The organism is Pseudomonas flavescens, assembly GCF_013408425.1.
GTDB lineage: Bacteria > Pseudomonadota > Gammaproteobacteria > Pseudomonadales > Pseudomonadaceae > Aquipseudomonas > Aquipseudomonas fulva_A.
The window spans coordinates 1,208,446-1,266,116 of record NZ_JACBYV010000001.1 but is presented as its reverse complement, the minus strand read 5'-3'; the positions used below and the strand labels follow the sequence as shown (position 1 = coordinate 1,266,116).

The 57,671-nt window shown below is 61.8% G+C and carries 45 protein-coding genes, 2 tRNA genes, 3 rRNA genes and 1 other RNA gene (2 of these 51 only partly in view); 24 read left to right on the top strand and 27 right to left on the bottom strand.

What is annotated here, in order from left to right; translation table 11 throughout:
• The 3 genes in view from FHR27_RS05505 to FHR27_RS05495 are tightly spaced (at most 25 nt apart) and all read left to right on the top strand, a layout consistent with a single transcriptional unit that may run on beyond the window.
• A protein-coding gene (locus tag FHR27_RS05505; protein ID WP_042553814.1) for a LysR substrate-binding domain-containing protein crosses the window boundary here: on the top strand, nt 1–657 show its 3' portion. It extends 297 nt beyond the left edge of the window; 657 of the gene's 954 nt are visible here — the last part of the coding sequence; its start codon lies off the left edge, out of view; it ends in the stop codon at nt 655–657.
• 25 nt (nt 658–682) lie between these two features.
• Entirely contained in the window at nt 683–1,882 is a 1,200-nt protein-coding gene (locus FHR27_RS05500) for an MFS transporter (protein ID WP_179538021.1), read from the top strand.
• Complete coding sequence (locus tag FHR27_RS05495; protein WP_042553816.1) at nt 1,879–2,232, top strand: MmcQ/YjbR family DNA-binding protein; 354 nt, start codon at nt 1,879–1,881, stop codon at nt 2,230–2,232. The genes FHR27_RS05500 and FHR27_RS05495 overlap by 4 nt, the downstream gene beginning before the upstream one ends.
• On the opposite strand, the gene FHR27_RS05490 is transcribed toward FHR27_RS05495, so the two are convergent.
• Nucleotides 2,227–2,961: a DUF1294 domain-containing protein gene (locus FHR27_RS05490; RefSeq protein ID WP_179538020.1), complete on the bottom strand. Its 735-nt coding sequence runs from the start codon at nt 2,959–2,961 to the stop codon at nt 2,227–2,229. The two genes, FHR27_RS05495 and FHR27_RS05490, sit on opposite strands and share 6 nt — an antisense overlap.
• Before the next feature lie 25 nt (nt 2,962–2,986).
• Complete coding sequence (locus FHR27_RS05485) at nt 2,987–3,817, bottom strand: undecaprenyl-diphosphate phosphatase (protein WP_179538019.1); 831 nt, start codon at nt 3,815–3,817, stop codon at nt 2,987–2,989.
• 244 nt (nt 3,818–4,061) lie between these two features.
• Between FHR27_RS05485 and pnuC the strand changes: the two genes are divergently transcribed.
• The 5 genes from pnuC to queD all read left to right on the top strand — a co-directional run bounded on the left by pnuC (nt 4,062) and on the right by queD (nt 8,801).
• A complete protein-coding gene (pnuC, locus tag FHR27_RS05480) occupies nt 4,062–4,628 on the top strand; it encodes a nicotinamide riboside transporter PnuC (protein ID WP_042553819.1) in 567 nt (188 codons plus the stop codon).
• Nucleotides 4,625–5,155: an AAA family ATPase gene (locus tag FHR27_RS05475; protein WP_179538018.1), complete on the top strand. Its 531-nt coding sequence runs from the start codon at nt 4,625–4,627 to the stop codon at nt 5,153–5,155. Before pnuC ends, FHR27_RS05475 begins: the two co-directional genes overlap by 4 nt.
• 175 nt (nt 5,156–5,330) lie before the next feature.
• On the top strand, nt 5,331–7,241 hold the full coding sequence (locus FHR27_RS05470) for a c-type cytochrome (RefSeq protein WP_042553821.1): 1,911 nt from the start codon (nt 5,331–5,333) through the stop codon (nt 7,239–7,241).
• Entirely contained in the window at nt 7,234–8,376 is a 1,143-nt protein-coding gene (locus FHR27_RS05465; RefSeq protein WP_042553822.1) for a catalase family protein, read from the top strand. The genes FHR27_RS05470 and FHR27_RS05465 overlap by 8 nt, the downstream gene beginning before the upstream one ends.
• Nucleotides 8,377–8,444: 68 nt before the next feature.
• Nucleotides 8,445–8,801, top strand: coding sequence for a 6-carboxytetrahydropterin synthase QueD (gene queD, locus FHR27_RS05460; protein WP_082045780.1), 357 nt, complete (start codon nt 8,445–8,447; stop codon nt 8,799–8,801).
• A gap of 641 nt (nt 8,802–9,442) precedes the next feature.
• Here the strand turns inward: queD and rrf are convergent.
• The 5 genes from rrf to FHR27_RS05435 all read right to left on the bottom strand — a co-directional run bounded on the left by rrf (nt 9,443) and on the right by FHR27_RS05435 (nt 14,629).
• A 5S ribosomal RNA gene (rrf, locus tag FHR27_RS05455) occupies nt 9,443–9,558 on the bottom strand.
• Nucleotides 9,559–9,696: 138 nt separating this feature from the next.
• Nucleotides 9,697–12,587 (bottom strand): 23S ribosomal RNA (locus tag FHR27_RS05450).
• Nucleotides 12,588–12,844: 257 nt separating this feature from the next.
• Nucleotides 12,845–12,920 (bottom strand) — tRNA-Ala (locus FHR27_RS05445).
• Nucleotides 12,921–12,951: 31 nt separating this feature from the next.
• Nucleotides 12,952–13,028: transfer RNA gene (locus FHR27_RS05440), tRNA-Ile, on the bottom strand.
• Between the two features lie 64 nt (nt 13,029–13,092).
• Nucleotides 13,093–14,629 (bottom strand): 16S ribosomal RNA (locus FHR27_RS05435).
• Together the 16S, 23S and 5S rRNA genes with 2 tRNA genes alongside form the textbook arrangement of a ribosomal RNA operon.
• Nucleotides 14,630–15,337: 708 nt before the next feature.
• Here FHR27_RS05435 and aroQ point away from each other — a divergent pair.
• Together aroQ and FHR27_RS05425 are read left to right on the top strand one after the other, a co-directional pair.
• Nucleotides 15,338–15,778 (top strand): type II 3-dehydroquinate dehydratase, encoded by a 441-nt coding sequence (aroQ, locus tag FHR27_RS05430; RefSeq protein WP_179538017.1) that lies wholly within the window; start codon nt 15,338–15,340, stop codon nt 15,776–15,778.
• A 7-nt stretch (nt 15,779–15,785) separates the two neighbouring features.
• Complete coding sequence (locus FHR27_RS05425; protein ID WP_042553231.1) at nt 15,786–16,643, top strand: shikimate dehydrogenase; 858 nt, start codon at nt 15,786–15,788, stop codon at nt 16,641–16,643.
• A 38-nt stretch (nt 16,644–16,681) separates the two neighbouring features.
• Here FHR27_RS05425 and FHR27_RS05420 read toward each other — a convergent pair whose 3' ends face one another.
• Nucleotides 16,682–17,353: a TetR/AcrR family transcriptional regulator gene (locus tag FHR27_RS05420; protein ID WP_042553230.1), complete on the bottom strand. Its 672-nt coding sequence runs from the start codon at nt 17,351–17,353 to the stop codon at nt 16,682–16,684.
• 88 nt (nt 17,354–17,441) lie between these two features.
• A complete protein-coding gene (gene quiC / locus FHR27_RS05415) occupies nt 17,442–19,349 on the bottom strand; it encodes a 3-dehydroshikimate dehydratase QuiC (RefSeq protein WP_042553229.1) in 1,908 nt (635 codons plus the stop codon).
• Nucleotides 19,350–19,935: 586 nt separating this feature from the next.
• Here quiC and FHR27_RS05410 point away from each other — a divergent pair.
• Entirely contained in the window at nt 19,936–21,312 is a 1,377-nt protein-coding gene (locus FHR27_RS05410) for an MFS transporter (protein WP_179538016.1), read from the top strand.
• Between the two features lie 84 nt (nt 21,313–21,396).
• On the opposite strand, the gene FHR27_RS05405 is transcribed toward FHR27_RS05410, so the two are convergent.
• From FHR27_RS05405 to FHR27_RS05390, 4 genes are all read right to left on the bottom strand, one after another.
• Nucleotides 21,397–22,278, bottom strand: coding sequence for a DMT family transporter (locus FHR27_RS05405; RefSeq protein WP_042553227.1), 882 nt, complete (start codon nt 22,276–22,278; stop codon nt 21,397–21,399).
• A 106-nt stretch (nt 22,279–22,384) separates the two neighbouring features.
• Complete coding sequence (locus FHR27_RS05400; protein ID WP_042553226.1) at nt 22,385–23,218, bottom strand: sugar phosphate isomerase/epimerase family protein; 834 nt, start codon at nt 23,216–23,218, stop codon at nt 22,385–22,387.
• 41 nt (nt 23,219–23,259) lie between these two features.
• On the bottom strand, nt 23,260–24,309 hold the full coding sequence (locus tag FHR27_RS05395; RefSeq protein WP_179538015.1) for a Gfo/Idh/MocA family protein: 1,050 nt from the start codon (nt 24,307–24,309) through the stop codon (nt 23,260–23,262).
• A gap of 128 nt (nt 24,310–24,437) precedes the next feature.
• Nucleotides 24,438–25,211, bottom strand: a complete 774-nt coding sequence (locus FHR27_RS05390) for an IclR family transcriptional regulator (RefSeq protein ID WP_179538014.1) — start codon at nt 25,209–25,211, stop codon at nt 24,438–24,440.
• A gap of 331 nt (nt 25,212–25,542) precedes the next feature.
• Here FHR27_RS05390 and FHR27_RS05385 point away from each other — a divergent pair, with 331 nt between their 5' ends.
• The 5 genes from FHR27_RS05385 to FHR27_RS05365 all read left to right on the top strand — a co-directional run bounded on the left by FHR27_RS05385 (nt 25,543) and on the right by FHR27_RS05365 (nt 30,256).
• Entirely contained in the window at nt 25,543–25,728 is a 186-nt protein-coding gene (locus tag FHR27_RS05385; protein ID WP_156152682.1) for a hypothetical protein, read from the top strand.
• A gap of 50 nt (nt 25,729–25,778) precedes the next feature.
• Nucleotides 25,779–26,246: a tripartite tricarboxylate transporter TctB family protein gene (locus FHR27_RS05380; RefSeq protein WP_042553223.1), complete on the top strand. Its 468-nt coding sequence runs from the start codon at nt 25,779–25,781 to the stop codon at nt 26,244–26,246.
• A gap of 12 nt (nt 26,247–26,258) precedes the next feature.
• A complete protein-coding gene (locus tag FHR27_RS05375) occupies nt 26,259–27,773 on the top strand; it encodes a tripartite tricarboxylate transporter permease (protein WP_042553222.1) in 1,515 nt (504 codons plus the stop codon).
• Nucleotides 27,774–27,835: 62 nt separating this feature from the next.
• Nucleotides 27,836–28,837, top strand: a complete 1,002-nt coding sequence (locus FHR27_RS05370; protein ID WP_042553221.1) for a tripartite tricarboxylate transporter substrate binding protein — start codon at nt 27,836–27,838, stop codon at nt 28,835–28,837.
• Nucleotides 28,838–28,975: 138 nt separating this feature from the next.
• A complete protein-coding gene (locus FHR27_RS05365; protein ID WP_042553220.1) occupies nt 28,976–30,256 on the top strand; it encodes an OprD family porin in 1,281 nt (426 codons plus the stop codon).
• A gap of 186 nt (nt 30,257–30,442) precedes the next feature.
• Here the strand turns inward: FHR27_RS05365 and ffs are convergent.
• Both ffs and FHR27_RS05355 read right to left on the bottom strand, forming a co-directional pair.
• An RNA gene (ffs, locus tag FHR27_RS05360) (signal recognition particle sRNA small type) lies at nt 30,443–30,539 on the bottom strand.
• A 101-nt stretch (nt 30,540–30,640) separates the two neighbouring features.
• Entirely contained in the window at nt 30,641–32,275 is a 1,635-nt protein-coding gene (locus FHR27_RS05355) for a methyl-accepting chemotaxis protein (RefSeq protein ID WP_179538013.1), read from the bottom strand.
• Nucleotides 32,276–32,565: 290 nt separating this feature from the next.
• On the opposite strand from FHR27_RS05355, the gene FHR27_RS05350 reads away from it, so the two are divergent.
• Both FHR27_RS05350 and FHR27_RS05345 read left to right on the top strand, forming a co-directional pair.
• Nucleotides 32,566–32,844, top strand: a complete 279-nt coding sequence (locus tag FHR27_RS05350) for an HU family DNA-binding protein (RefSeq protein WP_013791713.1) — start codon at nt 32,566–32,568, stop codon at nt 32,842–32,844.
• Nucleotides 32,845–32,965: 121 nt separating this feature from the next.
• Complete coding sequence (locus tag FHR27_RS05345; protein WP_179538012.1) at nt 32,966–34,675, top strand: OPT family oligopeptide transporter; 1,710 nt, start codon at nt 32,966–32,968, stop codon at nt 34,673–34,675.
• A gap of 247 nt (nt 34,676–34,922) precedes the next feature.
• Here FHR27_RS05345 and ligA read toward each other — a convergent pair whose 3' ends face one another.
• From ligA to smc, 3 genes are all read right to left on the bottom strand, one after another.
• A complete protein-coding gene (gene ligA / locus FHR27_RS05340) occupies nt 34,923–37,289 on the bottom strand; it encodes an NAD-dependent DNA ligase LigA (protein WP_042553217.1) in 2,367 nt (788 codons plus the stop codon).
• 99 nt (nt 37,290–37,388) lie between these two features.
• A complete protein-coding gene (gene zipA / locus FHR27_RS05335; RefSeq protein ID WP_042553216.1) occupies nt 37,389–38,216 on the bottom strand; it encodes a cell division protein ZipA in 828 nt (275 codons plus the stop codon).
• Between the two features lie 225 nt (nt 38,217–38,441).
• Nucleotides 38,442–41,930, bottom strand: coding sequence for a chromosome segregation protein SMC (smc, locus tag FHR27_RS05330; RefSeq protein ID WP_179538011.1), 3,489 nt, complete (start codon nt 41,928–41,930; stop codon nt 38,442–38,444).
• 283 nt (nt 41,931–42,213) lie between these two features.
• On the opposite strand from smc, the gene FHR27_RS05325 reads away from it, so the two are divergent.
• Both FHR27_RS05325 and guaD read left to right on the top strand, forming a co-directional pair.
• Complete coding sequence (locus FHR27_RS05325) at nt 42,214–43,443, top strand: MFS transporter (protein WP_042553213.1); 1,230 nt, start codon at nt 42,214–42,216, stop codon at nt 43,441–43,443.
• 159 nt (nt 43,444–43,602) lie between these two features.
• Nucleotides 43,603–44,910, top strand: a complete 1,308-nt coding sequence (gene guaD / locus FHR27_RS05320; RefSeq protein WP_179538010.1) for a guanine deaminase — start codon at nt 43,603–43,605, stop codon at nt 44,908–44,910.
• 282 nt (nt 44,911–45,192) lie between these two features.
• Here the strand turns inward: guaD and FHR27_RS05315 are convergent, their stop codons facing one another.
• From FHR27_RS05315 to moaA, 5 genes are all read right to left on the bottom strand, one after another.
• Nucleotides 45,193–45,975 carry an ABC transporter ATP-binding protein gene (locus FHR27_RS05315; RefSeq protein ID WP_179538009.1) on the bottom strand — a complete coding sequence of 261 codons (783 nt, stop codon included), beginning with the start codon at nt 45,973–45,975 and terminating at the stop codon, nt 45,193–45,195.
• The gene (locus FHR27_RS05310) at nt 45,972–47,054 is read right to left on the bottom strand and encodes a FecCD family ABC transporter permease (RefSeq protein ID WP_218878452.1); all 1,083 of its coding nucleotides are present in this window, start codon (nt 47,052–47,054) and stop codon (nt 45,972–45,974) included. The genes FHR27_RS05315 and FHR27_RS05310 overlap by 4 nt, the downstream gene beginning before the upstream one ends.
• Entirely contained in the window at nt 47,047–48,192 is a 1,146-nt protein-coding gene (locus FHR27_RS05305) for an ABC transporter substrate-binding protein (RefSeq protein WP_179538008.1), read from the bottom strand. The genes FHR27_RS05310 and FHR27_RS05305 overlap by 8 nt, the downstream gene beginning before the upstream one ends.
• 204 nt (nt 48,193–48,396) lie before the next feature.
• A complete protein-coding gene (locus FHR27_RS05300) occupies nt 48,397–48,846 on the bottom strand; it encodes a PA2169 family four-helix-bundle protein (RefSeq protein ID WP_042553209.1) in 450 nt (149 codons plus the stop codon).
• Between the two features lie 278 nt (nt 48,847–49,124).
• Entirely contained in the window at nt 49,125–50,120 is a 996-nt protein-coding gene (moaA, locus tag FHR27_RS05295) for a GTP 3',8-cyclase MoaA (RefSeq protein WP_042553208.1), read from the bottom strand.
• Between the two features lie 373 nt (nt 50,121–50,493).
• Between moaA and FHR27_RS05290 the strand changes: the two genes are divergently transcribed.
• Nucleotides 50,494–50,907, top strand: coding sequence for a CopD family protein (locus tag FHR27_RS05290; RefSeq protein WP_179538007.1), 414 nt, complete (start codon nt 50,494–50,496; stop codon nt 50,905–50,907).
• A gap of 45 nt (nt 50,908–50,952) precedes the next feature.
• On the opposite strand, the gene FHR27_RS05285 is transcribed toward FHR27_RS05290, so the two are convergent.
• On the bottom strand, nt 50,953–51,411 hold the full coding sequence (locus FHR27_RS05285) for a DUF2231 domain-containing protein (RefSeq protein WP_042553206.1): 459 nt from the start codon (nt 51,409–51,411) through the stop codon (nt 50,953–50,955).
• Between the two features lie 132 nt (nt 51,412–51,543).
• Between FHR27_RS05285 and coxB the strand changes: the two genes are divergently transcribed.
• From coxB to FHR27_RS05270, 3 genes are read left to right on the top strand one after another with little or no spacing between them, the layout of a single operon-like run.
• A complete protein-coding gene (gene coxB, locus FHR27_RS05280; RefSeq protein WP_179538006.1) occupies nt 51,544–52,434 on the top strand; it encodes a cytochrome c oxidase subunit II in 891 nt (296 codons plus the stop codon).
• Nucleotides 52,431–54,959 carry a cytochrome c oxidase subunit I gene (ctaD, locus tag FHR27_RS05275; protein ID WP_179538005.1) on the top strand — a complete coding sequence of 843 codons (2,529 nt, stop codon included), beginning with the start codon at nt 52,431–52,433 and terminating at the stop codon, nt 54,957–54,959. Before coxB ends, ctaD begins: the two co-directional genes overlap by 4 nt.
• A complete protein-coding gene (locus FHR27_RS05270) occupies nt 54,959–55,312 on the top strand; it encodes a hypothetical protein (protein WP_179538004.1) in 354 nt (117 codons plus the stop codon). Before ctaD ends, FHR27_RS05270 begins: the two co-directional genes overlap by 1 nt.
• A 143-nt stretch (nt 55,313–55,455) precedes the next feature.
• On the opposite strand, the gene argR is transcribed toward FHR27_RS05270, so the two are convergent.
• The 3 genes in view from argR to FHR27_RS05255 are tightly spaced (at most 59 nt apart) and all read right to left on the bottom strand, a layout consistent with a single transcriptional unit that may run on beyond the window.
• Entirely contained in the window at nt 55,456–56,436 is a 981-nt protein-coding gene (argR, locus tag FHR27_RS05265; protein WP_042553203.1) for a transcriptional regulator ArgR, read from the bottom strand.
• Between the two features lie 59 nt (nt 56,437–56,495).
• Nucleotides 56,496–57,260: an ABC transporter ATP-binding protein gene (locus FHR27_RS05260; protein ID WP_042553202.1), complete on the bottom strand. Its 765-nt coding sequence runs from the start codon at nt 57,258–57,260 to the stop codon at nt 56,496–56,498.
• A 54-nt stretch (nt 57,261–57,314) separates the two neighbouring features.
• Nucleotides 57,315–57,671: the 3' portion of an ABC transporter permease gene (locus FHR27_RS05255; protein WP_042553201.1), read on the bottom strand. 342 nt of this gene lie beyond the right edge of the window; 357 of the gene's 699 nt are visible here — the last part of the coding sequence; its start codon lies beyond the right edge, outside the window — the gene reads right to left on this strand; it ends in the stop codon at nt 57,315–57,317.

Genomic DNA, 57,671 nt, shown 5'->3' with positions numbered 1-57,671 from the left:
AGTGAACTGGCCCGCGCCGGGCTGCATCAGGTGATCAGCAGCTTCCTGCTGAAGTACCCGCTGGTTCAGCTCGACGTGGTACTCACCAATCGCCGGGTTGATCTGCTCCAGGAGGGTGTCGACGTCGCTCTGCGGGTACGCGATCAAGGTGATGAGGATCCCTCGCTGATCGCCCGCCAGCTGGCGCCTGCATCGGCCTTTCTGGTGGCCTCCCCGCCCCTGCTACAAGGGCTGAGCATTCAGACCCCGGACGATCTGCAGCAGCTTCCCGCACTCGGCGCGGTGGGAAGTGACCGGCGCATTCACCATGTTTTCAAAAGTCAGTCGGGAATGCGCCGTGAGGTGACTTTCGAGGCACGTCTGAGCATCGAAGACTTCGATATACGTCGGGAAGCGGCACTTCAGGGTCTGGGCTTCACCATGCTGCCGCATACCAAGTGCCTGGCCGATATCGAGGCTGGCCGCCTGATTCGTCTGCTGCCGGACTGGGAACTGCCCGGCGGCCATCTGCAAGCCGTCTATCCTCATCGTCAGGGCATGCTGCCGGCAGTGAGGGCCTGGATCGAGCACATGATCCAGGCCAGCGCCGATGGCTGGCTCATGCCTGGAACGGACACGCGCCTTGCCCTGTCAGATCCGCCTGACGATTCTCAATAGCCTTTTCTATCAAACAGGATGCCCGATGACCGCCCGCAAGCCCCACGTTCCCGGTCAGACCGCCCGAATTCTTGCTGTGGTTTTCTTCACCTTCATCGGTTTCCTGTGTGTCGGCCTGCCTCTGGCAGTGCTGCCTGGCTTCGTGCTCAACGATCTGGGCTATGGCTCGGTGATGGCTGGCCTGGTGATCAGCCTGCAGTACCTCGTCACTCTGGTTTCACGCCCCATCACAGGTGTGCTGATCGACCGTATCGGGCCAAAGCGCGCAGTGGTTTACGGCCTCGCCGGTGCCGCGGGCAGCGGCGTGCTGACCCTTGCGGCTACCAGCCTGCATGGTCTGTCCAGTGAGGTGGGTCTGGGCTTGCTGCTCGCTGGGCGGGTAGCGCTGGGCATCTCCCAGGCGCTGATCGGTACCGGCTCGATCACCTGGGGCATCGGCCGGGTCGGCGCGGAGAACACCGCGCGGGTGATTTCCTGGAATGGCATCGCGTCTTATGGCGCCATCGCCGTAGGTGCTCCGCTCGGCGTCCTGATGGCCTCCGCCCTGGGCCTCTGGAGCATCGGCCTGGCGATCACCCTGCTAAGCCTTGGTGCCCTCTGGGTAGCACGCGACAAACCCGCCATCCCGATCATCCAAGGCAAGCGCCTGCCGTTCCATCACGTATTCCTGACCATTGCCCCCAATGGGGTCGCACTCGCGTTGGGCTCCATCGGTTTCGGCACCCTGGCAACCTTCGTCACCCTGTATTACGCCAGCCTCGGCTGGGAGCACGCGGCTTATTGCCTGAGCGCCTTTGGCGTGGCCTTCATCGTCGCCCGTCTGCTGTTCGCCGGCACGATCGAGCGGCGCGGCGGCTACCGGGTCGCGACCATTTGCCTGGCGATCGAAACCCTCGGGCTGTTGCTGCTCTGGCTTGCCCCAATACCGGCGCTGGCGCTTTGTGGCGCCGCGCTGACTGGCTTCGGCCTGTCGCTGGTCTACCCAGCACTGGGTGTGGAGGCAATCGGCAATATACCCGCAGCCAGCCGCAGCTCGGCCTTGGGCGCCTACGCGCTGTTCTTCGACCTGGCACTGGGCATCGCCGGCCCGCTGATGGGCCTGATCGCCAGCGCCTATGACTACGGTGCCGTGTTCCTCGCCTCCGGCCTGCTCTCGCTGCTTGGCCTTGGGCTGAGCCTGCTGCTGCTGCGCCGAGCGGAACGCCCGAAGGAAGTGCAGCCATGACCCGCGAAGAGCTCGTTGCTTTCTGCCTGCACCTGCCAGGGGCTCGCGTCGACTACAAATGGGGCAGCAACCAGGTATTTTCCGTGGCGCACAACAAGATGTTCGCCATCGTCGATTTTCTCGGGGACAACCTGGCCTTCAAGGTGGATGACGCACTGTTTCTCGGTTTAACCGACCGCCCGGGCGTTCGCCCGGCGCCCTACTTGGCCCGTGCTCACTGGATCAGCATGAACGGTAGCAAGCCGCCCATCGGTGACGAAGAGCTACGTGAGCTGCTGACCCGCTCTCACCAACTGGTCGTGCGGCGGCTGCCCCGGAAACATCAGGTCGGCTTGCTGCTCGACCTATAGCAAACCGCCCAGCCGGCCGCCGGTATAAGCCCCGGCCATGAATACCTGGTCAGCCCAGAACAGCTGGTGCAACACCACGATGATCCAGAACAGCCCCTGATAGGAAAGTTTGCGCGTCTTGTGCCTGAACGCTTGCTGCCCCAGCAAGGCGCCCGGCCAGCCGCCTGCCAGCTCGACCAGATGCAGGGTGTTTTCCGCAATGCGCTGACGGCCACGCTGGGCACTGCTCTTGTCGCGCCAGTAGAGAATGAAGCACAGCACGCTGGCCAGCGGGTAAAGCAGCAGCGGCCAGATGCTCTGCCCCTCGGACAGCCAGCGCAGCGCGCCAAACGCCGGCAAACTACACAGCGCCGCGAAGATCATCAGCTTGGCGGCTGGATTGCGCAGTGCGCTCGATGTCCGGCGGGCATCGCGTGCATGTGGCTTGGCTGCGCGCCCTGCCGCGGACGGCGATGTACGGGACGGTGCGGCAGCCCGCGGCTTGACGCGAATCTGCGGCTGATCGACGGCCAGCTCACCCGCCAGGCGCAGGTGCTCGGCACGCAAGCGCCCTTTCTCGTCACGGCCGGCGACGAACAGCACCTGATCGCCGGCATTGGGTCTGCGATCACCGCGCATCGCCGAGATATGCGCGAAGACTTCGGCACCGCCCGCAGCGGGCTGAATGAAGCCGAAGCCCTTGTCGTCATTCCAGCTCTTGATTCGGCCGGCCTGTTCCCTGGTCTGCATAGGTCTTCACTGTCTGGCGAGGCAATCAGCCCTCTGCCGTGCTCCAGTCGATCCAGCCGAATTGCCAGGTCGCCAGGATCAGCAGGCCAAAAGCGATCCGGTACCAGGCGAACACCGCGTAGCTGTGGTTGGCGATGAACACCAGCAGTGCGCGTACCGTCAGCATGGCAACGATGAACGTGGTGACGAAACCGATGGCGAACATCGGCAGATCGCTCCACTGCAGGATTTCACGATACTTGTAGAGCGAGTAGACGGTGGCCGCGACCATGGTCGGCATGGCCAGAAAGAACGAGAACTCGGTGGCCGCCTTCCGTGACAGGCCGAACAGCAGGCCGCCGATTATCGTCGAGCCGGAGCGCGATGTACCCGGGATGAGTGCCAGGCACTGTGCGCAGCCAACCTTGAGGGCCAGTTTCCAATCCATGTCATCGACCGACTCGGCGACGATGCGGTGCTGGCGCTTCTCCGCCCAGATCATCACCACACCACCGACGATCAAAGCGGCGCTGACGGTGATGGGATTGAACAGCCAGTGCTCGATGAGATCCGCGAACAGCAGGCCGAGAATCACCGCAGGAATGAAGGCGACCAGGACGTTGACCGTGAAGCGCCGCGCCATCGGATCGCTGCCCAGACCGGTCACCACCGAAGTGATGCGCTGACGAAACTCCCACATCACCGCCAGGATCGCGCCGAGCTGGATGATGATCTTGAAGGCCGTGGCGCGTTCACCATTGAACGACAGCAGATCGCCAACCACGATCAGGTGCCCGGTGCTGGAAATGGGCAGAAATTCGGTGAGGCCTTCAACGATACCCAGGATCAGCGCCTGAAATGCGAGCCAACTGTCCATCAGAACTCCTACGGATGTGCCAGACAGGCTGGCTGGAAAGGGGATGATTCTCGGACTGGAGCGGCTGGTGTAGGTTCCAGCAAGGCCGAAAAAAGCGGCAGTTATAAAGCAGTTGTTTTCAATTTCAAACAGCTATCAATGCAATCTCTCGAATTGCCGCCCTAACGCAACGTGCTGTGGCAAGACGCCCCGAGTGGCACGGGATAGAATGCGCCCCCTACACCACCACGCATTCAGGGGTTCCATGTCACCGCTCGAAGCCTGCGCCTCCCTGCTCGGCCTGCTCGCCGTATGGCTGACCGTGCGCCAGAATCCCTGGTGCTGGCCCGTCGGCCTGGTCATGGTGGTGCTCTATGCCTGGGTATTCTTCGAGGCTCGGCTGTACTCCAACGTGCTGCTGCAATTCGTCTACGCCGCCCTGCAGCTCTACGGGTGGTGGCACTGGACTCGGGGCGACCGCCCCGACGAGCGCCTCCACGTGTCACGCCTGAACCTGCGCCAGACAACCACGGGACTGGCACTTGGCCTACTGGGCTCGATCATGCTGGGCGTGCTGATGACCACCTACACCGATGCCAACGCCCCCTGGCAGGATGCCACGCTGTGCGCCTTCAGCCTGGTCGCGCAGGTGTGGATGGCCAAGAAGCGCCTGCAATGCTGGGCGCTGTGGATCGTCCTCGACCTGCTGTTCGTCGCGCTGTTCATCGACCAGGCGCTCTATTCAACCGCCGCCCTGTACGGCCTGTTCACCCTGCTGGCCTGCCACGGTTGGCTGACCTGGCGCCGCGAACTGGCGGTGCGTGCACCATGAAAGTTCTGGTACTGACGGGTCCGGAGTCCAGCGGCAAGAGCTGGCTGGCCAATGGGTTGCAGCAGCGCTTCGGGGGAATCATCGTTGGTGAGTACGTGCGCCACTTCATCGACAGCGAGCAACGCGATACCTGCTACGCCGACATACCCGCCATCGCCAGGGGCCAGTTGGCCTGGGAAGACGCCGCACGGGAGAAGCTCCCTCACCTGCTGATTCTCGATACCCACCTGCTGAGCAATATCCTCTGGAGCCATGAACTGTTCGGTGACTGCCCCGACTGGATGGAACAGGCCCTGCTCGAGCGCCAATACCATCTGCATCTATTGCTCGACCCTCGCGGGGTCGAATGGGTCAGTGACGGCCAGCGTTGCCAGCCGGAGCTCGCACAACGGATCGCGTTTCATCAAGCCTGCGCTGCGTGGCTGACAGCCCATGGGCAGACCGTGGTGGAAATTGCAGGGACCTGGAGCGAGCGTCAGAACGAAGTGATTGGCCTGGTTGAAACCTGGCTGGCAACTGGCGAATAAAAATCTCCGGGAGAAATCCTGATGCCCCTACGGCGATCCGCAGTTTGGTCGCTGGGGGTCGCAGACCAACAAAAACCCTACGAATTTCACGGGATGCATGCGTGGCATCTTGCCATTATCCGCCAGCATGGGCATAAAGGAGCACGACTAGAAGAACGCCACAAGGACGTCACCGATGCGCCTGATTCGCCGCACCTTGCAGATCATGCTTCTGTTGTTGCTCATCGCATTACTGATTGTCGTCTACTTCATCGCCAACCCCAATCTTCCCGACTACAAGCCGGCAGATAAGGTGCATTACCTTGGGCAATGGAGCGAGCAGGAACGTCAGTTCTACTACTACACCCCCCAGGGAACGCGGGTGAAGGGTCTGCAGTACGCATGGTTCTCGGCGCTGGAGCTGCCCTTCGGCAAGGCCAAGTTCGCCGACCCCGACTACCTGGCACGTTTCGGCTTTCTCACCCAGCCCGGGCAAAAGGCCACGCCACTCAATCCTGGCAACCTGCCGGTGGGCTTCGCACGCCATCAGGATGACGAAAGCGGCGTTGAGTACCTGGACATCACCTGCGCCGCCTGCCACACCGGCGAGCTGCGCTTCAAGGGCCAGGCGGTGCGTATCGACGGCGGCGCAGCCTTGCACTCCCTGGCCTCCACCGTGCCGACCCTAAAGGGGGGCAGCTTTGGCCAGTCCCTCGGCATGAGCATGGCGTTCACCTACTACAACCCGCTGAAGTTCCGCCGCTTCGCCCGGGAGGTATTGGGCGAGCGCTACGAGCGCGAGTACGACACCCTGCGGGTAGAATTCAAGCAAGTCCTCGATCGGCTGCTGAGTACCGCTTACAACGACTGGCACAGAGGCCTGTACCCGACCGAAGAAGGCTTCGGCCGTACCGATGCTTTCGGGCGCATCGCCAATACCGTGTTCGGTGACAGCATCGACGCGGCCAATTACCGGATTGCCGATGCACCGGTCAGCTATCCGCACCTCTGGGATATCTGGAAATTCGACTGGGTACAGTGGAACGGCTCGGCCATGCAGCCCATGGCACGCAACGTCGGCGAAGCGCTCGGCGTTGGCGCGACGCTGCATCTGCTCGACGAGAACGGCCAGGCTGTCGCGGAAAATCAGCGCTATGCCTCCAGCGTCCGCATCCATGATCTCTATGAACTGGAAGAGACGCTCAAGCGCCTGCAACCACCAGCGTGGCCGGAAAAGATCTTTGGCAAGGTGGATATCGCCCTGGCCAGCCGAGGGCGTGCCCTGTTCCAGGAAAACTGCGCCCACTGTCATGCGCCACAGGTCGTTCCGCCAGACAAGCGCATGGCCCCGGAGCGCGACCCCGAGTGGTACCTGCGGGTCATTCCAACGTCCATAGTCGGTACCGACTCCACCACCGCCGACAATATCGCGGACCATCGTTTCGACGTCAGCAAACTGGGCTGGACGAAAGCCAAGCTCGCGAAACTCGACGTCAAACTGTTCAGCAACAGCCTCGACAACGTCGACTTGCGCGCCATCTCCACCGCCGAAGCGCTGGCCTACATCACCGCCTATGTCGAAGAACGGGCCTATCGTGACAACGGCATCACGCCGGAGCAGCGCAAACGCATGGACGGCTATGGCCTGAAAATCGGCGTACAGGAGATCCGCGGCTACAAGGCACGCCCTCTGGACAGCATCTGGGCCACCCCGCCCTTCCTGCACAATGGCTCGGTACCCACGCTATTTCATCTGCTGTCGCCGGTCTCGGAGCGTCCCAGCCAATTCTGGGTCGGCAACTTCGAATTCGATCCCCAACATGTCGGCTTCGTAAGCGACAAGTTCCCCGGCGGCTTCCTTCTCGATACCCGTATCAAAGGCAACGGCAACAACGGTCACGAGTTCCGCGACGGTTGCCGCAACGACGGCGCCATCGGCCGAGGCCTGCAGCCGGAGGAGCGTTGGGCGCTGGTCGAGTACCTGAAAGTGCTGGGTAATGCGCAGCTGGAAAACCAATTGAGCGAAATGCCGAGCAAACCATGGAGTCCCGGCCCGTTCTGCCAGGGCAGCGTGACGGCCAACGATGAGGAGTCCAACGATGCTTAAACGATTCTGGCTTTGGCTTGGCAGGCTTCTGGGCAAAACGCTTGTTGTGTTGCTGGTCGTCGGCCTCGGTGGCTGGGCAATAGGCACCGCCTACTACAGCTGGAAGTTTTCCGGGCCGGTTTCCAGCGAGGAACAGATTCCTGCCAACGAGGCAGCCTATACCGAGGGCATCATCGAGGACGCCATTCGTGTGGTCGAGCAGCACCGCGACAACACTCGCGTGCTGCGCGACGCCCATGCCAAGGCTCACGGCTGTGTGAAAGCCGAAGTAACGGTGCGTGCCGAGCTCGATGAAACCCTGCGCCATGGCGTACTCAGTGAGCCGGGCAAGACCTGGCCGGCCTGGATGCGCCTGTCCAACGGAAACGCTTACCCGCAGTTCGACCGTGCTCGCGATGCCAGAGGGATGGCCATCAAGCTGCTCGACGTACCAGGCAACAAGCTGATGGCCAATCCACGCCATGCCGACGAGCAGGATTTCGTGATGTTCAATCATCCGGCATTCTTCGTGCGTGACGTCGCAGAGTACCGCAGCAACTTCGCCGCCCAGGCGGATGGCAAGAAGGCGCTGGCCTTCTTCCCCAGCTGGGATCCCCGCACCTGGGAGATCCGCCACCTGATAATTGCCTTGAAGACGCTTTCGCCGGCGCCGAGCAGCCCGGTCGAGACGACCTACAACTCGATCGCCCCCTTCAAGCTTGGGCCACACAACATCAAGTATCGGGTCATCCCCAGCCCCGAAAGCTGTCCGGCCTACGCAATCCCCAAGCCCAACACCGACCTGCCCAACTTCCTGCGCAGCGCGCTTTATCAGCAGCTGTCACTGGACCGCATGCCGGCCTGCTTCGCCCTGCAGGTGCAGCGGCAGAATCCGAGCCATTACATGCCGATCGAGGATCCCAGCGTGGAATGGGACGAGCGGATTTCTCCATTCGAAACGGTCGCCGACATTCGCCTTCCAGCCCAGGACTTCGACAGCTCGGAGCAAAACCTGTTTTGCGACAACCTGTCGTTCAATCCCTGGCACGCCTTACCGGAGCATCGCCCAATCGGCGGTATCAATCGTCTGCGCAAGGCAGTCTACGAAGCGGTAAGCGTCTATCGCCACGAACGTAACGCCGCCCAGCCCCAGTGAAGGCCCTACAATGTGCAGCAGGCTGCTAGAATCGCAGCCTGTTCGCACTGTAGACAAAGAGACTGGCCTTGGAACTGTTCAAAGAATTCATCTTCGAAGCCGCCCACCGGCTCCCCCACGTGCCTGAAGGCCATAAATGCGGGCGCCTGCACGGCCACTCCTTCCGCATCGCGGTCTATATCGAGGGAGAGGTCGACCCGCATACCGGATGGATCCGCGACTTTTCGGAGATAAAGGCCATCTTCAAGCCCATCTACGAACAGCTCGACCACAACTACTTAAACGACATACCTGGTCTGGAAAACCCGACCAGCGAAGTACTTGCCAAGTGGGTGTGGCAGCAACTCAAACCGCTGCTCCCTGAACTGTCGCGCATTCGTATTCACGAGACCTGCAGCAGCGGCTGCGAATACCGCGGCGACTGACCCCTCCCACACCTCGTGGAAAGACCAAAGCCCGCCTTGTGCGGGTTTTGTTTTTTCATTCGAGCGACCCAGCGAACCGCACGCCGCCCCAGGTCACGCCTTCGGCCGCCCAGGCTACAAAGCCTGCCGCTTCACCCTTCCACCACTGCCCCACGCGCAGGACGACCTGCTGTAGGAGCCGGCTTGCCGGCGATGCTCTTGATCGCGGCTCGCCAGCAAGCTGGCTCCTACACGTGCTCCGTAGCCTGGGCTGGCGACGCGAAACCTGGCGCGCTATCCGTAGGGTGGAAGACGCTTCACCCTTCCACCACTGCCCCACGCGCAGGACGACCTGCTGTAGGAGCCAGCTTGCCGGCGATGCTCTTGATCGCGGCTCGCCAGCAAGCTGGCTCCTACACGTGCTCCGTAGCCTGGGCTGGCGACGCGAAACCTGGGGCGCTATCCGTAGGATGGAAGACGCCCCACCCTTCCACCACTGCCCCACGAGCAGGACAGCCTGCTGTAGGAGCCAGCTTGCTGGCGATGCTCTTAACCGCGGCTCGCCAGCAAGCTCGCGCCTACGTGCGGGCCGCCACAGCCTTTTCTGGCGCCGAAAAGACGAAACCCCAGACCTCTGTCGAGATCTGGGGTTTCTGGTAGAAGCTTGACGATGACCTACTCTCACATGGGGAGACCCCACACTACCATCGGCGATGCATCGTTTCACTACTGAGTTCGGGATGGGATCAGGTGGTTCCAACGCTCTATGGTCGTCAAGCAATCCGGTTGGGGAGTCGATGTTTAGGTCGCTTCCCCGAATTGGGTATGTGATATCAGTTGGTATTGCGTGTTCTTGCAAATTTTCGGCATTACTGTCGACTTCTACCGTCTAACAGCCAAATTGTTTGGGTGTTATATGGTCAAGCCTCACGGGCAATTAGTACTGGTTAGCTCAACGCCTCACAACGCTTACACACCCAGCCTATCAACGTCGTAGTCTTCGACGGCCCTTTAGGGAACTCAAGGTTCCAGTGAGATCTCATCTTGAGGCAAGTTTCCCGCTTAGATGCTTTCAGCGGTTATCTTTCCCGAACATAGCTACCCGGCAATGCCACTGGCGTGACAACCGGAACACCAGAGGTTCGTCCACTCCGGTCCTCTCGTACTAGGAGCAGCCCCTCTCAAATCTCAAACGTCCACGGCAGATAGGGACCGAACTGTCTCACGACGTTCTAAACCCAGCTCGCGTACCACTTTAAATGGCGAACAGCCATACCCTTGGGACCGGCTTCAGCCCCAGGATGTGATGAGCCGACATCGAGGTGCCAAACACCGCCGTCGATATGAACTCTTGGGCGGTATCAGCCTGTTATCCCCGGAGTACCTTTTATCCGTTGAGCGATGGCCCTTCCATACAGAACCACCGGATCACTAAGACCTACTTTCGTACCTGCTCGACGTGTCTGTCTCGCAGTCAAGCGCGCTTTTGCCTTTATACTCTACGACCGATTTCCGACCGGTCTGAGCGCACCTTCGTACTCCTCCGTTACTCTTTAGGAGGAGACCGCCCCAGTCAAACTACCCACCATACACTGTCCTCGATCCGGATAACGGACCAGAGTTAGAACCTCAAGGTTGCCAGGGTGGTATTTCAAGGTTGGCTCCATGAGAACTGGCGTCCCCACTTCAAAGCCTCCCACCTATCCTACACAAGCAAGCTCAAAGTCCAGTGCAAAGCTATAGTAAAGGTTCACGGGGTCTTTCCGTCTAGCCGCGGATACACTGCATCTTCACAGCGATTTCAATTTCACTGAGTCTCGGGTGGAGACAGCGCCGCCATCGTTACGCCATTCGTGCAGGTCGGAACTTACCCGACAAGGAATTTCGCTACCTTAGGACCGTTATAGTTACGGCCGCCGTTTACCGGGGCTTCGATCAAGAGCTTCGCGTTAGCTAACCCCATCAATTAACCTTCCGGCACCGGGCAGGCGTCACACCCTATACGTCCACTTTCGTGTTTGCAGAGTGCTGTGTTTTTAATAAACAGTCGCAGCGGCCTGGTATCTTCGACCGGCATGTGCTTACGGGGTAAACCCTTCACACTCACCGGCGCACCTTCTCCCGAAGTTACGGTGCCATTTTGCCTAGTTCCTTCACCCGAGTTCTCTCAAGCGCCTTGGTATTCTCTACCTAACCACCTGTGTCGGTTTGGGGTACGGTTCCTAATTACCTGAAGCTTAGAAGCTTTTCCTGGAAGCATGGCATCAACCACTTCATCGTCCTAAAGGACAACTCGTCATCAGCTCTCGGCCTTGAACGCCCGGATTTACCTAAGCATTCAGCCTACCACCTTAAACACGGACAACCAACGCCGTGCTGGCCTAGCCTTCTCCGTCCCTCCATCGCAGTAATTAGAAGTACGGGAATATTAACCCGTTTCCCATCGACTACGCATTTCTGCCTCGCCTTAGGGGCCGACTCACCCTGCGTCGATTAACGTTGCGCAGGAAACCTTGGTCTTTCGGCGTGGGAGTTTTTCACTCCCATTGTCGTTACTCATGTCAGCATTCGCACTTCTGATACCTCCAGCAAGCTTCTCAACTCACCTTCACAGGCTTACAGAACGCTCCTCTACCGCTCATCCTAAGATGAACCCGTAGCTTCGGTGTATGGTTTGAGCCCCGTTACATCTTCCGCGCAGGCCGACTCGACTAGTGAGCTATTACGCTTTCTTTAAAGGGTGGCTGCTTCTAAGCCAACCTCCTAGCTGTCTAAGCCTTCCCACATCGTTTCCCACTTAACCATAACTTTGGGACCTTAGCTGACGGTCTGGGTTGTTTCCCTTTTCACGACGGACGTTAGCACCCGCCGTGTGTCTCCCGTGCTGACACTTGCTGGTATTCGGAGTTTGCATCGGTTTGGTAAGTCGGGATGACCCCCTAGCCGAAACAGTGCTCTACCCCCAGCAGTGATACACGAGGCGCTACCTAAATAGCTTTCGAGGAGAACCAGCTATCTCCGAGCTTGATTAGCCTTTCACTCCGATCCACAGGTCATCCGCTAACTTTTCAACGGTAGTCGGTTCGGTCCTCCAGTTAGTGTTACCCAACCTTCAACCTGCCCATGGATAGATCGCCCGGTTTCGGGTCTATACCCAGCGACTAAACGCCCTATTAAGACTCGCTTTCGCTACGCCTCCCCTATTCGGTTAAGCTCGCCACTGAATATAAGTCGCTGACCCATTATACAAAAGGTACGCAGTCACAGAACAAGTCTGCTCCCACTGCTTGTACGCATACGGTTTCAGGATCTATTTCACTCCCCTCTCCGGGGTTCTTTTCGCCTTTCCCTCACGGTACTAGTTCACTATCGGTCAGTCAGTAGTATTTAGCCTTGGAGGATGGTCCCCCCATATTCAGACAAAGTTTCTCGTGCTCCGTCCTACTCGATTTCATTGAAAAGAGATTTTCGTGTACGGGGCTATCACCCACTACGGCGGCACTTTCCAGAGCCTTCCACTAATCTCAAATCAACTTAAGGGCTAGTCCCCGTTCGCTCGCCACTACTAAGGGAATCTCGGTTGATTTCTTTTCCTCAGGGTACTTAGATGTTTCAGTTCCCCTGGTTCGCCTCATGCACCTATGTATTCAGTGCATGATACCCAGCTTATGCTAGGTGGGTTCCCCCATTCAGAGATCTCTGGATCACAGTCTGTTTGCCGACTCCCCAAAGCTTATCGCAGGCTACAACGTCTTTCATCGCCTCTGACTGCCAAGGCATCCACCGTATGCGCTTCTTCACTTGACCATATAACCCCAAGCAATCTGGTTACTGTCTATAACGTGAAGACGACATTCGCCGAAAATTTGCACTTGAGAACAACGCAAATTTTACCTTGACCAGATCAATTACCAGTGAAAGTAATCAATCAGTCACTTCTATCACATACCCAAATTTTTAAAGAACGATTTTTCTGACTGGTCAAAGACCAGAAATCAACACTCTTCTGCCTAAACAGGAATGCTCATTTCTGAACTCTAATTCACATCAACAACGGCTGTAAGTGGTGGAGCCAAGCGGGATCGAACCGCTGACCTCCTGCGTGCAAGGCAGGCGCTCTCCCAGCTGAGCTATGGCCCCAAATACTTCCAAGGCCTGCACCCTCAACAATTGGTGGGTCTGGGCAGATTCGAACTGCCGACCTCACCCTTATCAGGGGTGCGCTCTAACCAACTGAGCTACAGACCCAATCGTCTTTCGCAATGAATCAAGCAATTCGTGTGGGTACTTATGAGAAGCTGGGATCTTCGATTAAGGAGGTGATCCAGCCGCAGGTTCCCCTACGGCTACCTTGTTACGACTTCACCCCAGTCATGAATCACACCGTGGTAACCGTCCTCCCGAAGGTTAGACTAGCTACTTCTGGTGCAACCCACTCCCATGGTGTGACGGGCGGTGTGTACAAGGCCCGGGAACGTATTCACCGTGACATTCTGATTCACGATTACTAGCGATTCCGACTTCACGCAGTCGAGTTGCAGACTGCGATCCGGACTACGATCGGTTTTATGGGATTAGCTCCACCTCGCGGCTTGGCAACCCTTTGTACCGACCATTGTAGCACGTGTGTAGCCCTGGCCGTAAGGGCCATGATGACTTGACGTCATCCCCACCTTCCTCCGGTTTGTCACCGGCAGTCTCCTTAGAGTTCCCACCATAACGTGCTGGTAACTAAGGACAAGGGTTGCGCTCGTTACGGGACTTAACCCAACATCTCACGACACGAGCTGACGACAGCCATGCAGCACCTGTGTCTGAGTTCCCGAAGGCACCAATCCATCTCTGGAAAGTTCTCAGCATGTCAAGGCCAGGTAAGGTTCTTCGCGTTGCTTCGAATTAAACCACATGCTCCACCGCTTGTGCGGGCCCCCGTCAATTCATTTGAGTTTTAACCTTGCGGCCGTACTCCCCAGGCGGTCAACTTAATGCGTTAGCTGCGCCACTAAAATCTCAAGGATTCCAACGGCTAGTTGACATCGTTTACGGCGTGGACTACCAGGGTATCTAATCCTGTTTGCTCCCCACGCTTTCGCACCTCAGTGTCAGTATCAGTCCAGGTGGTCGCCTTCGCCACTGGTGTTCCTTCCTATATCTACGCATTTCACCGCTACACAGGAAATTCCACCACCCTCTACCGTACTCTAGCTTGCCAGTTTTGGATGCAGTTCCCAGGTTGAGCCCGGGGCTTTCACATCCAACTTAACAAACCACCTACGCGCGCTTTACGCCCAGTAATTCCGATTAACGCTTGCACCCTCTGTATTACCGCGGCTGCTGGCACAGAGTTAGCCGGTGCTTATTCTGTCGGTAACGTCAAAACAGCAAAGTATTAATTTACTGCCCTTCCTCCCAACTTAAAGTGCTTTACAATCCGAAGACCTTCTTCACACACGCGGCATGGCTGGATCAGGCTTTCGCCCATTGTCCAATATTCCCCACTGCTGCCTCCCGTAGGAGTCTGGACCGTGTCTCAGTTCCAGTGTGACTGATCATCCTCTCAGACCAGTTACGGATCGTCGCCTTGGTGAGCCTTTACCCCACCAACTAGCTAATCCGACCTAGGCTCATCTATTAGCGCAAGGCCCGAAGGTCCCCTGCTTTCTCCCGTAGGACGTATGCGGTATTAGCGTTCCTTTCGAAACGTTGTCCCCCACTAATAGGCAGATTCCTAGGCATTACTCACCCGTCCGCCGCTGAATCAGGGAGCAAGCTCCCGTCAACCGCTCGACTTGCATGTGTTAGGCCTGCCGCCAGCGTTCAATCTGAGCCATGATCAAACTCTTCAGTTCAATACTGCATTGGGTTTTGAGAAAACCCTAAACTTGGCTCAGCAATCGCAAACCTCTCTATCGCTAGAGAGTTAACTCTCGAATTAACGAGTGTTTACTTGTGATGCTGATAATCTTGCGATCACTCAGTCTTAACCCACAAGCACCCACACGAATTGCTTGATTCAGTTGTTAAAGAACGTTTGGTTAAGTCTTTCGTCTCAACCGAGGCGCGCATCTTACAGCAGCCTCATTTCCTGTCAAGCTGTTTTTGAAGAACTTTTTCTTTCTTCTCAACACCTTGCAGCGCCCCACCAGATCATCTTCTCTCCAGCGGGAGGCGCATTCTACAGCGTTACAAACCGCTGTCAACACCCTCTTTACCGCCTTCGATCAAACCTGATCGAACCATCAACAGAACCACTCAAACCACCCTGTCGATGCCGGCGCATTCTACTCGAATTCGCCGTCCGTGCAACCTTTATTTTCGTCTAACTCATTGTTTAGCAAGGAGTTTTCAGATCAGGCCGCGCCGGAAGTGGTGCGCATTATAGGCCCCCACGAAATCAGGTCAAGGGGTTATTTGCGCTTTTCTACGCTTTTGTCCAAGGCGCGATAATCGAACGCTTTGTCCTAGTCCTTTTCGCCGCACGATTGACCAAATTAACTGGTTGGTACATTTTGAATGCAGCTTTATTCAGCTATCCGACAATAACAACAGGAAGCAGCATGGCTCCCATCGTCCTTATCCTCAACGGCCCGAACCTGAACATGCTCGGCACCCGTGAACCCGAAACCTATGGGCACGAAACCCTGGCCGACATATCCCGCCTTTGCGCCGAGACAGCCGAACCCCTCGGCCTGGCCACCGAGTTCCGCCAAACCAACCACGAAGCCGAACTCATCGACTGGATTCACAAGGCGCGCGGACGCTGCGCAGGTATCGAGATCAATCCTGCAGCCTGGACCCACACGTCGGTTGCCATCCGCGATGCATTGGTCGCCAGCGAGCTGCCGGTAATAGAGGTGCATCTCTCCAACGTGCACAAACGTGAAGCCTTCCGCCATCATTCCTTCGTATCACCGATCGCGCTCGGTGTGATCTGCGGACTGGGTAGCGGCGGCTATCGCGCAGCGCTGCAGCACTTCAGCCAACTCATTAAAGGATGATGCACCCATGACCACCCATACACCGAGCATCCTCGCCGGCCTCATCGGTGCAGGCATCCAGGCATCCCGTACACCCGCCATGCATGAACACGAAGGTGATGCGCAGGGCATTCGCTACTTATATAGGCTGATCGATCTGGATCAATTGCGCCTCGACAGCAGCGCCCTCCCCGATCTGCTGAGCGCAGCCGAGCACATGAGTTTTACCGGGCTCAACATCACCTTCCCGTGCAAGCAGGCGATCATTCCCCTGCTCGACGAACTGTCCGACGAGGCCCGGGGAATTGGCGCGGTGAATACCGTTGTCTTCAAAGATGGCAAACGAATCGGCCACAACACTGACTGCCTTGGTTTTTCGGAAGGTTTCCGACGCGGCCTCGGAGACGTGGAGCGCGCCCAGGTCGTACAGATGGGCGCTGGCGGCGCTGGCGCGGCAGTGGCTCACGCTCTATTGAGCGAAGGCGTCGGGCAACTGACCATTTTCGACGTGGAGCTCGAACGGGCGCAGGCGCTGGCCGACAATCTCAACAAGCACTTCGGCTCATCACGCGCTCAGGCTGGCAGCGATCTGGCCGCGGCAGTGGCAAACGCCGACGGCCTGGTCAACACCACCCCCATGGGCATGGCCAAGCTACCGGGCATGCCGATTCCCAAGGCGCTGTTGCGCCCGGCGCTGTGGGTCGCGGAGATCGTCTACTTCCCGTTGGAAACGGAGCTGCTCCGTGAAGCCAGGGCCATTGGCTGCAGGACGCTGGACGGCGGCAACATGGCAGTATTCCAGGCGGTGAAAGCATTCGAGCTGTTCAGTGGCGTTGAGGCGGACGCGCAACGCATGCTCGATCACTTCCACAGCATGAACAGTTGATGGTTGCAGGCCGGCCATCGGTGGTGGTCGGCCTGAGCTCAGCGAGTGACGTAGCGCAGCACCGCTTCGCAAATCATGCGCTTGTGGCGAAGCTTGACCTGCTCGTCCGGCAGATCGATCTGGAAGATTTCCCCGAACGTATGCCGGTTGGATACCCGATAGAAGCAGAACGAGCTGATCAGCATGTGCACGTCCAAGGTATCCAGCCCTTCGCGAAACACGCCCTCCTTCTCTCCACGCTTGAGCGTTTCGCCCAGCGTCAACAGCACCACGTTGCTCATCCGGCGGATTTCCGGTGACTGCTTGACGTACTCGCCGTAGTGAATGTTCTCGATGCTGACGATGCGTACGAAGTCCGAATTGCGATCATGGTGATCGAAGGTGAACTCGACCAACCGGCGAATCGCATCCGGTGGCGACAGCTCATCGAGATGCAGGCGTCGTTCCGTGCTGCGGATATCGCCATACAGCTTGCAGAGCACTTCGACGTATAGCTGCTCCTTGCTGCCAAAGTAGTAGTAGATCATGCGTTTGGACGTTGCGGTGCGTTCGGCGATGGCGTCGACGCGCGCACCTGACAGGCCCTGCTGTACGAACTCGGTGATGGCGGCCTGCAGGATGTTCTCCCGGGTCTTTTCCGGGTTGTTCTTGCGCGGCTTGCGGGTCGCCGTGGCCAGTTCTTCGGCCGCAGGCTCAAGGGTAACGGTCATAGAGGTACTCATCATGGCCTTTCTTATTGTTCATCCTGCACCCTGAGGGCGGGTATGGCTATAGCCGATACCCGCTGGAACATGCAGGTCAGAGCTTCGCCTGACGCACGGCACCGCTGCGCGATTTGGCCATCGCCGCTAGGCGGACGGCGACGTTGGCGGCTCCATAGCCGACATAGCCATTCTTGCGCTGAATGATTTCGAAGAAGAAGCGCTCCTCGAATGCCTCGGTGTACACGTGGAACAACTCACCACCCTGAGCGTCACGATCGTAGAGCACGTTGTAGTAGGCCAGTTCACTGAGGAACTCGTCGTCGAAATCGAAACGTGCGGCCAGATCGTCGTAGTAATTGAGCGGTATGTCCAGCAGGGGAACGCCGGCCTCCTTGGCCCGCGCCACCTCCTTGAAGATGTCTTCGCAGGAGAACGCGATGTGATGCACGCCCGAACCGCGATAGCTGGAAAGTGCATGAGCGATGGCCGTGTTGCGGTTCTCGGAAATGTTCAGCGGCAGGCGCACCGAGCTGCAACGGCTACGCAGTGCACGACTTTTCACCAGGCCGTAAGGATCGGGCAAGACCACTTCGTCATCGGCTTCGAAGTCCAGCAGACTCTTGTAGAACAGCACCCAGCTGTCCAGGTTGTCGGCTGGCAGTGCCAGTGCCATATGGTCGATGCGCTGCAGGCTACCGGTTTGCACCGCACTCGGGTCGAGCTTGAAATCGGTGTCGTAGATGCTCTGCCCCGCCTCGGCTTCGTCGACCAGATAGATCAGACTGCCATCGGGAGCACGCATCGCCGGAATTTCCCGCTCGTTCGGCCCGACCAACCCGCGATAAGGATGCCCGCGGTAATCCCGAGCGCGCTGCAGCGCCGAAGCACCATCCTTGACCTTCAGGGCCGTGGCACACAGCGATGGGCCATGAGCTTCGAAGAACCCGTGGGCGAAGGAATACGGTTCGGCATTGAGGACGATGTTGATGTCGCCCTGGCGCAGCAGACTGACGTCCTTGGAACGGTGTTCACCGGCCCTGGCGAAGCCCAGTCGCTCGAGCCACCCCGACAGCTTGGCACCCGCCGCTTCGTCGACCGCGAACTCCAGGAACTCGACGCCGTGATAGCGACTGGCTGGCGGCGTGGAGAACAGCATGTCGAGATTCGGTGCCTGTGCGTCGGCTGCCAGAAGCTGACGGGTTTTCTCCTCCAGATACAGCAGCGAGCGCAGCCCATCCACCGCGTTGGCACGCGGCGGCGCCGCGCGGAAACCGTCGTTGAAGATTTCCAGAGACAGCGGCCCGTTGTAGCCGGTGCGAATGATCGGCGCGAGAAAGCCCGGCAGGTCGAATTCACCCTGGCCGGGGAAGCAACGGAAATGGCGACTCCACTCCAGCACGTCCATCGCCAGGATCGGCGCATCGGCCATCTGCACGAAGAAGATCTTGTCGCCGGGGATATCGGCGATCGCCGCAGGGTCACCTTTCAGCGACAGGGTGTGGAAGCTGTCGAGAATGACGCCGACCGCAGGGTGGTCCGCCTGGCGCACCAGATTCCACACCTGCTGGTAGGTATTGACGTGGCGCCCCCAGGCCAGTGCCTCGTAACCGATACGCAGGCCCCGTGCACCAGCACGCTCGCCCAGCAGACGCAGATCGTCGACCAGGATGTCTTCATCGCCGAGCGAGTCGGCCGCAACGTTGCTGCAGACCAGCACCAGATCGGTACCGAGCTCCTGCATCAGATCGAACTTGCGCTCGGCGCGGTCGAGGTTGCGCTGCAGGCGATCCCGACGGCAGCCTTCGAAATCGCGAAATGGCTGGAACAGCGTAATGGCGATGCCCAGATCGGCGCACATCTTGCGAATGTCGCGCGGGCTACCCGCGTAGTACAGCAGGTCGTTCTCGAATATCTCCACACCATCGAAACCCGCAGCCGCCACGGCTTCGAGTTTTTCCGGCAGGGTTCCGCTCAGGGAGACGGTGGCAATCGAGCGATGCATACTTCAGCTCCTTGTAGATAACGATCTCTGCGGATCGCATGATGACCTCGGCCAAGCTCCAGCAAGCGTAGTCGACAAGGTCTTCGGACCATTGCCTGACAGCCGTTCAATCAGCCAGCAGCTCGATTTCTCGGGGGCTGCGGCGATTATTCGCGCGCACGCGGGAGGCGGCAATTCAAAGTGTACGAACCGGTTAGTATTCTGTGCGTTTATCGAACATAAGGCCGTTTATCGAATTGACCAAGCTCTCATTTCTCCCTGACCATGGTCCCCACTGCGGACAACTGATGCCTCGAAGGTCAGACCCACAGACGGCCTAGCACGGTCCATAACAATTTCAAGAAAACGAGTACATACCATGCTCACTTCCCAGTCCCCGAATACCCGCATACCATTCGCACGCTTTCTGACCCCAACCCGGTCAGTTGCGACTCCGCGCGCCCTACCCTGACTCGCGAAGCTCCGCTCGATCAAACCCGACAGTGATTGACCTGACGCCCCAAAAGGGCCGGTCCGCGCATGCCGGCGCTCGACTCGAACACATGCTGCTGACTCGTTCAGGGCTCTAAAAATAACGGAGACAATGATGGCTAACCCCTCACGTTCACAAGCCAAGAAAGCTACTGCCAGCGGCTGGGTCGGCTCCGCTCTGGAGTATTACGACTTTTTCATCTACGCCCAGGCGGCGGCACTGATCTTCCCGCAGATCTTCTTCCCCAACACCGACCCGAAAATGGCCATCGTCGCCTCACTGGCCACTTATGGCGTGGGTTACCTGGCGCGCCCGGTCGGTGCCTTCGTCCTGGGTCACTGGGGTGATACCCGTGGCCGCAAGAACGTGCTGCTGCTGTGCATGTTCCTGATGGGCATTTCGACCATGGCCGTAGGCCTGCTGCCGACCTACCACGACATCGGCTTCCTGGCTCCGGCCATGCTGGTGGTACTGCGTCTGATCCAGGGGTTTGCCGTTGCCGGTGAAATCTCGGGGGCCAGTTCGATGATCCTCGAACATGCGCCTTTCGGACGACGAGGTTTCTATGCCAGCTTCACCCTGCAGGGTGTACAGGCTGGCCAGGTACTTGCCGCTGCCGTCTTCCTGCCGCTGGCTTACTTCATGCCGACCGAGGCCTTCAACGACTGGGGCTGGCGTATCCCGTTCCTGCTCAGCGCCTTTGTACTGCTGGCAGGCTTCATCATCCGCCGCGAAGTCCATGAAACCCCGGCCTTCGTCAACGAAGAGAACAAGCAGAAGATTGCCAAGTCGCCGATCTCCGAAGCGTTCAGCACCAGCTGGAGAACCATGTTCCTGGTCATGGTCATGTCGCTGATGAACGTCATCCCCGTAGTGGCCACCATTTTTGGCGCGGCTTACGCAGTGCAACCTGCCTATGGGATCGGCTTCGACAAGAGCGTGTATCTGTGGATCCCGGTGGTAGGCAACATCGTCGCGGTGCTGGTCATCCCCTTCGTCGGCAACCTCTCCGACAAGATCGGCCGCCGTCCGACCATCATGACTGGCGCACTGGGCTCGGGCCTGCTGGCCTTCGGCTACCTGTACGCCATCAGCATCAGCAACGTGCCGCTGGCATTCGTCATGTCGCTGCTCATGTGGGGCGTGGTGTATCAGGGCTACAACGCGGTATTCCCAAGCTTCTACCCGGAGCTGTTCCAGACTCGCTACCGCGTGTCGGCCATGGCCATCGCCCAGAACATCGGCACCATGCTGACCGCCATGCTGCCAGCGGTGTTCGCCCTGCTCGCACCGCCCGGTTCGGACAACATTCCGCTGCTGATCGGTAGCCTGGCATTCGGCATCACCTGCCTGTGCGCCATCGCCGCCTTCATCGCCCCGGAAACCCATCGGATCCCGATGGCCGATCTGGGCAAGCCGGGTGCCAAGCCGATGGACAAGGACGAGTACGAAGCTGCACGCAAGAACAGCTTCAACGACAGCAACCACTGAGTCGACTGACCCGTGCAAAACAAGAAGGCCCGCAAGGGCCTTCTTTCATTTCATGGGTACCCGAATACCAGCGGCACCGTCCGATCAGCGCTTGCGGCGCTGTTGGTAGGCGGCGGCCAGGCCGCTCAGGCAAATGATGGCGATCCCGACCTTGGCGCTGGTCTCCGGATCATGACCAAAAATCACCAGGCCCAGCAGACCCGCGAAGACGATCTGACAGTAGCCGAACGGCGCGAGCAGTGCCGGGGCTGCGTGACGAAAGGCCTTGGTCAGCATGAGATGAGCGAACATGCCACAGGCCCCGAGCGCCAGCATCAGTGGTAAATGCCGCCATTCCGGCAATTGCCAGAAGAACGGCACCAGGCAGCTCATTATCAGGGTGTTGAGCAGACCGGTGAAGAAGTTGCTGGTGGTCGGTGTGTCGTACTGGCTGACCATGCGCGTCAGCAACTGATACGCCGCGAAGCAGGTCGCCGAACAGAGCGGCAGCAAAATCGCCGGCGTGAACAGTTCGCCCCCCGGGTGGACGATGATCAGCACGCCACAGAAGCCGACCAGCACCGCAGCCCACTGGCCACGAGTGACCCGTTCATTGAGCAGCGGCACCGAAAGCGCGGTGACCAACAGCGGAGCGAGAAAGTTGACCGCCGTCGCCTCGGCCAAGGGGATGTACAGCAACCCGGTGGTGAAGAACAGGCTGCAGCCCAATAGACAGATTGCCCGCAGCGCCTGCAGGCCGGGACGCTTGCTGCGCAGCACACGCAGGCCGGATTGCGGCAGGAAGATGCCGGCCATCAGCAGTGTGTGCACGACATAGCGCGCCCAGACCACCATGATCACCGGATAGATGCCGGACATGTATTTCGACAGCGCGTCATGGCTGGCGAACAGAAAGGTCGCCAACACCACCAGGCCGATGCCCTTGAGCGGATGGTTGACGCCTGACAGCGAACTCGGGGTACTCATGCGAACTCTCGTGATTCAGCAGACATCATCATATTCGGTAGCTGACTAACTATTAGCTCAGCCTGATCTCGATCAACAGCCTGTAGCGGCGCCGCTCCAGTATGGACTACGGGTTGCCGTGCAGCCGTGCCAGCAACGCCCGCGTCTTGTCGATAGCAGCCCTGGCCCGCTGCTCGGCACTGACACCCTGCTCCAGCAAATGCCGGGTAGGAATTTCCAGACTCAAGGGAACAGTGGCCGGTAGACAGCGCAACAGCCCTGCCAAGTCACAATCACCTTCACCGGGAAAGCGTCGCTCATGGCGTGCCTGGCGCAGAATTTCCGCCATGTCATCGGGCCGCGGGCCGGCTACATCGCACAGTTGGGCATAACGCAGGCGCGATGGTTCCACTCGCTGCAGATCATCCAGGCGCGAGGCCGAACGGTCGAAATGAAAGGCGTCTACCAGCACGCAGCCATTGGCACGCCCGGCGTGCTGCATGATGCGCACTGCCTGCTGCAGATTGGCGACGTCCGTCCAGGGCATGAACTCCAGATGGGGGTGCAGGCCGTAGGGCGCTGCACGGTCGCACAGCTCGGCGAAGTTGTCGGTCAACCGTGCTTCGTCTGGGTCGTTGCCCGCCACCAGAACCTCGCTCGCGCCGAACTCGCCACCAGCTTCGAGCACCGCCTCGAAATCGCTGCAACGAGTTTGCGGCTTCAAGCGCAGAATCTCGATATCCAGCACCCGCATATCGGTATCACGCAGGCGCTTGAGGGTCTGCCTGCGCAGCTCGAGGTCGGCGATCAGCGGGAAGTGATGTTCCTCCTCGGTCGCCGGGATCAAGCGCAGCCCGACATGGCTGTATCCGGTGCGCGCGGCCACCTCGACCATCTTCGGCGGAGACAGCTCCAGGACGGTTAGGCTGGCCAGGGAAAGGATGCGTTCGTTGCTGTTCATGGACGTTCTCTCGGCGGCGCACCGCATGATCTGAAAAGCGCTCAGAAGCGTTCGGGCGTGCAAGCACTGGCATCGCAAGCGGCCCGGCAGATGGCTTCGTAAAGCGCCAGGGTGCGACCGGCATCGGCAGCGCTCACCAACGGTGGCTCCTCACGGCGGGCAACGGCAATGAAATGCGCCAGTTGTCGACGTAGCGCCTCGTCGACGTCGAAAAGCTGATTCCGAACCTCCAACGGTTCGTGCCAGCCCGCGCCGGGAGTGGCATATGACCAATGCTTGAGCTGCGGGATGCTCAGTGCTCCAGCAGTCCCTGCGAGCAGATAGCACGGCTGATCAGGCTGCCGCGGGTAAACCGGATTTTCGCCTGCGGTGAGCTCCCAGCTCCACGGCGCAGCCACTGCATCGGAGCCGGTCAGGCTACCCAGCGCGCCATTGGCGAAGCGCAGGATCACCGCCGCGCTGTCTTCATTGGCGAAACCACGCACCGCGCTGCTGGTAATGGCCTGCACCTGCTCCACCTCACCACAGAGATGGCGCAACAGATCGAGGTCGTGGATCAGGTTGGTCAGCAGCATTCCCGCACCGGGCTCGCGGCGCCAGGCGACCTCGTAGTAACTGTCCGGTTTCTGCAACTGCCACAGTGCCGTCACCGTGGTCAGGCGCCCCAGCGCACCGTCCTGCAACAACTGGCGGGCTTTACCGATCAACGGATTGTGGCGGCGATGATGGCCGACCAGAACCGGTACGCCGCTACGCTCGACGGCCGCCACCAACTCACGCACCTCGTCCAGATGGACGCCGACCGGTTTTTCCAGCAGCACTGGCAAACCGGCGTCAATGCAGCGCAAGGCGGTCGGCACATGGGCCGCGTTGGGATTGGCGACGATCACCGCCTGGGCCAGACGCCTGTCGAACAGGGTTTGCAGGTCGCTGAAACAAGGTACCTCGAATTCCTCCGCCAACTGCGCCGCCTCGGGCCCAGGGTCGACGATCGCGCAGAGAACCGCCTCGGGCAGTTGGCGCAGATGATGGAGATGTTGCCGGCCCATGATGCCGGCGCCGATCAGAGCAATGCGCAATGGCGGTTTCAATACGCGAGTCCTTTTCTGATTATTTTGGGCAAGCCTGACGCCCACCGAAATAATTTAGAACTCGGTTCCACAATTAATCAATCACGGTCTCATTCACCGGGCGTTAATCGAACGCTATCGCTGAATGCTCAAACGAACAGGCCTGACGCCTGGCTGGCGGCGGAAAGCTCCGCAGCGGATTCGATCAGGCAAGGGGCCAGTTCCTCCATACGCTCGGCCGGCATGCGCGCGCTCGGTCCGGCAATGCTCAGCACACCGATGACACCGCCGTGGCGAGGATGGGTGATCACCGCGGCCAAGGCACAGGTGCCGACCGAGGATGTCTCTACCACAGCGGCATAACCCCTGGCCCTGGCCTGGCGAAGGTAGGCGCGCAACTGCTGATCATCGTGGGGGGCATTGGGCCCGAACTCATCGTTCTCGGCTATCTGCTGGCTTGCCACCAGCGCCAGCGCCTCCTGGTCGCTCAAGCTCGCCAGCCAGGCGTGGCCGGAGGCCGTATAGCGCAGCGGTGCATCACGCCCCATGTCCGGGTCATAGCGCAGACCGGAGCGAGCGCCCTGGGATTTGGCGATCCAGGTCTGCCGTTCGCCCTCGATCACGCCCAGGCGCACCAGCTCGCCACTTTCCCGAGCCAGGCGGTCGAGAACCGGCTGCACGATGTCCGCGCCGTTGCTGGCCAGGTAGCGGAAACCCACGGCAACCAGCTTGGTCGACAACCGATAGCGGCTGCTGTGCGCGTCCTGGCGCACGTAGCCCAGACGGACCAGTTCGCTGAGCATGCGGTGAGTGGCGCTCTTGGGAATCTGCAACTGCTCGGCCAGCGTCTGCATCGGCACGTCACCGGCGCCCGCCAGGCTCTCCAGCAGGTTCAACGCCCTTTCTATCTGGCTACCGGCCATGGTCCTGCCCCTCGATAACTGTTGCGCGATTCTAAAAGACAATCTCGTGCATGCGGAACCACCGCAAATTCGCCACGGGGGCTGGTAATGCCCTCATACAGGTTCAGGGGTTGGCCGAGCCGCGCAACACGGGCCATAATCGAAGCGCTGAATTTGTACTAACTGGTTCGTTCTTGTTCGGTTACCGAACGAGAACACGTCTGACGAATTGAATTACTCGGGATCACCGCACAGTATTCGATCCATGTTCATCGAGGTTCCGCACTTCAAGCCTGCGAACTTCGGAAAAAGCTCTGCAGCTGAACCTATAAATATAAAAAGGTCGCCATCCATGCCACAGCTCTACATTGCCTTTGCCCGCGCAAAGCAGATGACCCTCCGGGCCATCCGCGCCCTCGCCACTTCCGCCAACGAAGACTGGTCATCGCTCTCTCCCGCCGCTATCTGCCTGCTCGCGCCCGCCATGCCTTCACGGGCAGACGCCGTGCGGCACCGTCATGACGACGCGCGTACCTGATCGAGGTACGTCCCCAACGTGGGCAGCATGGACTGCTTCTGGAGTGACCTATGACTACATCGAAAAAAATACCGGTGGGTGAGCGCACATTCTGCGTGCTGCTGGTGATTTTCAGTATCGCCGTGCTCTATCAGGCCTACCTGATTTCCGGCTTCTCCTCGATCAGCTCGCCAGGCGCATTTCCCCTTGGCGCCAGCACGGTACTGCTGATCGCCGCCTTGCGCGTGCTCTACGAAATGCGCGGCAAACCCACCCACGGAGAAGGCTGGGTAGCGTCGGCGAAACGTTTCAGTCACGCGCATTTCCCCCGCCACATCGTCGTTTTCACCCTGCTTTGCGTGGCTTATCTGGCAGTGATCCAGTGGGCAAGCTTCTACGTCAGCACCTTCGTGTTCCTGATGCTCTCCATCGTCTACCTGCGGCGCGGCAAGGTGCTCTCGGCACTGCTCGCCAGCGGCATCTCGGTGCTGGCCATCTATCTTCTGTTCACCCTGGCGTTCAGCGTCTACCTGCCCTGAGACGAGACTTCCATGAGCGATACCTTTTCTTACCTGCTGATGGCCTGGATGGATCCCAACCTCCTGATGCTCACGGCGCTCGGCACCTTCGCCGGCATCTACATCGGCGCCATTCCCGGTCTTTCGGTGACCATGGCGGTATCCATCCTGGTGTCCTTCACCTTCTCCTGGGATGTGAACGACGCCCTGGCGCTGATCGTCGGCATCTTCATCGGTGGCGTTTACGGCGGCGCACGCAGCGCGATCCTGCTGAACATTCCCGGTGGGCCATCCTCCGTGGCCACCTCGTTCGACGGCTACCCGCTGGCGAAGCTGGGCGAGGCGGGCCGGGCGATTGGCCTGAGCACGGTGATGTCGGTAATCGGTGGGCTGGTCGGCACCGTGGTCCTGGCCTGCGCCGCGCCGATTCTGGGTGACCTGGCGCTGAAATTCGCCCCACGCGATTACTTCCTGATCGCCGCCATCGGCCTGATGCTGGTCGGCAGCCTGGCCGACGGCAGCCTCGCCAAGGGCATCTTCGCGGTCGCGCTGGGTGCGGTCATCGGCATGGTCGGCATGGACCCGGTCACCGCCGAAGGACGCTTCACCATGGGCCAGATGGAGTTGATGGGCGGCATCCACTACGTGGTGGTGATGATCGGCCTGTTCGGCGTGGCGGAGGCCCTCTTCCAGCTTCACAACCTCAGCACCCAGGCGGTGAAACAGAAGGTCGACAAGATCATCCCGTCGCTGGCGATGGTGATCAAGTTCCTGCCGCTGTCGCTGCGCACCTCGGTGATCGGCGTACTGGTTGGCGTGCTGCCGGGGGTCGGCGGCGAGATCGCTGCCCTGCTCGCCTACGACCATGCCAAGCGTACGGTCAAGAACCCGACCCGACCCTTCGGCGAGGGCGCCTACGAGGGCCTGGTGGCACCGGAAACCGCCAACAGCGCCGCGGTGGGTAGCGCCTACGTGCCGATGCTGACACTGGGCATGCCAGGCGACGCGGTCACTGCGGTGATCATCGGCGCGCTGGTCATCCACGGTCTCAACCCCGGCCCGATGCTGATGGTGGAGAACCCGCACATCTTCTGGTTCACCGTCGGCAACCTGGCACTGGCCAACATCTTCCTGCTGATCTTCGGTCTGATGGGCATCAAGTTGTTCGCCAAGGTCGTGGAACTGCCCAAGGCCGTGCTGATCCCCCTGATCCTCGTGCTTTGCACCGTCGGTTCCTACTCGCTGAACAGCAGCATGACCGAGGTGTACTGGATGCTTGGCTTCGGCCTGCTCGGCTATTTCCTCAAGGCCTTCGGTTTCCAGATGGGGCCGATCATTCTCGGCGTCATTCTCGGCCCGCTGATGGACAGCTCCTACCGCCAGGCCATGGCGTCGGTCGGCGACAACCCCGTCGAGCTGCTGGGCGAAATGGTCAGCAGTCCGCTGTCGCTGATTCTTTCCAGCGCCCTGGTGCTGGTACTACTGAGCAACACCCCACTGTTCGGCTGGCTCAAGCGCAAGCGCAAGGCCGCATCGGTTCAACCTTGATACACCGCGTCACGCATGCCCGGAAACGGATATATAAAAACAACCAATGGAGAGTCTCCCACATGCTCAAGCAACTACTTACCGGCGTCGCATTTTCCCTTAGTGCCCTGACGCTCGCCCTGCCCGCCCACGCCGATTATCCGGAACGCAGCATTCAGGCGGTGATTCCCTGGGGTGCCGGCGGCGCCACCGACAACGTGATGCGCAGCCTGGCGCCCTATGTCGAGAAGGAACTGGGCACCAAGCTGATCCTCAACAACCGTCCCGGTGGCACAGCGGTGATCGGCAGCAGCTACGTGCTGCAGCAGAAACCCACCGGCTACACCCTGCTGCTGGGCGCCGAAAACCCGCAGCTGTACCCGGTACTGGGCCTGGCCAAGTTCGACTACAGCGACTTCTACCCAGTCAACATCATTGGCCAGAACGTCGTGGTGATCGCCACCAACGCCGACAGCCCGTTCAACTCCATGGCCGACCTGCTGGCTGCGGCCAAGGAAAAACCGGACACCCTGCGCATGGGTTCCACCGGCGCCGGCGGCCTGCCAAGCACCGTACATGCCATGGTCAACGCCGTTGGTGAATTGAAGGTCCGTGAAGTGACCTTCGGTGGCGACGGCCCCGGCATCACCGCGCTGATGGGCAAGCACATCGACTTCATGCCACTGAGCCTGGCCGCCGCCCAGGAACTGGTGCGCTCCGGCAAACTCAAGGCGCTGGCCGTACTGGCTGCCGAAGAGGTGCCCGAACTGCCCGGCGTTGAACCGATCACCAAAGCCCTGCCGGACATTGGCGAGTACCTGCCGTGGGGCCCGTTCTGGGGCGCCTTCGTGCACAAGGACACGCCGGACGACATCAAGCAGAAACTGGTCGAAGCCTATGCCAAGGCCGTTGCCAATGAAGAGTTCCAGGGCTTCCTGAAGAACTACGGTGCGCAGAGCCTGAACCTCAACGGCGCCGAGGCCGAGCAGTTCCTCAAGCGCTGGCAGTCGGTTACCGCCTGGTCGATGTACAAGGCCAAGGCCATCGAAATCTCGCCTGACAGCGTCGGTATTGCGCAACCTTGATGGATTGGCTGGGCAGGCAACCTGCCCAGCCTTGCAGCACCGGAGCGCCTGCACAGGCGATCTCCAAACAATCGATGACAGAAAACAATTCCGCCCAGGCGGCAGGACAAGTGCGTCCTGATAACAGGAAAAACAGTCATGACTCTGATCGCAACCGCTGTGCGCAGCCCCTTGTTGCTGGCCCCCTCGCTGCTGGCGCTGGGTGTTTCCCTGGCCCTGCCAATGAGCGCCCACGCCGAAGGCTTCGTTGAAGATGCCAAGGTCAGCCTCGGCCTGCGCAACTACTACTTCAACCGCAACTACCTCAACGGCACCGACCCGGTAATCCGCGGCGAGCGTCAGGGTCAGGCCGAAGGCTGGACCCAGAGCTTCATTCTCGATGCCCGCTCCGGCTACACCGCCGGCACCATCGGCGTAGGTCTCGACGTACTGGGCCTGTACAGCATCAAGCTGGACGGTAATCGTGGTGCCGCCAACACCCAGCTGATGCCGATCCATGGTGACGGCCAGGCCGCTGACGACTTCGGCCGCACCGCCGTGGCTGCCAAGGCCCGCCTGTCGAAGACCGAGCTGAAGGTCGGTGAATGGTTCGCCGTGCTGCCGATCCTGCGTGCGGACGACGGTCGCTCCCTGCCGCAAACCTTCCAGGGTGCGCAGCTGACCTCCAGCGAAATCGATGGCCTGACCCTGTACGGCGGTCAGTTCTGGAAGAACAGCCAGCGTAACGACGCCAGCCGCGAAGACCTCACCTACAACAACATCAAAGGCGATGATTTCAACTTCGGTGGTGGTGAATTCAAGTTCAACGGCAACAACACCATGGTCGGTGTCTGGCACGCGCGTCTGGAAGACATCTACCAACAGAGCTACCTGCAACTGACCCATAGCCAGCCGGTAGGTGACTGGGTTCTCGGTGCCAACCTCGGCTACATCGACGGCAAGGACGAAGGTGCGGCCAAAGCCGGCCGCCTGGACAACAAGGTCTATCAGGGCAGTTTCTCCGCGAAGACCGGCAGCAACACCTTTACCGTGGCATACCAGAAGCTCAACGGTTCCACCAAGTTCATGCGCGTCGACGGCACCAGCGGCGGCACCCTGGTCAACGACGGTTTCACCAACAGCTATGACGCCCCGAACGAGCGCTCCTGGCAGGTACGCCATGACTTCAACTTCGCGGGTGTTGGCATCCCGGGCCTGACCCTGATGAACCGCTATGTCAGCGGTGACAGCATCCACACCGCCGACGGCCGCAAGGATGGCGAAGAGTGGGGCCGCGAATCCGAGCTGGCCTACACCATTCAGGACGGCACCCTGAAGAACCTCAGCGTGCGCTGGCGTAACTCCGACGTACGCCGTGACGTCGGCCAGGATCTCCACGAGAACCGCCTGATCTTCAACTATCCGCTGTCGATCCTGTAACGCTTACACCACTCATCCAGTGTCACCCTTCAGCCCGTCTTCGTGACGGGCTTTTTTTGGGGCTGCCGCGGCTGCTGGTGCATGGAGATCGAAGTGACGGACACACGAAAACGCCGCTGCGGCATGTGCCGAGCGTCGAGAAAACAGGCGGAGATACGACCCGAGCGGGCCTTGGAATGGAGGCGACCCTACCAGCCACACCCCGGCACACAATGTTCCCGCTGTGGCTGCTTCCTTCCGGATCTGACCAGGTTCACGGGTAATCGTTGCGGGGGGACCGGCAGGGCCACCATAACGCTGCTCACCTTGCAGTGAGCCGGCGCCATTGTACCGGCTTGCGCCGAACTTACAACTGCTTCAAGCACTTAGCGTGCACCTGAGCCATCAGACTCGAAAGCGTCCCACCAGCCGGGCGAGGTCGTTGGACAGCTCCGACAGGCGCTGGCTGGCCGCGGTGCTCTGTTGCGAGGTGTGCGCCGCCTCGTTGGAAAGCTCGCGAATATCGCTGATGTTGCGGGCGATTTCTTCGGTAACGCTGCTCTGCTCCTCGCAGGCCGTGGCGATCTGTGCGGCCATGTCGTTGATGCGCTGCAGCGAATCGCCGGTATCGCTCAGAGCCTGATCGACACCGGTAGCCTGTTCAACGCTTTCGCGCGCCTTGACGCTGCCTGCGTGGGTGGCTTTGACGGCATTCTGCACACCGCCCTGCAAACGCTGAATCATGTCCTGAATGTCCTTGGTGGACTCCTGGGTACGAGCGGCCAGGGCCAGAACATCGTCAGCAACCACCGCGAAGCCGCGACCCTGCTCGCCGGCACGCGCCGCTTCGATGGCGGCATTGAGGGCCAGCAGGTTGGTCTGTTCGGCGATGCCACGGATCACCGCCAACACCTCACCGATCTTGCCTGCGTCCTGCTCGAGCGACTGGATGCTGTCCGAGGCACTTTCCACCTCGAGCGCCAGTTGCCGAATCGACTGGATGGTCGCCCCGACCACCCGCGCGCCGTCACGGGACTGGGTTTCTGCATTGCGTACGGCGTCAGCGGCCCCCTGAGCACTGCGCGCCACCTCATGGACCGCTGCGCTCATCTCGGTAGCCGCCGTGCTGACCTGATCCACCGCCGCATGCTCGCTGTTGATCAGCCGGTCATTGGCACTCGCCATTCCAGCCAGGCTCTGCGCGGAGCTCGCGACTTCACCGGTAACACGGCCCACCTCGCTGATCAGCGGCTGCAGTTTGTCGAGAAAGCGGTTGAACGCCTGACTCAGGCGCCCCAGTTCATCACGTGAGGTCACCTCCAGGCGCACCCGAAGATCACCATCGCCATCGGCCAGTTGCTCGATACGGGTAAGCAGCCGATGCAGCGGTCGGGTCACCAGCGCAGGAAATCCGAGGATCAGCAACAGGCAGACCAGCAGGCCACAAACCACCACCGCACCCTGCTGCCAGGCCAGGCGCTCACCATGGGCAATGGCGGCAACGCCCAGCCCGTTGGCGGCCTTATCCTCCAGCTCACCGAGCTTGTCGATCACATCACGCATGGCATCGAACTGCGCCTCGCCGTCACCGAAACTGAGGCGCGACGCGGCAGCGGGATCGGTAGCAGCCAGTTGCACGACTTGCGCGGCGGTGCGCTCCCAGCTGGAGAAGGCGCGCTCGAAGTCCGAGACCAATCGCAGCGCCTCGTCGCCTGGCTGCATCTGCGCATAGGCCTTGACCCGGTCGGCGGCCTGCTTGACGTTGTCCACCTGTGACTTGCGAAGGTCAGCGACATGCTCCACGGAGACCTCGCCCAGCAGACTGCGTTCGGCGACCAGCGCCTGGTAGAGGTCACGATCGGCGTTGAGCAGTAGGCTGACACCCGGCAGGTAGCGGTGCGTCAGGCGATTGCTGGAGTCGACCACCTGAGCAATGCCCCACATGCCCAGTGCGCCCATCAGCAACAGCAACAGAGCCAGAAAGACGATCGGCAGAGCGATCTTCGAACGAAACCCGAGATCAGCGAGCAAGCGCGGCATGGCAACCCCCGAACACCTGTGAATGGTTCTGGCACCTCGTTTCCAGCAGCATAGCCGCAATCCGTCATCATGCGCAGGCACACAGCCATCATCGTCCTCGCTCTTCGGGAAAGGCCGGATAAATGGAAAAACTGCGGCCGATGCCCGTAATTGAGCACTGCCACGGGAATTTACCGAGAGCAGGTGGGTCACAATGAGGCCTGATCGGCCAGGCCCACGGGCTGGTCGATTACCTATGTTTCACGGGCATCAATCGATGCCACACCTTTTCATCCCCAAGGAGCAACCACATGGCCATTACCAAAGACCAATTGATCGGTGACATCGCAGAAGCCATCGACACGCCGAAGACCACCGTCCGTGCGGCGCTCGACCAACTCAGCGAGATCGTCAGCGACGCCTTGGAAAATGGTGGTGAAATCACCCTGCCAGGTATCGGCAAACTGAAGGTCAGCGAGCGCCCGGCCCGCACCGGTCGCAACCCGCAGACTGGCAAAGCCATCGAAATCGCAGCCAAGAAAGTAGTGAAATTCGTACCGGCCAAGGCCCTGACCGACGCGGTCAACTGATCCATCGGCGGGGCGTCGCCAGGCGCCCCGCTGCATCCCCGCTGCACGCCCCTCTCGATAAGACTGAACCCAAGCCGACCTGTCGCCTCAAACGACGACATCCGTCAGATGCAGGTTCGCCATGCCCGCCGACCGCGAACTCACCTTCCGCGCACTGTTTTCAGGTGTGCTGCTCGGCGCCTTGCTGACGCCATCGAATATCTATTCCGGCCTGAAGATCGGCTGGTCGTTCAACATGTCGATCATCGCCCTGCTGGTCAGTTACGGGATCTGGCAGAGCCTGGTGCGCTGGCGCCTGGGCACCGCCTGGAGCATGCGCGAAAGCAACATCAACCAGACCACGGCATCGGCTGCCGCCTCGATCATCTCCGGTGGCTTGGTCGCTCCGATACCGGCCTATACCCTGCTGACCGGCCAGCAACTGCCGACCCTGCCGTTGGTGGCCTGGGTGTTCTCGGTGAGCTTTCTGGGTATCTGGGTGGCCTGGTACCTGCGCCGCAGCATGGTCGAGGACACGCGGTTGCGCTTTCCCGAGGCGGTCGCCACGCTGGAAACCATGCAGCAGGTCTACAACCACGGCCGTGACGCACTGCAGCGTCTCTACATGCTGGGCGCGGCAGCCCTGCTCGGCGGCCTGATCAAGTGGGCCGATACCCTCCTGGCACTGCCGCGCTGGTCGCCCTCGGCGAGTCTCGAGCGGCTCACCTTCAGTCTCGACCCCTCTCCTCTGCTGATCGGTTTTGGCGGGATCATCGGTATTCGCGTCGGCCTTTCCCTGCTACTCGGGGCACTGATCGCCTGGGGAGGGCTGGCACCCTGGCTGCTCGGCAGCGGCCTGGTGCCGATTGCAGCAGACGCCAGCGGCCCGCAATTCGGCTCGTTGGTGGAGTGGCTGCTGTGGCCCGGCGTGACATTGCTGGTGTGCACCACGCTCACTTCCCTGGCGGTGCGTTACCGGGTCAGCCGCCGCCTGGCCAAGGCGACGCCCGATCGCAACAGGCACGCACCGGCAACGCTGCCTTTGGCCATGCTCGGGCTGGCATCGCTACTGGTGGTCATCCTGCAGGTGCTGCTGTTCGATATCGACCCGCTGATGGCGCTGCTCAGCGTCCCGCTGGCGGTCGCGCTCGCCTGCATGGCGGCGCGGGTGGTAGGCGCCACGGGTATTCCACCGATTGGCGCCACGGGCCAGTTGTCCCAGCTGACCTTCGGCCTCATCGCTCCCGGGCAGGTTGGGGTCAACCTGATGGCCGCCAACACCGCGGGAGGGGCTGCCGGGCAATGCACCGATCTGCTCAATGACTTCCGGGTCGGCCATGCCATCGGTGCCAAGCCCTACAACCAGTTGGTCGCCCAGTGCCTGGGCATCTTCGTCGGCAGCATCGTCGGCGTGCTGGTCTATCAGATTCTGATTCCCGATCCGCAGACCATGCTGATTACCGAGCAATGGCCCGCCCCGGCCGTGGCCACCTGGAAAGCGGTGGCCGAAGTGCTGGGCTATGGCCTGGATTCGATCGACAGTAGCGTCCGCTGGGCCATGCTGGTCGGCGCACTCAGCGGCGTGCTGTTCGGCATCCTGGAAGCCAGCCTGCCCGTGCAATCGACCTTCGCCCGCCTGCTGCCGAGCTCGGCGGCATTCGGTCTGGCGTTCATCATCCCCGCCTCCATCTCGCTGATGATGGCGCTGGGCGCCCTGCTCGCCTGGGTAATCCAGTCCCGCTGGCGGAGCTTGGGCGAGCGCTTCACCATCGCCGCAGCGGCAGGCTTGGTGGCCGGGGAAAGCGTCGTCGGTGTTGGCACATCGTTCTGGATGATGTTCGCGGGCGGCTGAGGCTCGATACCGGGCGAGCCGGCTCGCAAACAAGCCATACACCGTAGGAGCCCGCTGCGGGCCAGAACGATTGCGGTCATCACGCAGAACCGAGGCATGCCCGCCATTCGCCGGCAAGCCGGCTCCTACACGGTCGCGGTGCCATGCAGCGCGTTTGCAGGAGCTCCGCCCCCGGGGCGAATGGTGGATACATCTCGGTATCGAGATTGCCCGAGTCATTCACCGCGGGGGTCGTGGCATGAAGCCCTTACTCGGTGCCGATGCCGTAATCCGCCAACCTGGCGATGAAGGTCTGCTCATCGAGCACGGCAACGTTCAGCTCGTTAGCCTTGGCCAGCTTCGAGCCGGCGCCGGGGCCGGCGACCACGCAGGTGGTCTTCGCCGATACCGAGCCGGCGACCTTGGCGCCCAGGGCTTCGAGCTTGTCCTTGGCGATATCGCGGCTCATCACTTCCAGGCTGCCGGTGAGCACCCAGGTCTGACCGGCCAGCGGCAGGCCTTCGACCACCTTTTTCTCGCATTCCCAGTGCATGCCAAAATCACGCAGTTGCGCTTCGATGGCCCGTGCCCGCTCGACATTTTCAGCGTTGGAGAAGAACTCCCGCACCGATTGCTTGGCCTTTTCGTTGAGCCCTTTCATGGCACTCAGGTCGAGCCAGTCGGCAGCGATCACGCCGTCGAGGCTCTTGAAGCGCTCCGCCAGGTTCTTCGCGCCGGTCACCGCAACGAAGGGGATGTTCAGCTTGTCGAGCAGCCCGCCCAGTGTCGTACTGGCCGCGAACTCGGCGGACAGCTCGCCCTGATCCTGCAGTTCCAGGCCACGCTCGAGAAGGTGCTCGATGACGGTCTGGTTGTGCGCGTCCTCGAAGAAGCTGTGAATCTCGTGGGCGACCTCCAGACCGACATCAGGCAGGTAGGTCAGCACCTCGGGTAGCGCCTGGGTAACCCGCTCCAGGGAGCCCAGGGAACGCGCCAGCACCTTGGCCGTCTCCTCGCCGACATCGGGAATGCCCAGCGCATAGATGAAGCGTGCCAGGGCGGGTCGCTTACTGTCGGCAATGGCATCGAGCAGCTTGCGGCTGGAGACCTCCGCGAAGCCTTCGAGGCCGACGATCTGTTCGAACTGCAGGGTGTAGAGATCGGCGGGCGAGCCTACCAGGCCTTCGTCCACCAGTTGCTCAACGCTTTTCTCGCCCAGGCCTTCGATGTCCATGGCGCGACGCGAAACGAAATGAATGATCGCCTGCTTGAGCTGAGCCGCGCAGGCCAGGCGCCCGACGCAGCGATACACCGCGCCCTCGCTGACCGTTTCGCGGCCCTTGCTGCGCTTGATCAACTGGGTACGCTCCACCGCCGAGCCACACACGGGGCATTGCTCAGGCACGGCGACCGGGCGGGCGTCCTCGGGACGACGATCAGTGACGACCTGCATGACCTGCGGGATCACGTCCCCCGCGCGGCGGATGATCACGGTGTCGCCGATCATCACGCCGAGGCGCGCTACCTCATCCATGTTGTGCAGCGTCGCGTTGGACACCGTCACCCCGGCCACCTTGACCGGCTTGAGACGGGCGACGGGCGTCACGGCACCGGTGCGGCCAACCTGGAATTCCACGTCGAGCAACTCGGTCAGCTCTTCCATGGCGGGAAACTTGTGGGCGATGGCCCAGTGCGGCGTGCGTGCGCGAAAGCCCAGTTGCTGCTGGTCCTCGATGTTGTTGACCTTGAACACCACGCCGTCGATGTCATAGGCCAGGCCCATGCGCCGCTCGCCGATATCGCGGTAATAGGCCAGGCAGTCTTCGACACCTTTGGCCAGTTTCAACTCGGGGCTGATGGGAATGCCCCAGCTCTTCAGACGTTGCAGCATGCCGACCTGGGTGGTAGCCGGTTCGGCGCTGTGCTGGCCGAGCCCATAGCAGCAGAACTCCAGCGGACGGCTGGCGGTGATCTTCGAGTCCAGCTGACGCAGGCTGCCAGCCGCCGCGTTGCGAGGGTTGGCGAAGGTCTTGCCACCGATCTCGGCCTGGCTGGCATTGAGCCGCTCGAAACCGGCGCGGGACATGAACACTTCCCCCCGCACTTCCAACACATCCGGCCAGCCGCTGCCCTGCAACTTGAGCGGAACATTGCGGATGGTGCGCACGTTGACGCTGATGTCTTCACCGGTGGTGCCGTCCCCCCGGGTAGCACCACGCACCAGCTTGCCATCGCGATACAGCAGGCTCACCGCCAGGCCGTCGAGCTTGGGCTCGCAGCTGTATTCGACGTCCACACCACCACCGAACAGATCGCCGCCCTGCAAACCGAGACCGCTCTGCACACTGCGGTCGAACGCGCGCAGGTCATCTTCTTCGAAGGCGTTGCCAAGGCTGAGCATCGGCACCTCATGACGCACTTCACCGAAGGCGCTGAGCGCCTCGCCACCCACCCGCTGGGTTGGCGAATCGGGTGTCACCAGCTCCGGGTGCTCGGTTTCGAGCGCTTGCAGCTCGCGGAACAGTCGATCGTACTCGGCATCCGGCACGCTCGGCTCGTCGAGCACGTAATAGCGGTAGTTGTGCACATCCAGTTCGGTGCGCAGTTCGAGGATGCGTTGGGCGGAGTCTTTCATGGGGTAGTTCTCGACAAGGTACGACGGCAACACAGAAATGAAAAACCCCAAGCCAAGCGCGCGGCTTGTAGCTTGGGGCTCGCAGCTTGCAGTGGCTGCTTAGCGCTTCTGGGTCAACAGTCGGCGTTCATATTCGACGATACGCTGACGGTAGTGTTCGATGGTTTGTGCAGTGAGTACGCTGCGCTGATCGTCTTTCAGCTCACCGTTGAGCTCGTGAGCCAGCTTGCGCGCCGCGGCGACCATCACGTCGAAGGCCTGCTTGGGATGGCGCGGGCCTGGCAGGCCAAGGAAGAAGCTCACCGCTCGGGTGCTGAAACCTTCGATGTCGTCCAGATCGAACGTACCGGGTTTCAGTGCGTTGGCCATGGAGAACAGCACCTCGCCGTTGCCAGCCATGCTTTCGTGACGGTGGAAGATATCCATTTCGCCGAAACGCAGGCCACTTTCCAGAATGTTCTGCAGCAATGCTGGCCCTTTGAAGCCCTGCTCGTCGCGGGCGATGACATTGATCACCAGCACTTCGTCTACCGGCGCCTGATCCTTGTTGACGGACTTGGCGGACAGGCTGTCGCGGCCCGTGTCTTCGTCTTCGACTGGAGTCAGCAGCATGGGCACCGGCTCGTCGGCGACCAGGTCCAGGTCACCCTGACGCGGCTCGCCGCGACGACGGCTGTTGACGTCCCGCGCGCTCAGCGACGGCAGATCGTCCTCGTCCAGCGATGGCTCGTGATTGCGCTCGATCACCCGTGGCGGGCTGAGCACGTCGGGATCCCCTTCGTCATCCGGCAGGTTCGACACGCTGCGATCCAGCCGGAACTTGAGCTTGCCCTTGCCACCGCGCATCCGCCGCCACCCGTCGAAGAGGATGCCGGCGATGACGATGATGCCGATGATGATCAGCCACTCGCGTAGACCGAATTCCATGAAATGTCCTGACCCCTAAAGCAAAAATTGATTAAAAAAGGCGTCCTGGCCCGTATCGATGACCTTGAAACGTGGCGCCAACTCCATGTTCTGAATGGCGTTTTCCCACGTGCAACAAAAGTGGGCGTTAAGCTAGCACGACGAAAGGCAACTTTACACCGGCAAAACGCTGTAAAACCGCCACTCCAGCCAGTTTTTACGCAACAGAATCTGTGTAACCGCGCATCAGCTGTCAACCATCGCCAATGCCTCCTCGACATCCACCGCCACCAATCGCGAACAACCGGGCTCGTGCATGGTCACCCCCATCAGTTGATCGGCCATTTCCATGGCGATCTTGTTGTGGGTGATGTAGATGAACTGCACGGTCGCCGACATCTCCTTGACCAGCCGCGCGTACCGTCCGACGTTGGCATCGTCGAGCGGCGCGTCCACCTCGTCGAGCATGCAGAACGGGGCCGGATTGAGCTGAAAGATCGAAAATACCAGCGCCAGCGCCGTCAGTGCCTTCTCGCCGCCGGACAGCAAATGGATGGTGCTGTTCTTCTTGCCCGGCGGACGCGCCATGATGGTCACCCCGGTATCGAGTAGATCTTCGCCGGTGAGTTCCAAATATGCGCTGCCGCCGCCGAAAACTTTCGGGAACAACGCCTGCAACCCGGCGTTGATCTGGTCGAAGGTTTCCTTGAAACGGTTGCGGGTTTCCCGGTCGATCTTGCGGATGACATTTTCCAGGGTATCCAGCGCTTCGACCAGGTCGGCGTCCTGGGCGTCCAGATAGCGCTTGCGCTCGGATTGCTGCTGGTACTCCTCGATGGCCGCCAGGTTGATCGCGCCAAGACGCTGGATGCGTGCCGCCATCTGCTCCAGCGTCTGCTCCCAGGCGTTCTCGCTGGCGCCCTCGGGCAGCGTGGCGAGCACCCCATGCAGATCGTAGCCGTCTTCCTGCAACTGATCCTGCAGGGCCTTGCGGCGCACGTTCAGCGACTGCCACTCCAGACGCTGCTGCTCCAGTTGGCCACGCAGCAACTGCGCTTGCTGCTCGGCCTGGGTGCGGCGCTTCTCGGCATCACGCAGTTCGCGGTCGGCATCCTCCAGAGCCAGGCGCGCCAAGCGCAACTCCTCTTCGACCCCCATGCGTCGCTCGAGCAACTCTTCGAGCTTCAGGCGCAGCTCTTCCAGCGGAGCGGCACCCTCTTCCAGATTCAGATCCAGCTGCTCGCGTTTTTCATGCAGGCGCTCGGACTGCAGCTCGAGGCGCTCCAGCGCCTGGCGCGTGGAATCGTGCTGGGCGCGCAGCGAGCCCAGGCGTACCGCCAACTGGTGGGCATGGTCCTTGTGCTGGCGGGCGTCCTGACGCACCCGATCGAGCCGCTCGCGCAAGGCGTCGCGACTGGCCAGCAGGCTTTCCCGCTGCTCGTTGTCGAGGGCCATGCTATCCAGCGCATCCTGCAAATACAGGCGCGATTCGCCGAGCTGTTCGGTTTCCAGCGCACGCTGCTCGCCCAACTCCTGCTGCTCGGCCTCGATACGCTGACGACGTAGCAGCAACTGCTCGGCCTTGGCCTGGCCAGCGGACAGACGTGCCTTCAGCTCGCCGAGGCGCCGCGCCTGATCCTGCAACTGACGACGCTGCTGCTCGCGCAATTCTTCTTCATGGCGCTGACGCTCACGCAAGCCCTGCAGGCGCTCGTCGAGCAGCGCCAATGCGGCTTCGCGCTCTTCGCGCTCCAGGCCCAGGCTTTCCAGCTCCTGACCGCGGGCGAGCACGCCGCTCTGCGCCTCGCTGGCACGCCGTACGCGCAGAAAATGCCGACCGACCCAGTAACCGTCGCGGCTAACCAGGCTTTCACCAGAGGCCAGCCCGGCGCGCTCGGCCAAGGCCTGCTCGAGACTCTCGACCGGGCGCACACGCCCCAGCCAGGGAGCCAGGTCGACCGGTGATTCGATCTTGTCGAGCAGGCTGCCGGCGATGCGCTGGCCATCGCTTCCGGTCGACACCAGGCGCAGCTCGCCCTGTTCGAGGGAGGAAAAGTCCAGGCCGCTGAAATCATCTTGCAGCACGGCCTGCAGGTCGGCGCCGAGTACGGTTTCCACCGCCAATTCCCAGCCGGTCTCCACACGCAGCCCTTCGGCCAGACGCGGGCGCTTGTCCAGGCCGTGCTCGCGCAACCATTCTGCCGCGCCAGTGCCGGGATCGAGCGCAGCCTTTTGCAGGGCCTCCAGAGAAGCCAGACGGCCACTCAGGCGCTGCAGTTCACCCTGCGCCTGCTGCTGAGCCTGGCCGGCCTGCTGAAGGTCCTCGCGCAGTTGTTGCAGCCGCTCTGCCTGCTCGGCTTCCTGCTCCTGCAGCTGCTCCAGATCCAGCTCACCAACGGCGATCTGCTCGCCCAGTTCGATGATCGCGGCATCCTCGGGATCAGCTGCCAACTGCTGCAGCTCGTCGACCAGGCGGCGCTGGCGCTCGCTGAGGCGCTCCAGGCTGTGCTCCAGCTGCTGAATGCGCGACTGCTGCACTTCCGCCTGGCGGCGCGGCTCGGCGCTGCGCTGATTGAAGCCGTCCCACTGCTCCTGCCAACCGTGCATGCCGGTTTCGGCCTCTTCCAGAGCTGCAGCCGACTCCTCGGCTGCAGCGGCGGTGAGTTCCTGCTCCGGCTCGAGCATGGCCAGCTCTTCGCCCAGGGTCGCCAGCAAGGTGCGGTCATGGCCCAGGTGCGATTCGGTTTCCAGGCGCGCGCGCTCGGCTTCGCGCAGATCGTCCTGCAACTGGCGCAGGCGCTGCTGGCCGTGCTGAATGCTCTGCTCGACGCGGGCGATGTCACCGCCCACCGAATAGAAGCGCCCTTGCACCAGGTTGAAACGTTCGGACAGCTCATGGTGACCGTCGCGTAGGCGCTCGATGCTGGCATCGGCGTTGCGCTGTTCAGCAACCAGCGCCTCGAAACCGATTTCCTGGTTGCCGATCACCGCTTCGCGCTGGCCAACCTGCTCGTTCAGCGCCTGCCAGCGCAATGCGGTCAGCTGTGCCTTGAGCTGGCGCTCCTCGGCCTTGTATTCCTGATACTTCTCGGCGGCCTGGGCCTGGCGGTGCAGGCGCTCGAGTTGCCGTTCCAGTTCCTCGCGCAGGTCAGCGAGACGCGCGAGGTTTTCCTGGGTGCGGCGGATGCGGCTTTCGGTTTCCCGCCGGCGCTCCTTGTACTTGGAGATACCTGCCGCTTCTTCGATGAAATTGCGCAGTTCCTCCGGCTTGGCCTCGATCAGCTTGCTGATCATGCCCTGCTCGATGATCGAGTAGCTGCGCGGGCCCAGGCCGGTCCCGAGGAAAATATCGGTGATATCACGACGACGGCATTTCACGCCGTTGAGGAAATAGGTGTTCTGGCTGTCGCGCGTTACCCGACGGCGGATGGAGATTTCCGCGAAGGCCGCGTACTCGCCGGTCAGGGTGTTGTCGGAATTGTCGAAGATCAGCTCGATGCTGGCCTGAGTCACCGGCTTGCGGGTATTGGAGCCGTTGAAGATGACGTCGGTCATCGACTCGCCGCGCAGGTTCTTCGCCGAGCTCTCGCCCATCACCCAGCGCACGGCATCGATGATGTTGGATTTGCCGCAGCCATTGGGCCCGACCACCGCCGCCATGTTGCTCGGAAAGTTCACCGTGGTGGGGTCGACGAAGGACTTGAAGCCCGCCAGCTTGATGGACTTCAGGCGCATGCAGGGAAGCTCGCCGACACGGCAACGAATCGAGTGGATGGGTTAATGGCGCACAGCGTCATATATGTCCTTGAAGGCGCAATGCTTTGTAGGCGACAGGACCTGGCCGATCACCAGAAAGGCCGGGGAGTTTAGCACAGCAGCGTGTTTTGACTGTGCCCCGATCTGAAGATCGATGGAACGCCGTTCGATCGGCCGCATCAAAACGCCAGGCCGGCGAATCCTCCTCGCCATTGCCGCTTGCGGATCAGCACTCCCCCTACATTGTTCGAGGTTCATCAACATGCCGACACGCGCATGGGCAGCCCATCTGGATCGCCTGAATTTTTTCCTGGCCGATGTCCGCGATGGTCTGGGACCTTACCTGGCGATCTACCTGCTGTCGGTGCATCAGTGGCAGGCAGGCGATATCGGTCTGGTCATGGCGCTCGGCGGGCTCGCCGGCCTGCTCTCGCAGGTACCGGCTGGCGCGCTGGTCGACCGGGTGGGCGACAAACGCCTGCTGATCGTCGTCGCAGCCGTACTGGTCACTGCGGCATGCCTGGCCATGCTGTGGCGTGCCGACTTTGCCTGGGTCACCATCAGCCAGGTAGCGGCGGGCATGGCGTCCTCGGTATTCGCGCCCGCGCTGGCAGGCATCACCCTGGGTATCGTGGGGCCCAAGGCCTTCACCCGGCGCATCGCCCGCAACGAATCCTTCAACCATGCGGGCAATGCCTGCGCGGCTCTGTTGGCCGGCGCTTGCGCCTACCTGTGGGGCCCCGTGGCGGTGTTCTATCTGATGACCGGCATGGCGCTGCTGAGCATGATCTCGGCCCTTGGCATCCCCGCGCGGGCCATTGATGCCGACCAGGCCCGGGGACGGGAAACCGGTGGAGCGCTGACCCCATTGCGCCACCTGCTGACCCAGCCACCGCTGGTTCTTCTGGCGTTGTGCTGCGCCCTGTTTCACCTGGCGAACGCCGCCATGCTGCCACTGGTCGGTCAGAAGCTGGCGCTGGCCAATCCCGAACTGGCGACCACGCTGATCTCGGCCTGTATCGTCGCGGCCCAATTGGTGATGATCCCCGCGGCGATGCTGGTCGGTGCCCGCGCCGACAGCTGGGGTCGCAAGCCGCTGCTGATGTTCGGCTTTCTCATCCTGCCGATACGCGGGGTGCTGTACACCCTCAGCGATGACCCGGTCTGGCTGGTCTCGGTGCAACTGCTCGATGGCATTGGTGCCGGGCTGTTCGGTGCCCTGATCCCACTGATGGTGCGCGATCTGACCCAGGGCAGCGGTCACTTCAACATCAGCTTGGCTGCAGTGACGCTGGTGTTCGGCATCGGTGCGGCGCTTAGCAATGGCCTGGCTGGCTACGTGGCCGAAGCTGGCGGCTACGACAGTGCCTTTCTGGTGCTCTCGGCGGTCGCCGGCTGCGCGGCTCTGCTGCTGATGTTCCTGCCGGAAACCCTGGGCACCGCCAAGCCGGTGTCGCAACCGATCGATCTGCCCGCGCGCACGGCGTCCTGATCCGACCTGCCCCTGGGACGACTTTCTTGTCGGCAGGGGCGTTGTCCAGCAAAATCCCCGTTCCATCCCGGCGAATGCCTGCGCTCGACGCGCTCGCCCCTGCTGGTTTCTCCCTGCGCGAAGCCAAGCCCCGCTCCACCGAATTGCAATCGAGGCCCCATGTCCAACGTCACCCACGCCTACCGCGGCGCCATTCTGCACAGCCTGGCCGACCCGGCCGAAGTCGGTATCGAAGCGTCCTACGCCTATTTCGAGGACGGCATTCTGCTCGTGGAGGATGGCAAGGTCCGCGAGGTTGGCCATGCGGCCGATCTGTTGCCGCGCCTGCCTGGCATCGCGCTGACCCATTACGAAAACGCGCTGATCACCCCCGGTTTCATCGATACCCATATCCACTACCCGCAGACCGGCATGATCGGTGCCTACGGCGAGCAGTTGCTCGACTGGCTGAACACCTACACCTTTCCTACCGAAATGCGCTTCGCCGACAAGGCCCACGCCAGCGAAGTGGCAGCTGTCTTCCTCAAGGAACTGTTGCGCAACGGCACCACCACGGCGCTGGTATTCGGCAGCGTGCACAAGCAGTCGGTAGATGCGCTGTTCGAAGCGGCCGAAACGCTGAACCTGCGCATGATCGCCGGCAAGGTGCTGATGGATCGCAATGCCCCCGCAGCACTGACCGACACCGTCGAAACCGGCTATGCCGACAGCCGTGAGCTGATCGAACGCTGGCACGGCAAGGGTCGCCTGCACTACGCGGTGACCCCGCGTTTCGCGCCGACCAGCACGCCGGAGCAACTCGCCATGGCCGGGCGCCTGCTGCAGGAGTATCCGGATCTGTACCTGCATACCCACCTCTCGGAGAATCGCCAGGAGATCGAGTGGGTCAAGGAGCTGTTCCCGGAAAACAGCGGCTACCTGGACGTTTACGACAAGCACCAGTTGACCGGCCCGCGCTCGGTATTCGCCCACTCGGTGCATCTGTGCGATGCGGAATGCGAACGCCTGGCGCAAACCGGCTCGGCAGTCGCCTTCTGCCCCACCTCCAACCTGTTTCTCGGCAGCGGCCTGTTCGATCTGCGACGCATGGAACAGCACAAGGTACGCGTCGGCCTGGGTACAGATATCGGCGCGGGCACCAGCTTCTCGCAGCTGCGCTCGTTGAGCGAGGCGTACAAGATCATGCAATTGCAGGGGCAGAAGCTGGATCCGTTCAAGTCGCTGTACCTGGCGACTCTCGGCAGCGCGAGAGCGCTGTATCTGGATGAATGCATCGGCAACTTCGCAACCGGCAAGGAGGCGGATTTCGTGGTGCTCGATTACCAGGCCACGCCGTTGATCGACTATCGCCTCAAGCAAAGCAACACCTTGGCCGAACGGTTGTTCGCCCTGATTACCTTGGGTGACGACCGGGTGATCAGGGAGACCTTCGCCGCCGGACAGAGCGTGCACCGCCGCGATAGCTGATACTGGAGAAACCCGGTTTGCAGGCGAAAAGCATCGCCGGCAAGCCGGCTCCTACGCGATCGTATGGACTGTAGGAGCCCGCTTGCGGGCGATATGAGCGCAGGAATCCAGCCAGCTCGGCAGCATGGCTACCAATCGCCGGCAAGCCGACTCCTACATGATTGTGGATACCCGTAGGAGCCCGCTTGCGGGCGATGCGACCGCAGGTATTCCGCCAGCCCAGCAGCATGGGCCACCAATCGCCGGCAAGCCGGCTCCTACGGGCAGTGGGTCTTGGGGGAGCTACGCGCCGATCACCGACACTGGATAGATAGCGGTGTAAGCGCCGTCGTCCACGCTCAGGGTTCGGCAATCGACGCCATACACGGCCGCCAGATGCGCCGGTGTGAGCATCGCTTCGGTGGTGCCGCAGCCGTGCACCTGGCCGTCGCGGATCATCAGCGCGTCGTCGGCGTAGCGGCTGGCCAGGTTCATGTCGTGGAAAATCGCCAGGGTGACGATGCCTTCACGGCGGGTGTAGGCGCTCACCGCCTCGAGCATGTGCAACTGGTTGGCCAGATCCAGCGCCGAGGTGGGTTCGTCGAGCAGCAGCAGGCGGGGGCTGCGCACCAGTGCCAGGGCCAACGAGATCATCTGCCGCTCGCCACCGGACAACTGCCCCGGCTGCTGTTCGGCGAAACGCTGCAGGCCCAGCAGTTCGAGTACTTCACTGGCCCTTCGCTGGCTGTCCCGCTGGGTGGCCCAGCCGCGCGCGCCGCCGTGTTGAGCCAGGAGCAGCAGCTCGTAGGTCGACAGGCGTACATCGAGGTGGGTCAGGTCCTGAGCCACGTAACCGATCAGCCGCGCCCGCAATGCCGGCTCCAGGCCGATCAGTTGCGTGCCGTCGATGGTCGCCGAGCCCTCGGCACGCAGTAGCCCGCACAGGCCTTTCATGAACGTCGACTTGCCTGCACCGTTGGCACCGAGCAGCGCGAGGGTACGGCCCGCTTCGGCACGTACCGCGAAGTCGCGGATGATCGGCCGACCGCCAAGGGAAACACGGTAATCCTGACAGACAAAACTCATCGGGACGTCAGCCTCCGGTCACGCAGGATCAGAATGATGAAAAACGGCAGACCGATCAGCGAGGTGACCATACCGATGGGCAGCACGGCACCCGGCACGATCAGCTTGCTCGCCAGGGACGCCAGCGTGACGAAGATGATGCCGCAGGCAAGCGTCACGCCAATGGTGAAGCGCTGATCCTCGCCGACCAGTAAGCGCGCTACATGCGGCGCGACCAGGCCGACGAAACCGATGATGCCGACCACCGAAGTCACCGCACCGGCCAGCAGTGCCGCCAGCACCAGCATCAGGGTGCGCACGCGCTTGACGCGAATCCCGAACACCACCGCCTGCTCGCCGAAGCTGCGCAAGGCGGTCAGTGCCCAGGCTTGCATCAGCACCAGCGGCACGGCCACCAGCGCGATGGCGGCACACAGCGCGACCTTGCTCCAGGTCACGTGCAGCAAGGAGCCCATCAGCCAGAACACGATGCTCTGCAACTGATCGACGCTGGAAACGTACTGCACCAGGCCGAGCAGCGAGCTGAACACGAAATGCACCGCGATCCCCAGCAGGGTGATGGCCTGCAGGCCGATCTGCCCACGGGTCAGCAGCAGGATCACGCCAACGGTGAGCAGCGAGAACAGAAAGGCGTTGGCCGTCACCACCATCTCGGCACCAAAACCCGGCAGCCACTGCGCCAGGGACAGGTTGAAGGTCAGCGCCAGCGCTGCACCGAATCCGGCTGCCGAAGAAATGCCGAGGGTGAAGGGTTCGGCCAGCGGGTTGTCGAGCACCGTCTGCATGATCAGCCCGGCCAGTGCCAGGCAGGTACCGGCCAGCACCGCCATCAGCGTCATCGGCATGCGCAGCTCCCAGAGGATAACCCGCGTGGAGGCGTCCACCCGATCCGGGGTGAACAGGCCTTGCACCGCATCGGCGAAACTCAGCGTACCCGAGCCCACCACCAGATCCGCGATGAAGGCGATCAGCGCCACCAGCAAAAGGCCGACTAGCAGCAGGCTGCGCTGCCACACCGCCCTGGCGTAACGCTGCTGGTAACCGTCGGCGGGCAGCGCGCCCAAGGCAGAATCACTCACTGGCAGGCGCCTGACCGAAGAGAATCGCCGGTACCTCGCCAAGGCCGGTCATGCCCAGCAGCGCGCGGGTGCTCGCTGCCGGGTCGAGACGTTCGGCAGCTTTCGGGTAGAAGGCCTGGGCCAGGTACTCGACCGCCAGGATATTCCAGCTGCTGGCGTAGAACTGGTGGTAAACGCCATACACGCGGTTTTGCTGGGTGGCCTGCAGCTGCGCCATGCCAGGGCGTTTGAGCAACTGAGCCATGGATTTGTCGATAGCTGCCTGCGAAACCGTCGGACCGAAGCCGAAGGGTGGCGAAATCGAGGTGTTGCCCGGGAACTGAGTACCACTCATCACGTAAACCTCGGGCTTCTTGCTGATTACCGTTTCCAGGGTCACGTCACCGGTGGCGCCCGGCAGCAACTGGCTACCCAGGTTATCGCCACCAGCGGCCTGCACGAGCTTGCCCCAGTACACATCGCCGTGGGTGAAGCAGCAACTGGTGGCGCCGCCCTGCCCGGCCTTGGCCTCGACGAATACCAGCGGGCGCTTGCCCTGCTCGGTGATTAACTGATCAACCTGCGCCAGACGCGCCGTGTAGAAATCCAGGTACTCGGTGGCGCGGGCTTCGCGGTCGAGCACCTTGCCGAGCAGGGCCACGCTCTTCTGGCTGTTGGTGACGGGATCCAGGTCGCTGTCGATGTAGATCACCGGAATCTTCAGGGCCGCGAGCTTGCGTTCGACACCCGCGCCCTCCAGGGATTTGCGTGCGCGCAGCTGGAATACCAGCAGGTCGGGCTTGCCAGCGACAACGGCCTCCAGGTTCATGTCGCCGTCGTCGCCGAACTGCATGTCGACAGCCTGCCCGGAACTCTTCGGCCACTGCTTCTGGAACACCTGCCAGGTATTTGGATCGGATCGCTTGATGATGTTGTTCCACACCGCGATGCGCTTGAAGGGGTCTTCCCGGTCGAGCAACGCCAGGCTGAACAGGTCACGGCCGTCTTGCAGGACGATGCGCTGGGGCTCGTGTTCGATGGTCACCTGGCGGCCGGCCAGGTCGGTCACGCTGAGTGGATAGTCGGTGGCATGCGCGGCAGCGCTGAGCAACAGGCAGAGAGCGGCCGCGAGGCGGACGAGAGGCGCGGAGACATTCATGAAGGGAGAAACCTTTTACTGCGCGATGGAGCAGGCGGCGAACGCCAGCAGCGGAAAAAACGGAAATATAGCGTAACAAAGGCTCGCGCCAGCGTCATTAAGAACTATTCTCGATGAATGAAACCCAGACCTCGCCGCTGCTGGCAAGAAATCGCGGCCACAAAAAAGGACGCCCTGAGGCGTCCCCTTTTCAACGAATCCAGATCAGCTGGCGCGTGCGGTATCACGCAGCGACTTGACCTGATCGTGGTTGCGCTGCACACCTTGCAGCTGCTTTTCCAGAACGCTGCGCACGTTGGCTGGCAGGTCTTTCTGCAGCGCTTCGCGGTAGTTTTTCAGCGCCACGTCTTCGCCACGCTCGCACTCGTTGAGGATGGCCTCTTCGCTCTTGCCGGTCACCAGCGACTTCAGGTCGACCCAGCCACGGTGCAGAGCACCCGCCACGCTCGAACTGGTTTCCGGATCACCGCCAAGGCCACGCACCAACTGCTGCAGTTCGGCAGCCGCACTGGCGCAGTCTTGCGAACGCTGGGTGAAGAAGCTCTTGAGTCGCGGCTCTTTCACGTCCTCGGCACACTCGCTGAAGCCCTTCTCGCCATCTTTGCTGGTTTCGATCAGGTCGTTCAGTACCGAAATAACGTCTTTGTTATCCACTTTGAATCTCCTCGTAGCTTCAGAAATTAGCCCTGTATGGGCCGCTCCCTTAAGTGGAGTGAGCGCTCGTCGAGGAGGTTCAGGGCAATTTCCAGCGCCGTGCATCGAGCGGCATCAAGCGGCTGCAGGCAAAGCCGCGCGCGGCCTGGGCGCGAACCGCTCGTCTGGAGAGCTTTTGTCTCGCAAGCCGCTCGAGGCATCGCGGGCAACACGCCGCTGGCAAAACAGGCGTGGCTGGTCGCGGTGGCAGACGATCGCAGCAGGCGTTGGCCAGGTTCTCAGCCGCCGGTCATGCTCATGAAACGGATGACCTGCACCTGTTCATCCGTTTCGAAGTGGTGGCGTTCGGGCTTGAGCTGCAGGGCCTCGAGCAGCGCGTCGCGCAGTCGCTCGCTGTTGCCGGGGTGAGCACGCATCAGGGTGCGCAAATCCAGGGCATTGTCGTGCCCCAGGCAAAGCACCAGCTTGCCCTCGGCGGTGACCCGTACGCGGTTGCAGTCGCCGCAGAAATTATTGCTGTGCGGCGAGATGAAACCGACCCGGGTATCGCTACCGCTGACCTGCCAGTAACGTGACGGGCCGCCTGTGACATGGCTGCTGCGGACCAGCGAGTAACGCTCTTCGATGCGCTCGCGCACCACCTCGCTGGAGCAGAAGGTCTGCTCACGCTGATGGCTGACCACACTGCCCAGGGGCATCTCTTCGATGAAACTGATATCCAGGCCACGGGCCATGGCGTACTCGACCAGGCCAAGCACTTCGTCATCGTTGCGCCCGGTCTGCACCACGCTGTTCAGTTTGATGCGCTTGAAGCCTGCGGCCACTGCGGCGTCGATGCCAGCCAGCACCTGATCGAGCATGTCGCGGCGAGTAAAACCAGCGAATCGCTCGCGCTGCAGCGAGTCGAGGCTGACGTTCAGGCGGGTGACGCCGGCTGCACGCAGATCGCCCGCCATGTGCGAGAGCTGCGAACCATTGGTGGTGATCGACAGGTCCTCGAGCTCCGGACGCTCGCCGAGACGACGCAGCAGGCTGAGCAGATTCTTGCGCACCAGCGGTTCGCCACCGGTGATGCGGATGCGCTTGACACCCAGCCCGATGAACGCATCGGCCACGGTGTACAGCTCCTCCAGCGTGAGGATCTGCGCACGCGGGGCGAAGACCATGTCTTCGCTCATGCAGTAGGTGCAGCGAAAATCGCAGCGATCGGTCACCGAGAGTCGCAGGTAGGTAATGCGCCGGCCGAAGGGATCGACCAACTGCGTCGTGTTCATGGAGCCCAACTCCCGGCCCTGGGGCCAGCTATTCATGGCTGCCACGTGAGCGGCAGTGCGTAGCCGTCATGGCCTACGAAGAGGTCGCCAGTTTACCACGCCTACCTTGCTGGCGCGCCGGTCCGCGGGTCAGATCATGTGGCCCCGCCCGCCAATAACCACACATTCAGTGACACAACCAAGGCCGCTCGACATGCCTGCAGAGACCGTTCCCCTGCCCGGCCGCTGGGCTACAGGCCAGTCATGCCGGGGCTCACAGCGCGAGACAAGAAGAGCCAGCCTGCCCGGATGCGCTCGGCGGAAAGGTCGAACCGGGTTTCGCAACGGGGAGTCACACGGACTGACCCGGGACGACTGGCTATGGAGGGCACCGATGCCACTGCTGAAACTGCTGCATTTCACCGCGCTGATCGCCTGGTGCGGCGCCCTGCTCTATCTGCCAGCGCTGATCGCGGCCAGCTGCCGCACGGCGAACACGATCGAGCGCCCGGGCCACCCCGAACTCAACCGCAGCCTCTTCAATCTGGTCGCCACCCCGGCAGCGCTCATCGCCATCGGCAGCGGTACGGCGCTGTTCCTGCGTGACGGCACCTTCGGTATCTGGCTGGTGGCCAAGCTCTCGGCCGTGGCGGTGCTGGTCATCTGCCACGCGCTGTGCGGAATGCTCATCCTGCTCTGCGAGCGCCATCCGCGACCGGGCCTGACGGTCGCCTGCGCGGCAATCGGTGGCGTCACGCTGAGCATGATCGCCACCACCCTGTGGCTGGTATTGGCCAAACCCTTCTGAATGAGGAGTCATCCCCCCATGAATGCAAGCGGGCTAAAGCCGGATTCAATCGACATCGACACCCACGGCCTGCTCGTAGACCAGGCGCCCGCCGAGGTAAGCGGCGATCGCGATCAGCCCTGCGGTGAACAGCGACAGGTAGAACGCCCACATTTCGAAGCCCTCGTCACCGTGGCGGTAGCGCAGCATCCAGTTCAGCGAGGCCAGGGACAGCATCATCACGGCGATGATCGCGTGACACCAGGCGCTGATCTTCTGGCGAATACGTTTCACGGTCAGCAGGTCGATCATTCCGGCGATGCTGGCGATCCAGCCACCGGCGGCACCGACGCCCGCCAGCCACAGGCTGGCCCGCGCCCAGAACGGGTCGGTGGTCCAGAAGTAGGCGAAATCGGTGGCCACCAGGCCCAGCAAGGCGGCGACCGGGAAGTGGATCATCATCGGGTGCAAAGGGTGGCCGGCGATGGCCGCGCGACTGATGATGGACTCTTGTTGCTCAGCCATGGCGGCCTCCCTGTCGATTCGAAAGATGGCCGCATTTACCCGGCTCTACTCAAGTTGACCGCGCTGACCTCAGCAGTTCCGATTATCTCCGCCTGCAGTGGTGACCAATCAATTCTGGCCCCAGCCGGTCCGGTGGCGCGCGACATCGCCCTGTTGTGGTGGGCCATGTGCGGCTTCTTCGGCCTGGTCCTGGTGGTAGTCAGCGCGCTGTGGGTCTACGCCATGTGGCGCAGGCCGCGCGAGTACTCGGTCGAGGATGCCAGGCGCATCCAGCGTCGCTGGCTGATCGGCGGCGGCATCGTGCTGCCGACGGTCACCGTTACCGTGCTACTGGCATTCGGCATTCCCGTGGGCCAGCGCATGATGCAGCTGCCGATTCTCGGCGAGCAGCCGGTGCAGATCCATGTGATCGGCCACCAGTGGTGGTGGGAGGTGCGCTACCCGGACAGCGGCGTGGTGACCGCCAACCAGCTGCATCTGCCCGCAGGTCGGCCGGTGGACATCACCGTCAGCAGCGCCGACGTGATCCACTCCTTCTGGGTGCCGCGCCTGGGCGGCAAGATCGACATGATTCCCGGCCGCGAGAACCGCATCCGCTTGCAGGCCGATGCACCTGGCACCTTTCGTGGCCAGTGCACGGAGTTCTGCGGCACTCAGCACAGCCACATGATTCTCGACGTGCAGGCCCACAGCGAAGAGGACTTCGCTGCCTGGATCGACGCTCGTCGCGAGCCCAGGGTCAAGGCGCTGCAAGGCCCGGCTGCGGACACCTTCCTCGCTCACTGCGGCATGTGCCACAGCGTGGCGAGCGTCAGCGCAGGCAACCGCGCGCCGGATCTCACCGACCTGGCCAGCCGCCGCAACCTGGGTGGCGGCGTAATGCCCAACGAACCCGGTGCCATCCTGACCTGGTTGCAGGAGCACGGGCGCCTGAAGCCGGGCACCGGCATGCCACTGACCGACGACCTCGATGCCAAGCACCTGCAGGCCATCGCCACCTGGCTGGAGGGCCTCGAACCATGAGTGAAACGCGCGAAACACAACGCGGCGAAGACACCGACGCCCTGCACGACCAGTTCAACGAGGTGTGGGGCAACCCGAGGGGCTGGCGTGCGCTGACCATCGTCAACCACACCACCCTGGGCCTGCGCTTTATGGTCACCGGCCTGGGCTTCTTCATTTTCGGCATCCTGCTGGCGATGCTGATCCGCACCCAGCTGGCACTGCCGGGCAACGCCTTCATGGGCGCGGAAATGTACAACCAGGTGTTCACCATGCACGGCACGGTGATGATGTTCCTGTTCGCCGTGCCCATGATGGAAGGCCTGGCGGTGTACCTGATTCCGAAGATGCTCGGCGCAAGGGATCTGGTCTTTCCACGGCTCTCGGCACTGGGCTACTGGTGCTACCTGTTCGGCGGTCTGATCATCTGTTCCAGCCTGCTCCTGGGCGTGGCACCCAACGCTGGCTGGTTCATGTACACGCCGCTGTCCAGCGCCGCGCATTCACCGGGAATCAACGCCGACTTCTGGCTGCTGGGTATCACCTTCGTGGAGATCTCCGCGGTGTCGGCCGGTGTCGAACTGGTGGTATCGATCCTGCGCACCCGTGCCGAAGGCATGGCGCTGAACAGAATGCCGATCTACGCCTGGTACATCCTGACCATGGCGATGATGATCGTCATCGGCTTTCCGCCGCTGATTCTCGGCAGCATCCTGCTGGAGCTTGAACGGGCTGCGGGCCTGCCCTTCTTCGAAGTGGCGCGCGGCGGAGATCCGCTGCTCTGGCAGCACCTGTTCTGGCTGTTCGGCCACCCCGAGGTGTACATCATCTTCCTGCCGGCCGCCGGCATCGTCTCGACCCTGCTGCCGGTGTTCTGCGGCCGCCCGCTGGTGGGCTATCGCGCCGTGGTGCTGGGCGTGCTCACCACCGGCTTCATCAGCTTCGGCCTGTGGGTGCACCACATGTTCACGGTGGGCATCCCGCAGCTGGCCCAGGCGTTCTTTTCCGCAGCGAGCATGCTGGTGGCGATACCCACGGCGATTCAGGTATTCGCCTGGATCGCCACGCTGTGGCTCGGCAAACCGCGCTACAACGTACCGATGCTGTGGCTCGTGGGTTTTCTGATCACCTTCGTGTGCGGCGGGCTGACCGGGGTGATGCTGGCTCTGGTGCCCTTCGACTGGCAGGTGCACGACACCCACTTCGTGGTCGCGCATTTCCACTACGTGCTGATCGGCGGCATGCTCTTTCCGTTGATCGCCGGGCTGTATTACTGGTTGCCGCACTTCTCCGGGCGCATGGCTTCCGAACGCCTGGGCAAGTGGGGGTTCTGGCTGGTGTTCATCGGTTTCAACATGACCTTCCTGATCATGCACTGGACCGGCCTGCTGGGCATGCCGAGGCGCGTCTATACCTACGACACGGGCCTGGGCTGGGACATGCCCAACCTGATCTCGTCGATCGGCAGCTTCATCATGGTGATCGGTATCGCCACCCTGCTGCTGGATCTGATCCTGCACTACCGCTACGGCAAACCCGCCGGCAAGAATCCCTGGCAGGCCGATACCATGGAGTGGGCCACCAGCCTGCCGCCCAACCCGTACAACTTCGTCAGCCTGGCCAAGGTCACCGACCGCCATCCGCTGTGGCGTGACCCGGATCTGGGTGACAGCATGGCTCGCGGTGAGCATGCCCTGACGGTGATCGACCACGGCCGCCGGGAAACCTGGGGCGTCGACCCGCTGACCGGCGAAGTCAGGGAAATTATCCACCTGCCCGGCAACAGCTGGCTGCCGTTCATTGCCGCCTGCTGCATCGCCGTGGTGTGCCTGAGCCTGCTGACCAAGACCTACACCCTGGCGCTGGTGGCCTGTTTCGCCTCGATCGTGGTGCTGCTGCGCTGGAGTTGGGAGAACGGTGCCCACCCCAAGGCGGCGCCGGATGCCAAGACCCAGCCCGGCGAACCGCCGCTGCATTCGCGAACCTGCGACGGCCCGGGGCTGTGGGGCATGGGCGTGACCCTGCTGTCCAATGGCGCACTGTACCTGGCGTTGCTGTTCGGCTGGTTCTACCTGTGGACGGTGGCGCCGAACTGGCAGGTGCCGGATGCGCCGGTATTCAACCATTGGCTGCTGTTCGCCAGCGCCCTGCTGCTGACCCTGGCCACGCCCTGGCACCGGCGGGTGCTCGCCCGCCTGCGCCAGAGAGACGCCCGAGGCCTGCTGACCTGCCAGATGGGCCTTGCCGCGATAGGCCTGATACAGGCCGCGCTGCTGCTCTGGGCGCTGCTCAGCGAGGCACTGCAGCCCACCGTTCGTGCCCATGATGCGGTGATCTTCGTGATGCTCGCCTACAGCTTTGGCCACGCCCTGCTCGCTGGCACGCTCAGCGCCTTGCAGGCACTGCGCGTGCGCATCGGCTACGTCAGCGCCGAGTCGCCCTACGAACCGCTGGTGGTGGCGCAGTTCTGGAACTACAGCCTCGGTGTGCTGTGGACGAGCTACTTCGCCATCGCTCTTTTCCCCCCCGCATTCGGAGGCGCGTGATGCAAAGCCTGCGCTCGGCCTACAACCCGATCCACATCGTCACCGGCCTGAGTATCTGGAGCCTGTGGTTCGTCGCGCTCTACGGCGGCCAGGGCGTTGGCTGCTCGGTCGCGCCACCGCCGCTGGATGACGGGCCCTGGACCTGGCTGAATCTGACCCTGGCGGCTCTGTCGCTGTTCACCACGCTCATGCTGTTGGCCCTGGCGCGTCTGTTCCACAACGCGGCACGGCAGCCCGACCGCAGCGACCGCGAGCGGTTCGTGGCGAATGTGTCGGCCGGTGGCAATCTGATCGCCGCCATCGCCGTGGTGTTCATCGCCCTGCCGATCATGGCGCTGCCGCCCTGCGCCTGAAAACGCCCGGAGAAACCTGCTGAAACAGCGGCGCCTGACTTTCACGAACACCGGTTCTGCAGTGGTGGGCGGGAAAAGCGCCGTACACCACTGCAGGCTGACCGATGCTGGTGGACGAGGAGCGCCTCGTCCACCGGTAATCATCAGCCGCGCTCGACGGGCGCCGAGGTCAGTTCGAAGGGGTTGTTGCTGCGCCGCTGATTGCGGTCTTCCCGCGGTGTGGCGCCGAAGAAGTTGCGGTACGCGCTGGAGAAATGCGGGCCCGAGGAGAAGCCGCAGGACAGGCCGATCTGGATGATCGACTTGCTGGTCTGCATCAGCAGTTGCCGGGCCTTGTTCAGGCGCAGTTCCAGGTAGTACTGGCTGGGCACGCGATTGAGGTACTGCTTGAAGATGCGTTCCAGTTGCCGACGCGACACGCAGACATGCTGGGCGATCTCGTCGGTGGTCAGCGGCTCCTCGATGTTGGCCTCCATCAGCAGCACCGCCTGGGTGAGCTTGGGATGGCTGGAGCCGAGGCGATTCTGCAACGGAATGCGCTGACGCTCGCCACCTTCGCGAATGCGCTCGACCACCAGCTCCTCGGATACCGCGCCGGCCAGTTCGGCCCCATGATCACGGGCCAGCAGGGCCAGCAGCATGTCCATTACCGCCATGCCGCCGCAGGCCGTGAGGCGATCGCGATCCCAGTCGAACAGGTGGCTGGTGGCGATCACCTTGGGGAAGCGCTCGGCGAAATCATCCTGCCAGCGCCAGTGCACGGCCGCCCGATAGCCATCGAGCAGGCCGAGCTGGGCCAGGGGATAGACGCCAGCGGCGACCGCTCCCACGCAGCAGCCGCTGCGCGCCACCTGCTTGAGCGCCGCAGCCAATGCCGGGGCTACGGTGGCTGGTGGCTCATCGGCGAGCAGGAACAGCTTGCGGTAGCCCTCCAGCCCACCGGCCCAAGGGCTGCCCGGCAGGCGCCAGGCCCCCTCGACAGGCTCTTCGGCCTGCAGGAACGACACCTCGTAAACCACTTCCGGATGAACGCGCTGAGCGACGCTCAGGGCCTCTTCCGCCAGCGCCAGTGTCAGGGGCTTGGTGGAAGGCCAAAGCAGGAAGCCGATTCGGTGAGCAGTCATGATGGGCAGGTCGGGCTCTGAGGGCAGTGGAAAGGAGCGTGCAGGGATGATAACGCCAACTACTTGAGACTACCGCTGAGGAACTGTTGCAGACGTTGAGATTGCGGGTTGGCCAACACCTCGCGTGGGTCGCCCTGCTCCTCCACCAGGCCCTGATGCAGGAACAGCAACTGGTTGGAGACTTCGCGGGCAAAGCCCATTTCGTGGGTCACCACCACCATGGTACGCCCCTCGCCAGCCAGATCGCGCATCACCTTCAACACATCGCCGACCAGTTCCGGATCAAGCGCCGAGGTTGGCTCGTCGAACAGCATGACTTCCGGCTCCATCGCCAGCGCCCGGGCAATCGCTACGCGCTGCTGCTCGCCGCCGGACATGTGCGCCGGATAGGCCTCCTTGCGGTGCGCCACGCCAACCTTCTGCAGGTAGTGTTCGGCCTTCTCGCGGGCCTCGGCCTTGCTCATGCCCAGCACGTGCACTGGCGCTTCCATGACGTTTTCCAGCACGTTCATGTGCGACCACAGGTTGAAGTGCTGGAACACCATGGCCAGGCGCGAACGCAGGCGCTGCAGTTGCTTGTCATCGGCAGCGCGCAGGGCGCCATCCTTGCCGGGCACCAGCTTGAGCGCCTCGCCGTTGAGCAGAATCTGCCCGGCGTGGGGCTGTTCGAGCAGGTTGATGCAACGCAGGAAGGTGCTCTTGCCGGAACCGCTGGAGCCGATGATGCTGATCACGTCGCCGGCCTTGGCAGCCAGCGATACGCCCTTGAGCACCTCGTGGCTGCCGTAGCGCTTGTGCAGATCCTTCACTTCGAGCTTGTACATGCTTTCCACTCTCTTGAATCCGATGTCATGCCGCTACTTCGTAATAATGGCCGGTCAGCTGCGCCGCGGCGCCAGGTAGGCCAGCCAGCGACGCTCGGCCAGTTTGAACAGGCGCACCAGAATGAAGGTCAGGCACAGGTAGAACAGGCCGGCGGTGATGAACGCCTCGAACGGCAGGTAATACTGGGAACTGACCGTACGCGCTGCACCGGTGATGTCGATCAGCGTGACGATGGACGCCAGGCTGGTGGTGTGCAGCATCATGATCACTTCGTTGCTGTACTGCGGCAGCGCGCGGCGCAGCGCCGAAGGCAGCAGAATGCGACGGTACAGCTTGGCCCGCGACATGCCCATCGCCTTGGCCGCCTCGATCTCGCCATGGGGCGTGGCCTTGAGGCTGCCGGCGAGGAT

Bases quoted from the DNA above. Each gene is read 5' to 3' on its own strand.
- FHR27_RS05345 (WP_179538012.1), top strand. From the start codon at position 32,966: ATGCCCGCCGACCGCGAACTCACCTTCCGCGCACTGTTTTCAGGTGTG.
- FHR27_RS05495 (WP_042553816.1), top strand. From the start codon at position 1,879: ATGACCCGCGAAGAGCTCGTTGCTTTCTGCCTGCACCTGCCAGGGGCT.
- FHR27_RS05270 (WP_179538004.1), top strand. From the start codon at position 54,959: ATGCAAAGCCTGCGCTCGGCCTACAACCCGATCCACATCGTCACCGGC.
- FHR27_RS05485 (WP_179538019.1), bottom strand. From the start codon at position 3,817: ATGGACAGTTGGCTCGCATTTCAGGCGCTGATCCTGGGTATCGTTGAA.
- aroQ (WP_179538017.1), top strand. From the start codon at position 15,338: ATGGCTCCCATCGTCCTTATCCTCAACGGCCCGAACCTGAACATGCTC.
- FHR27_RS05370 (WP_042553221.1), top strand. From the start codon at position 27,836: ATGCTCAAGCAACTACTTACCGGCGTCGCATTTTCCCTTAGTGCCCTG.
- argR (WP_042553203.1), bottom strand. From the start codon at position 56,436: ATGACTGCTCACCGAATCGGCTTCCTGCTTTGGCCTTCCACCAAGCCC.
- FHR27_RS05375 (WP_042553222.1), top strand. From the start codon at position 26,259: ATGAGCGATACCTTTTCTTACCTGCTGATGGCCTGGATGGATCCCAAC.
- FHR27_RS05290 (WP_179538007.1), top strand. From the start codon at position 50,494: ATGCCACTGCTGAAACTGCTGCATTTCACCGCGCTGATCGCCTGGTGC.
- FHR27_RS05325 (WP_042553213.1), top strand. From the start codon at position 42,214: ATGCCGACACGCGCATGGGCAGCCCATCTGGATCGCCTGAATTTTTTC.
- zipA (WP_042553216.1), bottom strand. From the start codon at position 38,216: ATGGAATTCGGTCTACGCGAGTGGCTGATCATCATCGGCATCATCGTC.
- FHR27_RS05355 (WP_179538013.1), bottom strand. From the start codon at position 32,275: ATGCCGCGCTTGCTCGCTGATCTCGGGTTTCGTTCGAAGATCGCTCTG.
- FHR27_RS05385 (WP_156152682.1), top strand. From the start codon at position 25,543: ATGCCACAGCTCTACATTGCCTTTGCCCGCGCAAAGCAGATGACCCTC.
- FHR27_RS05260 (WP_042553202.1), bottom strand. From the start codon at position 57,260: ATGTACAAGCTCGAAGTGAAGGATCTGCACAAGCGCTACGGCAGCCAC.
- FHR27_RS05405 (WP_042553227.1), bottom strand. From the start codon at position 22,278: ATGAGTACCCCGAGTTCGCTGTCAGGCGTCAACCATCCGCTCAAGGGC.
- quiC (WP_042553229.1), bottom strand. From the start codon at position 19,349: ATGCATCGCTCGATTGCCACCGTCTCCCTGAGCGGAACCCTGCCGGAA.
- FHR27_RS05380 (WP_042553223.1), top strand. From the start codon at position 25,779: ATGACTACATCGAAAAAAATACCGGTGGGTGAGCGCACATTCTGCGTG.
- FHR27_RS05475 (WP_179538018.1), top strand. From the start codon at position 4,625: ATGAAAGTTCTGGTACTGACGGGTCCGGAGTCCAGCGGCAAGAGCTGG.
- FHR27_RS05500 (WP_179538021.1), top strand. From the start codon at position 683: ATGACCGCCCGCAAGCCCCACGTTCCCGGTCAGACCGCCCGAATTCTT.
- FHR27_RS05490 (WP_179538020.1), bottom strand. From the start codon at position 2,961: ATGCAGACCAGGGAACAGGCCGGCCGAATCAAGAGCTGGAATGACGAC.
- FHR27_RS05315 (WP_179538009.1), bottom strand. From the start codon at position 45,975: ATGAGTTTTGTCTGTCAGGATTACCGTGTTTCCCTTGGCGGTCGGCCG.
- FHR27_RS05285 (WP_042553206.1), bottom strand. From the start codon at position 51,411: ATGGCTGAGCAACAAGAGTCCATCATCAGTCGCGCGGCCATCGCCGGC.
- smc (WP_179538011.1), bottom strand. From the start codon at position 41,930: ATGCGCCTGAAGTCCATCAAGCTGGCGGGCTTCAAGTCCTTCGTCGAC.
- FHR27_RS05425 (WP_042553231.1), top strand. From the start codon at position 15,786: ATGACCACCCATACACCGAGCATCCTCGCCGGCCTCATCGGTGCAGGC.
- FHR27_RS05350 (WP_013791713.1), top strand. From the start codon at position 32,566: ATGGCCATTACCAAAGACCAATTGATCGGTGACATCGCAGAAGCCATC.
- pnuC (WP_042553819.1), top strand. From the start codon at position 4,062: ATGTCACCGCTCGAAGCCTGCGCCTCCCTGCTCGGCCTGCTCGCCGTA.
- FHR27_RS05305 (WP_179538008.1), bottom strand. From the start codon at position 48,192: ATGAATGTCTCCGCGCCTCTCGTCCGCCTCGCGGCCGCTCTCTGCCTG.
- ligA (WP_042553217.1), bottom strand. From the start codon at position 37,289: ATGAAAGACTCCGCCCAACGCATCCTCGAACTGCGCACCGAACTGGAT.
- FHR27_RS05365 (WP_042553220.1), top strand. From the start codon at position 28,976: ATGACTCTGATCGCAACCGCTGTGCGCAGCCCCTTGTTGCTGGCCCCC.
- guaD (WP_179538010.1), top strand. From the start codon at position 43,603: ATGTCCAACGTCACCCACGCCTACCGCGGCGCCATTCTGCACAGCCTG.
- FHR27_RS05470 (WP_042553821.1), top strand. From the start codon at position 5,331: ATGCGCCTGATTCGCCGCACCTTGCAGATCATGCTTCTGTTGTTGCTC.
- FHR27_RS05400 (WP_042553226.1), bottom strand. From the start codon at position 23,218: ATGAACAGCAACGAACGCATCCTTTCCCTGGCCAGCCTAACCGTCCTG.
- FHR27_RS05465 (WP_042553822.1), top strand. From the start codon at position 7,234: ATGCTTAAACGATTCTGGCTTTGGCTTGGCAGGCTTCTGGGCAAAACG.
- ctaD (WP_179538005.1), top strand. From the start codon at position 52,431: ATGAGTGAAACGCGCGAAACACAACGCGGCGAAGACACCGACGCCCTG.
- FHR27_RS05390 (WP_179538014.1), bottom strand. From the start codon at position 25,211: ATGGCCGGTAGCCAGATAGAAAGGGCGTTGAACCTGCTGGAGAGCCTG.
- FHR27_RS05420 (WP_042553230.1), bottom strand. From the start codon at position 17,353: ATGACCGTTACCCTTGAGCCTGCGGCCGAAGAACTGGCCACGGCGACC.
- moaA (WP_042553208.1), bottom strand. From the start codon at position 50,120: ATGAACACGACGCAGTTGGTCGATCCCTTCGGCCGGCGCATTACCTAC.
- FHR27_RS05410 (WP_179538016.1), top strand. From the start codon at position 19,936: ATGGCTAACCCCTCACGTTCACAAGCCAAGAAAGCTACTGCCAGCGGC.